Here is a 56446-nt window from a genome sequence, read left to right as displayed (position 1 = left end):
ACTGGGCGGCGTCGATGGTCGCCGAAGACCCCGACTTCTTCAAGAAGCTGGTCAGCCAGCAATCTCCCGAATACCTGTGGATCGGATGCGCGGACAGCCGCGTGCCCGCCAATGAAATCGTCAACCTGCTGCCCGGCGAGTTGTTCGTGCACCGGAACATCGCCAACGTGGTTGCGCATACCGACCTCAACTGCCTGTCGGTGCTTCAATTCGCCATCGACGTGCTGGGCGTGAAGCACATCATCGTCTGCGGCCACTACGGCTGCTCGGGCGTGCATGCCGCGCTGGCGCGCCGCCGCATCGGCCTGGCCGACAATTGGCTGCGCCACGTGCAGGACGTGCATCTCAAGCATGAGCGCTATCTCGGTGAAACCCTGCCCACCAAGATGCGCCAGGACCGCATGTGCGAACTCAACGTGCTCGAGCAGGTAGCCAACGTCTGCCAGACCACGATCGTCCAGGATGCCTGGTATCGCGGGCAGGAATTGACGATCCACTCCTGGATCTATGGCTTGCAGGACGGGTTGCTGCGCGACCTTGGACTGACCGTGAGCAGCACGGAGGAATTGGCGGAGAAGATGGCGGCCAGTTTGGCGCGATATCAGGACGGCGCCGGCTAGAAGTTAGAACCTGCAATGCACTCTCTGTCATTCCCGCGAAGGCGCGGGAATCCCATTTGCGTTTTCAGAAGCAGTGTTCCGCCGCCGGGAAGGACTTGTCCTTGACCGCCGCGATATAGGCGCGGACCGCGCCTTCGATGCTGGCCTGGCCATCCATGAAGTTGCGCACGAAGCGCGCCTTGCGGCCGGGGAATACCCCGAGCATGTCGTGCATTACGAGCACCTGTCCCGAGCAGTCGGGACCGGCGCCGATGCCGATGGTCGGGATTGCCAGCAAGTCCGTCGTTTCCTTGCCCAGCGCCGAAGGAATCGCTTCCAGCACGATCAGGGAAGCGCCGGCGGCCTGCAGCGCCAGCGCATCCGCCTTCAGGCGGTCGGCCGCTTCGACCGATTTGCCTTGCACCTTGAAGCCGCCGAACTGGTGCACCGATTGCGGCGTCAGGCCGACGTGGGCACAGACCGGCACCGCGCGCTCGGTCAGGAATCGGACCGTGTCGGCCAGCCATTCGCCGCCTTCCAGCTTCACCATCTGCGCGCCCGCCTGCATCAGCCGCACGGCGTTGCGGTAGGCTTCCTCGCGCGTGGCATAGGTGCCGAACGGCATGTCCGCCACGAGGAAGGCGGTCTGGTTGCCGCGCGCCACGCAGGCCACGTGGTAGGCGATGTCGTCCAGCGTCACCGGCAGGGTCGAGGTGTGGCCCTGGCATACCATGCCGAGCGAATCGCCAACCAGCATCACGTCCACGCCGCAGCGGTCCATCAGCGCGGCGAAACTGGCGTCATAGCAGGTCAGCATGGAGATCTTGTCACCGGCCGCGCGCATGGACAGCAGCGACGTGACCGTCACCGCCTTGCTGCGTACCGCGGATGTGCCTTCCTGCAGATATCCCGCCATCGATCATTCTCCCAGATTGAAAAACTCGCGCTTGCCGCGCATGTTCGCTATGCGGCCGAGCAGCAGGTTGAAATCCGCGTCGCGGTCGATCGGGTTGAGATGCTCGGTATTCACGATCAGCACCGGCGCGGCGTCGTAATGATAAAAGAATCGGCTGTAACTTTCACAGAGCTGGTGCAGGTAGACCTCCGACAGCCCGGCTTCCATCGGCACGCCGCGCTTGCGCACGCGGTCGACCAGCGTTTCCGGCGCGGCCTGCAGGTAGATCACCAGGTCGGGCACCGGCGCCTGCGGCCGCAGGTGTTCGTAGAGCTGCTGGTAGAGATGCAGTTCGTCGTCGCCCAGCGTCAGGCGCGCGAACAGGGGATCCTTGTCGAGCAGGAAGTCGGAGATGACGCGCGTGCTGAACAAGTCAGTCTGCGCCAGGTCGCGCAGCTGGTTCATGCGCTGGAACAAGAAGAACATCTGCGTCGGCAGCGCGTAGCGCGGCGGATCCCGGTAGAAGCGTTCCAGGAAGGGATTGTCCTGGGGCATTTCCAGCAGCATTTGCGAAGACAGGCTGTCGCCCAGCTTGCGTGCCAGCGTCGTCTTGCCGACGCCGATGGGTCCTTCGACCACGATGTATTTGTATTTGTCGATGCTCATGCGCGAAAGATGAAGTAGACCGCGCCGACGAGGCAGAGCGCGGCCCAGATGTAATCAAGCTTGAACGGCTGGTTCATGTAGATCATGGCGAAAGGAACGAAGACCGTCAACGTGATCGCTTCCTGCATGATCTTCAGCTGCGCCAGGCTGAACTGGGTGTAGCCGATGCGGTTGGCGGGCACCTGCAGCAGGTACTCGAACAGCGCGATGCTCCAGCTGATGATGGCGGCGATCCACCACGGCTTGGACTCGAGGTTTTTCAGGTGGCCATACCAGGCGATGGTCATGAACACATTCGACATCGCCAGCATGCCGACCGTTTGCACGATGACAGGGATTTGCATGGTCAGATTTTTCGGATGGATTGCCCGGCGACCGCGGGCACGAAGCCGTGCGCCGGACCCTTGCCGGGAATGGACAGGAAAGGATCGATCTGCAGCAGGGGAATCAGCACGAAGGCGCGTTCGGTCATGCGCGGATGCGGCACCTGCAGTTCGGCCGTGTCGATGCGCTGCTGGCCATGGAGCAGCAGGTCGAGGTCGAGGGTGCGCGGCGCATTGGGATAGGGACGCTCCCGGCCGAATTCCTGCTCGATTTCTTGCAGCGCCCGCAGCAGAGCCGGCGCGTCAAGCGTGGATTCGATTCGCACGACGGCATTGACGTAATCGTCGCCGCCGGCGTCGACGGGCGCGGTCCGGAACAGGTCGGACCTGCCGCTCAGCGTGGAGCCGGGCAGTGTCTCCAGGCGGCCGATGGCGCGCAACACCTGGTCGCGGGCATCGCCGAGGTTGGCGCCGATGCCGATGTAGCACGTGACGGGAGACGGGTTCATGCGTCGCCGGCGGAAGTGCTCCGGTTGTCCGAGGGACCGGCATCGCCCTCGACGACGGCGCCTTCCTCGCGGCCTCCCTTGGCGCGATTGCGTCCGCCGCGGCGACGGCGCTTCCTGGGCGCGCCCGCATCGCCTTCGGTCTTCGCCTTGTGGTTGAGGAGTTCCTCGCGGGCGGCGCCGTCTGCATTCATGAAGTCGGTCCACCAGTCGCCGACCTCGGCATCGAGCTCGCCCGAGGCGCAGCGCAGGATGAGGAAGTCATAGCCGGCGCGCAGGCGCAGGTGCTCGAGCAGCTTGTACGGGGCCTTGCCGGTGCGGCGCTCGAAGCGCGGCTGCATGGCCCAGATGTCGCGCATGTCTGAGGCGATCTTGCGCTGCAGGGCGAGTTTCTCGGTCTGGGCGTTGAGCACGTCGTCCGCGGCCAGGTGCAGCGCGGGAATCGGGTACTCGCCCGCTGCCTGGTAGGCGGTCCACTTTTCCAGCACCTGGTGCCAGAGCAGGGCGGCGAACAGGAAGCCGGGCGATACCGGCTTGCCTTCCCTGACCCGCTTGTCGGTGCCGGCCAGCGCCAGAGTCACGAATTTTTCGCCGAGCGGCTGTTCGAGCACCACGTCGAGCAGCGGCAGCAGGCCATGGTGCAGGCCCTCCTTGCGCAGCTGCTGCAGGCAGGCCAGCGCGTGGCCGCTCAGCAGCAGCTTGAGCATTTCATCGAACACCCGGGCCGCCGGCACGTTGTTGATCAGCGGCGCCATGACCTTGATCGGCTCGCGCGTGGCGGGATCGATGTCGAACTGCAGCTTGGCGGCGAAGCGCACCACGCGCAGCAGGCGCACCGGGTCTTCGCGGTAGCGTTCCTCGGGCACGCCGATGATGCGCAGCGTGCGGTTGCGGATGTCGACGATGCCCTGGTGGTAGTCCAGCACCTGCTGCGTCGCCGGGTCGTAGTACATCGCGTTGATGCTGAAGTCGCGCCGCACCGCGTCCTCGTGCTGCTCGCCGAAGGTGTTGTCGCGCAGCACGCGGCCGTGTTCGTCCTTGGGGGCATTGCCCGCCGACGCGCCGCGGAAGGTGGTGACTTCGATCAGCTCCTGGCCGAACATCACGTGCACGATCTGGAAGCGCTTGCCGATGATGAAGGCGCGGCGGAACAGCTTGCGCACCTGCTCTGGCGTGGCGTTGGTGGCGACGTCGAAGTCCTTGGGCTTGACGCCCAGCAGGAGGTCGCGTACCGCGCCGCCGACGATGAAGGCCTTGAAGCCGTTTTCCTGCAGCGTCTGGGTCACGCGGACCGCGTTGGACGACAGCAGCTTCGGATCGATGCGGTGTTCCGCCGGTCCGATCACGACTGGCTGCTGGCTGGAAAGGTCGGCATCCTTTCTGCCGAGGATGCGGCGGATGAATTTTTTAATCATCGAAGAGGGAAATGATGGGCCAGCCCTGCCGCTCGGCATGCGCCTTGAGGCGGGCGTTGGGATTGGTTGCGACGGGATGCGTCACCGCCGACAGCAGCGGGATGTCGTTCTGCGAATCGCTGTAGAAGTAGCTGCGCGGGAAGCCGTCGAGTGTCTTGTCGAGAGTGGCGAGCCACTCCCGGGTATGGATGACCTTGCCTTCGCCGGAAGTCGGGATGCCGAGCAGGCGGCCGGTGATCTCGCCGTCCCGGGTTTCCTCCGGCAGGGCGGCGATCAGGTTGCGCACGCCGAAGGCCCGCGCGATGGGCGCGGTCACGAACCTGTTGGTGGCGGTAATGATGGCGACCAGGTCGCCGGCGTCATGGTGGCGTTGCACCAGGTCGAGCGCCTGCGGCCGGATGTTCGGCGTGACGACCTCCGCCATGAACTGCGCATGCCAGGCATCGAGCCGGTCGCGCGGAAACTGCGCCAGCGTGCCGAGGGCGAATTCGAGGTATTCCACCGGATCGAGCGTGCCGGCCTCGTATTGCGCGTAGAACTCGGCATTGCGCTTGCTGAACGCGTCCGGGTCGACAGCGCCGACGCGCACGAGGAACTGGCCCCATTCGTAGTCGGAGTCGAGCGGGATCAGCGTATGGTCGAGATCGAAGAGAGCGAGATTCATTGTCGGGTGTCGGAGTCGAGTTGCAGCACTTCGCGCAGCAGGGGCAGCGTGATCGGGCGTTGCGTCTCGAGCGAGTACTTGTCCAGCGCGTCGAGCATGGCCGACAGGGACTGCATGTCACGCCGGAAATGCGTGATGAGATAGGGTAACACGCCCGGCGACAGGGTCAAGCCGCGTGCCGCCGCGGTGCGACCGAGGGCGGCGATCTTGTCCTCGTCGGTCAGGCCGTGCACCTGGTAGATCAGGCCCCAGCCGAGGCGGGTGCGCAGGTCTTCGCGCAAGGCCATGCGGGAAGGAGGCAGCGGTCCGGCGGCCACCAGCCAGCCGCCCTGGTCGCGCACCTGGTTGTACAGGTTGAACACCGTGACCTGCCGTTCCGCGGAGAGCCGTTCGCAATCGTCCACAAGGTAGAGGCTGGTCGCCGGCGAGTAGCGGAAGTCATTGTCCGGACCGTCGGGGGCGATGTAGCGGCTGCGTTCGCCGGCGGCGAGGGCGCGCAACAAGTGGGTCTTGCCGGCGCCGCTTTCCCCCCAGACATACGCGATGCGGTCGCCGGGGGCGCCGCCATCCCGCTGCGCGAAACGCGCGAGCAGGTCCAGCAGTTCGCCGTTCTGGCCGGCGACGAAGGAATCGAGGGTAGGCGGCTTGGCCGCGCCCAGGTCGAGCAGTAATTGCCTCATGACTGACGATAGAAACTGCTGTTGATGTAATGCATCCGCATGTGCTTGACCGCCACCGCCAGCACCGCCGATGCGGGCAGCGCCAGCAGCACGCCGACGAAGCCGAACAGCTGGCCGAAGGCGAACAGGGCGAAGATCACGGTGAGCGGGTGCAGGCCGATGCGCTCGCCAACCAGCCGGGGCGTCAGGATGAAGCCCTCGATGACCTGGCCCACGCCATAGATGCCCGCCACCGCCGCCAGGCCATGCAGGTCGTTGAACTGCAGCATGGCCGAGACCAGGGCCAGCACGAAGCCGATGCCGAAGCCGATGTAGGGAATGAAGATCAGCAGGCCGGTCAGCACGCCCACCGGCACCGCGACGTCCACTCCGGCCAGCGCCAGCGTCGACGCATAATACACGCACAGCACCACGATCACCGAAAGCTGGCCGCGCAGGTATTGCGCGAGCAGGGAATCGACCTCCCGCGCCAAGTTGACGAGGTTCGCCACCCAGCGGCGCGGGACGAGGTTGGTGATGCGCGCCAGCACGCCATGCCAGTCCAGCAGCAGGTAGAACAGGGCGATCGGCACCAGCGCCAGCATCACCAGCCAGCCGATCAGCGCCACGCCGCCGACCCGCGCCGATGCCAGCACCATGGACCACAATTCGTCGCCGCTAGTGGCGACGTACTTGGAAACGATGCGCCTGACGCCGGTTTCGTCGAGGCGGATGTGCACGCCGATGTCGCGCAGCCTGGGGCCGAGCCAGGCATTCATGCGTCCGAGCAATTCGGGGATCTGTTCCTGCAGCAGGGGCGCCTGCTTCTGCAGCACGGGCGTGACGATCAGGAACAGCGCGACGATGCTCGCGAAGAAGGCCAGCATCACGAGCGTGACGGCGAGGGCGCGGGGCAGGGCAATGCGGCCCAGGCGGCGCGCGCAGAGCCAGTCGACTGCCGGATTGAGCGCGTAGGCGAGGATGGCCGCGGCCAGGAAGGGCGCCAGCACCGGGCCGAGCTTCACGAGCAACAGTGCCAGCGCAAGGCCGACGGCTAGCCACAAGACGGTTTGTTTTTGCTCGGGATTGAAAGAAAACGGCATTGAAACCCGGGGTCGGACGGAGCTGTTTGTTAAAATAGCGGTTTTTCCGGGCGCCCCGGGCCGCCATCAGCGGCTGAAAAGCACCCAAATTCACTATTTTACCGCCTCTGCCCTTATTTCCCTATCATGAGTTCGACTTCCAACGTCTCCCTTTCCTACCGCGACGCCGGTGTTGACATCGACGCCGGCGATGCCCTCGTCGAAGCGATCAAGCCCTTTGCCAAGCGCACCATGCGCGAAGGCGTGCTCGGCGGCATCGGCGGTTTCGGCGCGCTGTTCGAGGTGAGCAAGAAGTACAAGGAACCGGTGCTGGTGTCCGGCACCGACGGCGTGGGCACCAAGCTCAAGCTGGCGTTTCACCTGAACAAGCATGACACGGTGGGCATCGACCTGGTGGCGATGAGCGTCAACGACATCCTGGTGCAGGGCGCGGAACCGCTGTTCTTCCTCGACTACTTTGCCTGCGGCAAGCTCGACGTGGCCGCCGCCACCGACGTCATCAAGGGCATCGCCCAGGGTTGCGAGCAGGCCGGCTGCGCGCTGATCGGCGGCGAGACCGCCGAGATGCCCAGCATGTATCCCGACGGCGAATACGACCTCGCCGGCTTCGCGGTCGGCGCGGTCGAAAAATCGAAGATCATCGACGGCAGCAAGATCGTCCCCGGCGACGTGGTGCTCGGCCTCGCTTCCTCCGGCGCGCATTCCAACGGCTATTCCCTGGTGCGCAAGATCATCTCGGTCGCCAACCCCGACCTCAACGCCGATTTCCACGGCCGTCCCCTGGCAGAGGTCCTGCTCGCCCCGACGCGCATCTACGTCAAGCCGCTGCTGGCCCTGATGGCATCGATGGAAGTCAAGGGCATGGCCCACATCACCGGCGGCGGCCTCGTCGAGAACGTGCCCCGCGTGCTGGGCGACAAGTTCACCGCGGTCCTGCATCGAGACGCCTGGACCATGCCGCCCCTGTTCACCTGGCTGCAGCAGCATGGCAACGTGGCGGACGCGGAGATGCATCGCGTGTTCAACTGCGGCATCGGGATGGTGGTGATCGTGGCGGCCGATCAGGCCGATGCGGCGATCGCGCAATTGCAGGCGGCGGGGGAGACGGTGTCGCGGATCGGGGAGATTCGCGAGCGGCAGGGGGATGAGGCGCAGACGGTTGTGATCTGAGGGGGCGGAGTGGTCCCGCTTGAGTTTGTCACTGCGGCCTAGCTCTGTCCCCGCGTAGGCGGAAGTCTCATTTCGGTCGTCCAAAGAAACTGACAATGGGATTCCCGCCTACGCGGGAATGACAAGTGTAGCCAGGCATGACAGCACTACATCTCCTTCCGCCATTCCCTCAACTCGCCGAAGCCTGCTTCCCCTTCGCCTGCTCATCCGCCCGGACCAGGTCCCCGTCATCCGTCTGGGCATCCTTCCTGAACACCCCTACCCACTTGTCGCCATTCGGCCAGGTATAGGTCCCATTCCCTTCCTTCAACCCCGCAGCCCACTGCCCCGCATACTGGTGCCCGTTCTTCCCAAGGAAGCTCCCCTTCCCATGCGGCACCCCATTCACGAAATCCCCGGAGTAGAAATCCCCGCGGGCGAAGCGCATGCTGCCGCTGCCGTTGGGCATGCCGCGCATGACCGCGCCTTCGTATTGGTCGCCATTCGGAAAGCGCATGCTGCCCTGGCCGTTGGGCTCGTCGTTCTTCCAGTCGCCGGCATAGCTCTGCCCGGAGGCCCAGGTAAAGCTCCCCTTGCCTTCGCGCTTGCCCATCGCCAGCGTGCCGTTGTAACGATCGCCGTTCGGCCAGGTGATGCTGCCGTTGCCGGAGTAGGTCGTGCCATTCGCATCGCGCTGGAACACGCCTGCGAACTTGGCGCCGTTCACATCGAACTCGGCGGGTTGGGGCGGCGCGGCCGGCTTCGCGGCGGCCTGGGCCGGGGCGGGTTCTGGTGCGGCGGGAGTCGTTGCCGAGGTGACGCGCTTGGCGACGGAGCCGATCGTGTCGGTGATGCCGGCCAGCGGATTGGCGGGGGGTACGCTGGCAGACGTAGTGGCAGTTGCCAGCGCGCCGGCGGATCCGGCCACGGCAACCGCCTTGGTTGCGGTGACGGGCGCGGCCGGCGGCACCAGCTGCACCAGCGGTTCGGCCTGGACGGCCGTCGCCTTGATCGCCGCCAGCACCGTGTCGGGCAGGGGCGTGCCGCGCTCCTTGGACAGGCGCTGTGCGTTGTTCAGCGCCAGCTCGGCGGCGCTGCCGCGGCATTGCACCGCCGCCTCGCGCCAGGCGATCTCGGTATTGCGGGACATTTCCTGGCGGGTGGCGAGGGGCTCTCCCGGTCCGGCGGCCTTGAGCTGCTGCGCCTTCTCGCGGGCGCGGTCGAACACCGGCGCGCAATACTCGGCATTGTGCGCGTCGACCATCACCTGGTTGAAGCGGGTCTGCGCCACGTCGGCCTGGCGGCCATGGCATTTTTCCCCCGCCATTTCATACATGCTCGCGCTCTTGCGGAACAGCAGGGCGGCGTCCGCCCAGCGCCGTTCCTGGAAAGCCTGCTTGCCGAGGTCCTGCATGGACGCGGCGCCGCGGTGGCCGGCCTCGCATTCCGGGCCGGAGTCCGACAGTTCGGCAATGGCGGCGCGCGCCTTGTCGGTATCGGCCAGGTTGCGGCGCGCGCGCTCGCGGGCCGGGCCGTCGCAGGCGTCGACCGCGCCGGTCCAGAGCTTCACCGCCTCATCGTAGTGGCGCAGCAGTTCGGCGCTTTCCTTTTTCGCGGCCTGGGCCATGGCGGCCTTCACATCCACGCTGGATGCCTGCCGCGTAAGGCTGGTGCATTCCTTGATGCGCCGGGTCTTGTCTTCGGCAAGCTGGATCATGCCGCGCAGGTTGACGAGCCGGGCCTGGGCTTCGTCGGCCTGCGGGCCGCTGCAGGCGCCGGCCGCCTGCGTCGCCGAGGTTTCCGCCAGCTTCAGGCTGGCGGTGGCCCGGATCCAGTCCTGCCGGTCGAGTTCGGCCTGTCCGGTCTTGATCGCGGCATCGAGCGCCTGGATCACCGGCTGGCAATCCGAGGCGCCCCCGGCCTCGATGGCGGCCGCCGGACGGCTGGCGGCAGGCGCATCGCTGGCGAGCGGCAAGGTGGAGCCGGCATCCTGGGCGATCGACAGGACGGGCAGGGCAGGCAGGAAGGCGGCCACGCAGGCGGCGGTTCGGACGAAATGCTTCATGGCTTGTTCTTGGTTTCGAGCGGCAGGTCTAGGGAAGTGTTCGAATCCGACATCAGCAGGTCGGCGCCGGCGGACCTTGCCGGATCGGCGGACTGCAACACCATGTCGGAAGCGGGCATGTCCGAGCTGAGCGGCATGCTTGCCGGCGCCAGTCCCGCGGTGTCGGGCGAAGTGCCATTCAGGACGGCCACCACCTCGTCGCGGATGCCGATCTCGTCGGCGCGGGTCATGAGGGTGTCGAGGCGTTCGGCGTCGAACAGGAAGGCGTTGGCGGAATAGCCCGCGCCGATCAGCTTCTGGTGCAGGGTGAACGCGGCGAGCGGGTCGGCATTGAGCTTGCGGATGCGTTCCAGCGCCCATTGGTCCGCCTTGTCGAAGGCGCTGGCCGCGACCCAGGAAACGCCGCTCAGCGAACCGCGGTTGGCGGCGGCGAGCGCCATCTGGTCGGCGGCCTGCTTCTGGATCAGCATCTTCTTGGTGTTGTTGATGATGCTCTCGCGCACGCTGGCCATCACCTGGTCCGAGGCTTCGTTGGCGAGTTGCTTTTTGACCTGCTCTACCGCCAGCGTCGTGGCGGCCGACTGGGCCGTCTTGACGGCCGCCTGCGCGGCCATCACCGCGCCCTTGACGCCGGCGACGGTGGTGGCGATGTTGAAGATGCCCTTGGCGATCGAGGTGCCGTAGTGGAAGGTCTTCATCCGCGCGCCGGCTTCTTCGGACAAACCCTGGGTCCAGAGCGTGATCCACAGGGCTTCGTCGTCGGTCAGGCCTTCCTGGAACAGCTCGAGCGGATGCACGCTCTTGAGCCAGTGGTAGTCCTGCACCAGCGGCGAAGCAGGCGGGGCGATTTCGGGATGGCCGCGGCAGACCTCGACCGGCTTGACCTCGACCTTCTTGCCGTTGTGGGTCACCACCGAAAACGCGGTGCCGTTTTCCTGCCAGCGGGCGATGGCTTCGAGCGCCGGCTTGGGATCGACCGAGGAAGAGTCGTTGATGCGCAGGATCTTGTCGCCGGGTTCGAGCTGCGGAGCGATGGCGGACGCCAGCACCGTCAGGCGCTCGTCCACGCCGGCCACGCGCACCCAGGCGACGCGTTCGTTCTCTTCCATGCCCTTGCTGGAAGCGAACACCACGGGGAACTCCCATTGCTTGTCGCATTCCGCGTCGCGCAAGGCGGAGGAGCGGATCGCGGCATTGCGCAGCGCCGCATGGCCGGTCTTGTAGGCGTTGAGGTTGCGCAGGAGGACGGGATCGATCTGCCGGCCGTCGTCGACGGTGTACTTCGGCGCGCTGCAGGCAGCCAGGAGCAGGGCGGCCGAGGCGAGCAGCAGGCGCCGCCAGGGCGGGGAAGGAAGGTTCATGCCATCAGGGTTGCCGTGGTGGGCCCGGCGACGCGGAAGACGCCATGCCCGGCAAGCCAGGGAAGCGCCGCGCGCGCCATGTCTCCCGCGGCCGGGATCACGGCGTGCCTGCTCCCTGATTTGCACCGCATCCCCCGTTGTCGGCAAGACCGCTGGTTAAGTGGTGATGCCGCGCATTCGGCGTCGCGGCAAGTTGTAACTAATTTTTACTATAGCATAGCCTTCCGGCAATTCAGCGGGCGGCCCGGCATGGCCGGCGGAATTTTCAAGGCCTTGCAGGGACGGGAAGGCAGCGTTTGTCGGGGAGTGTGCCGAAACGGAAAAAGCCGGGCGAAGCGGTTGTGGCGCACTTGATGCATCCACGACGAAAATCATCGCCTTCTCTGCGACTTCGTGACATGGATCATCCGGGCCGAAGGCTTCGGGCCGCATCATTCCTGCAACACTTGGCCCACCAACCCACAGGATGAAAGGAGTCGACATGAAACGTTCACTGCTCATCGGCGCGGCGCTCGCGCTCGCCACGCTCTCCGGATGCGGCACGACCACCACCGCGACCACCACCAAGCCGTCCGCGCAGGCCGGCAGCAGCCGTCACGCCAACGTCGATGCCGGCGTGGAGTCCACCCTGGCGCGCCTGTATGCGAATGTCCCCGGCAGCAAGGAACTGGTCGCCAAGTCGCGCGGCACGCTGGTCTTCCCCTCGGTGATCGCGGCTGGCCTGGGCGTGGGCGGACAGTTCGGCGACGGCGTGCTGAAGGCTGGCGGCCGGCCCGACGCGTACTACAACATCGCTTCGCTCTCGGTCGGCCTGCAGGCCGGCGCGCAGTCGAAGGCGATGATCTTCCTGTTCATGACGCAGGACGCGCTCGACAAGTTCGAGAGCAGCGGCGGATGGTCGGGCGGCGTCGATGCGTCCGTGGCGGTGGCCCGGGTGGGAGCGAACGGCGCGATCGACATCAATTCGGTGAAGGCGCCGGTGGTGGCGTTCGTGCTGACCAACGTGGGCCTGATGGCCGACCTGACGCTGACCGGCACCAAGATCACGCGCCTGCGTGACTGAGGACGGTCAGGCCATCCAGAAATTCAGGGCTGGAGGTTATTGCCGCTTTGCTGCGCCAGGGTCTGCATCGGGCCCGGCGGCGCATCATGCCGCGCCAGGGCCGGCGGCGGCGTCACTCTGACCGGCTGGCTGACGAGGTTGAGCGTGGACAGCACGTTGTCGCTGACCTCGGGCGCCGCGTTCCAGACCGGGTCGGCGATGTTGCCGAACACCCGCTTGAGCTGCTGGCCCCAGGAACTGCGGATCATCTTGAAATACTGGTTGTTTTCGTCGATCTGCACGAACTGGCTCACCGCGAGGTCGTTGTTTTCATAGACCAGCAGGTCGAGCGGCAGGCCGACGGAAATGTTGGAGCGCAGCGTGGAATCCATGGAGATGAGCGCGCATTTCGCGGCTTCGTCCAGGGGCGTCTGGGGCGTGATGATGCGGTCGATGATGGGCTTGCCGTACTTGGCCTCGCCGATCTGGAAGTAGGTGTTTTCGTTGTGGGCTTCGATGAAGTTGCCGGCGGAGTACATCTGGAACAGCCGGCAGCGCTCGCCGGCGATCTGCCCGCCGAAGATGAGGCTGACGTTGAAATCGATGCCGAATTCGCGCAGCGAGGCGGCGTCGCGCTCACGCACCGTGCGGATGGCGCGGCCGATGATCAATGCCGCGTCGTAGATGGTCTTCGCGGTCCAGATGCCGCCGCCGGTGGCTTCCGCTTCCTCCGCGATCACCTGCCGGATGGATTGGGAAATCGAGAGATTGCCCGCGCTCATCAGCACCATGACGCGGTCGCCCGGGTTTTCGTAGACCGTCATCTTGCGCGCGGTCCCTACCTGGTCCACGCCGGCATTGGTCCGGGAATCCGACAGGAAAACCAGCCCCGCGTCGAGGCGCATGGCGCAGCAGTAAGTCATGATGGCGCAGTGGGTGCAAAATCTGCATTCTACACAATGCGGTAAGGCAATCCTCCCAAATTTGCCAGGCCGGCAATCAGCGATGCAAGGATGAGACATCGACCTGCACATGCAGCGACTCGAGGCCGCTGCCGGTGCGTACGCCGCGTACCGGCGCGGCGGAGTCGTAGTCCCGGCCGATGGCGACCCGGCAATGCGCTTCGCCGCTGAAGCGGGCATGGGTGATGTCGATGCTCACCCAGCCGGCGAAGCCGTCTTCTTCCACCCAGGCATCGGCCCAGGCATGGCTTTCCACGTGGGACAGGTCGCCGGCGTCGATGTAGCCGGAGACATAGCGCGCGGGAATGCCGTGCGCGCGGCAGCAGGCGAGGAACAGGTGGGCGTGGTCCTGGCAGACGCCCGCGCCGAGCCGCAGGGCATTCGCCGCGCTGGTGGTGACGCCGGTGACGCCGCCCTGGTAGACCACCCGGCCGCGGATGGCTTCGGCGAGCGCCAGCAGGGCATCGCTGCCGAATCTTCCGGCATGGGGTTTGAGCTGGCTCGCCGCCAGTTCCAGCACGGCCTCGTCGGCTTCCGTCAGGCGGGTCGGCACGGTATAGACCAGCGGCGACAGCTTGTCCGCGGAAAGCAGGCGCCCCCGGTCCAGCGGCATGACTTCCACGACGCCGCCGGCGACGATGCGCACTTCGTCATGCGGGCCGGTGATGGTGAGCATCTGGGCGATGTTGCCATAGGCGTCGGTGATGTCGTTGAGCTTGCCCGCGGCGTCGATGTGCCAGGAGTGCACCCGCTGGTGCGGCTCGGCGGCGGGCGTGAGGCGCAGCTGCTGGATGGTGTAGACCTGCGGCGCGGTGTAGCGGTACACCGTCTCGTGGCGGATGGAGAGCAGCATGGCGTTCCGTCAGGCGGCGAAGGGCACGAGGAAATCGCGGCTCACCCGTTTGGCGAGTTCGTTGATGCGTTCCAGGAAGCGCGTGAGGTAATCATGCAGGCCGGCGTCGAGTATTTCGTCGATCGTGCTGAACTGCAGCTCCGCATGCAGCTTGCCGGCAAAGCGCTCGGTATCCGCGGACACGTCGTTGCGCACGTGCCGGAGGTTGGTGACGACCTCGTCGACGCAGGCCAGCAGGGAGCGCGGCATGTCGCCGCGCAGCATCAGCAGCTCGGCGGCCCGTTCCGGCGTGATCACGTCGCGGTAGACCTTGCGGTAGATCTCGAAGCCGGACACCGAACGCAGCAGCGCGCCCCAGTAGTAGAAGTCGGGCGAATCCTGCCGGGCCGCGTCGGACGAGGTGCCGTCGTCGGCCAGGGGGCTGCCCTGCGCGCCGTGGAACTTCACGTCCAGCAGGCGGGCGGTGTTGTCGGCGCGTTCCAGGAAGGTGCCGAGGCGGATGAAGTAGAAGGCTTCGTCCTTGAGCATGGTGCCGATGGTCACGCCGCGCGACAGATGCGAACGGTATTTCACCCATTCGAAAAATTCGCTGGGATCGCGTTCCAGCAGGCCGATGCGCAGCTTGTTCTGCATTTCCAGCCAGGTGGCATTGTGGGTTTCCCAGACTTCGGTGGTCAGTGTGCCGCGCACCGCGCGGGCATTCTCCCGGGCCTGCGTCAGGCAGGACACGATGGAGGAGGGGTTGTCCGGATCGCGCACCATGAAGTCCAGCACGTCGCGCCTGTTGAGCAGGCCGTACTTGTTGTCGAAGGCGTCGAGCAGCTCGGAGATGCTCAGCATGGCGCGCCAGCCCTGTTCGGCGGCGAGCGCGGACTGCGGCATCAGGGCGGTCTGCACGTTGACGTCGAGCATGCGCGCGGTGTTTTCGGCGCGCTCGGTATAGCGGGCCATCCAGAACAGGTGATCGGCGGTGCGGCTGAGCATGGCAGTGACTTTCCGGCTGTGCGCCTGGCGGCGCGTTGACGATGCAAACGCTTGACTGCGCGGGCTGGATCAGCGTTCCAGCACCCAGGTATCCTTCGTTCCCCCGCCCTGCGAGGAGTTGACAACCAGCGAGCCTTCCTTCAGCGCGACCCGGGTCAGGCCGCCCTTCACCATGGAGACGGTCTTGCCCGACAGCACGAAGGGCCGCAGGTCGATGTGGCGCGGCGCGATGCCCGCGTCGACGTAGGTCGGGCAGGCCGACAGCGCCAGCGTGGGCTGGGCGATGTAGCCGTCCGGCCGCGTCAGCAGGCGCTGGCGGAACTGCTCGATCTCGGCGTCGGTCGAGGCCGGGCCGACCAGCATGCCGTAGCCGCCCGCGCCATGCACTTCCTTCACCACGAGCTTGGACAGGTTGGCCAGCGTGTAGGCCAGGTCTTCCTTCCTGCGGCACTGGTAGGTCGGCACGTTGTTCAGGATCGGCGCTTCCGACAGGTAGAACTTGATCATGTCGGGCACGTAGGGATAGATGGACTTGTCGTCCGCCACGCCGGTGCCGATGGCGTTGGCCAGGGTCACGCGCCCGGCGCGGTAGGCGGCCAGCAGGCCCGGCACGCCAAGCGAGGAATCCGGGCGGAAGGCCAGCGGATCGAGGAAGTCGTCGTCGATGCGGCGATAGATCACGTCCACCCGCCGCGGGCCGCGCGTGGTGCGCATGAAGACGGTGTTGTCGCTGACGAATAGGTCCTTGCCTTCCACCAGCTCGATGCCCATCTGCTGCGCCAGGAAGGCGTGCTCGAAATAGGCCGAGTTGTACATGCCCGGCGTCATGACGACCGCCGTGGGATCGTCCACGCCCACCGGCGCGACGGAACGCAGGTTGTCGAGCAGCATGTCGGGATAGTGCGCCACCGGCGCCACCTGGTAGCGGGCGAACAGGTCGGGGAACAGCCGCATCATCATCTTGCGGTTTTCCAGCATGTAGGACACGCCGGACGGCACGCGCAGGTTGTCTTCCAGTACGTAGAACTCGCCCTCGCCGGCGCGCACGATGTCGATGCCCGCGATGTGCGCATAGATGTCCGACGCCACCGAGATGCCCTGCATCTCCGGGCGGTACTGGGCATTCTTGAAGATCTGCTCCGCAGGTATGACGCCCGCCTTGACGATGTTCTGGTCATGGTAGATGTCATGGATGAACATGTTCAGGGCCTTGACCCGCTGCACCAGTCCCGCCTCGAGCTGCCGCCATTCCGACGCGGGAATGATGCGCGGGATGATGTCGAAGGGGATCAGGCGCTCGGTGCCGGCTTCGTTGCCATAGACCGCGAAGGTGATGCCGACGCGGCGGAAGATGAGGTCGGATTCGGCGCGCTTGCGCTCGATGCCTTCGGGCGGCTGCTCCGCCAGCCAGTCGCCGAAGGCCTGGTAATGTTCCCGGACCGCGCCGTCCGCGCCGGCTTGCATTTCGTTGTAGAAGTTGGCCATCTTGCCTCGGCTCTCGTGTCGTTCGCCCGTAGTTCGCATGTCGTTTGCTTCGCGTTCCCGCCATGCCGTCTTCGGCAGGCGCCGGCTTCAATGTAACAAGAAATGTGCCAATGGGGAATGCCGTTCCTCAAACGGTTTTCAATCGGTTTTCAAAAGGTCCGGCAGCTCGCCGCAGCGCGCTCAGGGCGTGCGGATGTGGTCAACCAGCAGGTTGGTGCGCGGCGCCGGCGGGGGCGTCAGCAGGCTGACGACGATGATGCCAAGCAATCCGGCGGGCACGCCGAACACGCCGGCCGAAATCGGCGCGATGCTGAACCACTGGTTGAGCGGCGAGCCGCCGAGCGCCGGATAGGTGCGCAGCATGTAGTACACGCACACCCCAAAACCGAGCAGCATGCCGGCCGCCGCACCTTGCTGGTTCGCGCGCTTCCAGAAAACGCCCAACACCAGTGCGGGGAACAGCGCCGACGCCGCCAGCGAAAATGCCGCGCCCACCATGGACAGGATGTCGCCCGGCTTGAGCGAGGCGACATAGGCGGCCACCAGCGCCACCACCAGCAGCAGTAGCTTGGAGATCGTCACCCGCTTCTGGGTGGAAGCCAGCGGGTCCACCGTCTTGTAGTAGATGTCGTGCGACAGGGCGTTCGAAATGGTCAGCAGCAGGCCGTCGGCGGTGGACAGGGCCGCCGCCAGCCCGCCGGCGGCGATCAGGCCGGATATGACGTAGGGCAGGCCGGCGATCTCGGGCGTGGCCAGCACCACGATGTCGCCGTCCAGCGAGATCTCGGCAAGCTGCACGATGCCGTCGTGGTTCAGGTCTGAGATGCTGACCAGCGGCGCGATCTTGTCGATGTTCGCCCAGTACGACACCCAGGCCGGCAGCTTGGAGAATTCCGAGCCGACCAGCGAGGTATAGATGTCGAACTTCACCAGCACCGCCAGCGCCGGCACCGTGATGTACAGCAGGAGGATGAAGAACAGCGTCCAGAATACCGAGCGGCGGGTCTCGCGCACCGTGGGCGTGGTGTAGTAGCGGATCAGCACGTGGGGCAGGGCGGCGGTGCCGAGCATCAGGCACAGCGCCAGCGCCAGGAAGTTGTTGCGCTTCGCGTCCGAGGCGGCCTTGTCCTTGCCCGGGAACGGTTGCTTGTGCGGCACCACCGGTTCGGCGCGGGCGATGTTCGCGGCGCGCGCCTCGGTCCACTTGCGCTGCGCGTCCGCCGGATCCTTCGGATAGATGGCAAGCGCGCGGTTCGCCGCCTTGAGGTCGAGCAGGGACGCGTTGCCGCGCTTGAGTTCCTCGACGTGCCGCTGCAATTCCAGCCGGCCGGTTTCCCAGGAGCGGGGCAGGTCGGCGATCCTGGCGTCGAGGTCGTCGGCGCGCTGCCGGTAGATGGCGCGCACCTGAAGTTCGCGCGGATCGGCGTTCAGTTCCTTCTCGCGCTCGCCGAGCTGGCTCAGCACCGCGCCGTAGGAAAGCTGGGGCACGGGAACGTCGGTGTGCTTGGCGGACAGCCACAGCACCGGGATCATGTAGGCGATCAGCATGATGATGTACTGCGCCACCTGGGTCCAGGTGATGGCGCGCATGCCGCCGAGGAAGGAGCAGACCAGGATGCTCGCCAGCCCCAGGAAGATCCCCACCGAGAAGTCCACGCCGGTGAAGCGCGAGGTGATCAGGCCGACGCCGTAGATCTGCGCCACGACGTAGGTGAACGACACCAGCACCGTCGCGCCCACCGCGAGGATGCGCACCAGGTCGGAGCCAGCGCCGCCGGCGTAGCGCGTGGCCAGGAAGTCGGGCACGGTGTACTGGCCGAACTTGTTCAGGTAGGGCGCCAGCAGCAGCGCCACCAGGCAGAAGCCTCCGGTCCAGCCGAGGATGTAGGCGAGGCCGTCGAAGCCGAGCAGGTACATGCCGCCCGCCAGGCTGATGAAGCTGGCGGCCGACATCCAGTCGGCGGCGGTGGCCATGCCGTTGAATACCGCCGGCACGCGGCGCCCGGCGACGTAGTACTCGGACACGTCGGACGTGCGGCTGATGATGCCGATGCCGGCGTAGAGCACGATGGTCGAGAACAGGAACAGGTAGCCGATCCACTGGCGCGGAATGCCCTCCCGCTCCAGGATGGCGAGCGCGATCAGGAAGACGATGAAGCCGAGGGTGTACCAGCCGTAGTAGATGCCCAGGCGCTGCTGGAACTTTCTAGTGCTCATCGTCCTCCTCGGAGTGGCCAAGCAAGGCATCCAGCTTCTGCATGCGCAGCACGTAGATGCCAATGATGGCCAGGTAGATCAGGATCAGGCCCTGCGCCGCCATGTAGAACGAGACGGGCCAGCCCAGCACCTCGATCCCGGAGAGCTCGCGCGCGAAGAACACGATCAGGAAGGTGCTCAGGAACCACACCAGCAGGAGCATGATGGTCAGGCGGCGGGTTCGTCGCCAGTAGGCGCCCAGTCTGGCCTGGGCTGCGCGTTCGCGATCCGGCATGGCGCTAACCGATGTCCTCGATGAATTCGGGCGGCTCCTCCATCCGCAGGCTGACGCGGAACAGGCTGCCGGGATGCCTGGGGTCGGCGGCGTGCGGGTTGTTGAGGATGTCCACCTCGGCATCGTGCTGCTGGGCGATCTCGCGCACAATGGACAGGCCCAGGCCGCTGCCCTCGACGTTGCTGCCGAGGATGCGGTAGAAACGCTCGAACACATGCCCGCGTTCGGCCGGCGGAATGCCCGGCCCGGTATCCTCGACCTCCAGGATGGCGAGTCCCTCGATGGCATCGGCCCGCACCCGCACCGTGACGCTGCCGCCGGGCGGCGTGTAGCGCACCGCGTTGTCGATCAGGTTGCTCAGCAGCTCGCGCAGCATCACCGGATTGCCATGGACCATGATGGGATGGCCGGGCTGCTCGAAGCCGAGGTCGATGCGATGCGAGAACGACGCCTGCACCCAGTCCTGAACCACATTGCGGGCAAGCTCGTTGAGCTCGACCGGCTGGAAGGGCTTGGACTCCGGCGTCTGGTTTTCGGCGCGCGCCAGCGCCAGCAGCTGGTTGACGAGGCGCGTGGCGGATTCCGAACTCTTGGAAAGCTGCTCCAGCGAGCGGTGGATTTCCGCCATGTCGGTCTCGCGCAGCGCCAGTTCGGACTGCATGCGCATGCCGGCCAGCGGCGTCTTCATCTGGTGCGCCGCGTCTGCGATGAAGCGCTTCTGCATGTGGATGCTCTGCGAGAGGCGTTCGAGCATGTCGTTGAGCGAACGCACGAGGGGCGAGATTTCCTCGGGCACCTGGCCGGAGTCGATCGGGCTCAGGTCGTCGGGCCGGCGCGCGCGGATGTGCTGCTGCAGTTCGGCCAGCGGCGACAGGCCGCGCGACAGGGCGAACCAGACCAGCGACAGCGCCACCGGCAGGATGATGAACTGGGGCAGGATCACGCCCTTGATGATTTCGTTGGCGAGGTGCGCCCGCTTGTCCAGCGTTTCCCCGACCTGCACCAGCGCCATGTCCTCGCCGCCCCGCTGCTGCGCCACCGCCGGGGACATGGGCCGCAGGTCCACGAACACGTAGGCCACGCGCACCTCGTTGCCGCGGAAAGTATCGTTGCGGAACTGCACGGTTGTGGAGGGCGGCCGCTCTTCGTCGGCCGGCGGCAGCGGGAAGTCGCGGTCGCCGTCGACGAATTCGCCATGCGTGCCAAGCACCTGGAAGAACACCGAGTCGATGTCGTCGGCGCGCAGGATGTCGCGCGCGGGCCGGGGCATGTTGACGATCACCTGGCCGTTGACCTGCCTGACCTGCTGCGCCAGTACCGTGACGTTGTCGTCGAGCGCGCGGTCGAAGGGATGGTTGGCGATCGACTTCGCCACGAGGTAGGTGATGGCGATGCTCATCGGCCACAGCAGGAGCAGCGGCACGAGCATCCAGTCGAGGATCTCGCCGAACAGCGAACGCTGGATGCGTTCCTCGGGCTTGGTGGCGACCGGACCGGCAAGCCGCCGGGGAGGCGCGGGGGGAGGGGGCGCGCTCGGATCGGGGTGCCCGTCCATGGGCCCGGCATCACTCATGGGTCATTCAGTTGAGGCCGGCGCCGGCCTGGTTGCCGGCATGCTCCGGCAGCTTTTCGAGGCAGTAGCCGAGGCCGCGCACGGTGGCGATGCGCACGCCGCCGCTCTCGATCTTCTTGCGCAGGCGGTGGACGTAGACCTCGATGGCATTGTTGCTGACTTCCTCGCCCCATTCGCAGAGGTGGTCGACGAGTTGCTCCTTGGACACCAGGCGGCCGGTCCGCTGCAGCAGCACTTCCAGCAGGCCGAGTTCGCGCGCCGAGAGGTCGAGCATCTGGTCGTTCATGTAGGCGATGCGGCCGACCTGATCATAGGTAAGCGGGCCGTGGCGGATGACGGTGGGACCGCCGCCGGCGCCGCGCCGCGTCAGGGCGCGCACCCGGGCCTCGAGTTCCGACAGGGCGAAGGGCTTGGCCATGAAGTCGTCGGCGCCGAGGTCGAGGCCCTTGACGCGCTGCTCGATCGAGTCGCCGGCGGTCAGGATCAGCACCGGCAGGCGCGAGTTGCGCGCCCGCAGGCGCCGCAGCACTTCCAGGCCGGCCATCTTCGGCAGGCCGAGGTCGAGGATCAGCAGGTCGAAATCCTGGGTCGAGAGCGCGGTATCCGCTTCCAGGCCGTTCTTGACGCAGTCGGTCGCGTAGCCGGACTGCCGCAGCGAGCGGGTCAGGCCGTCAGCAAGTACACTGTCGTCTTCAGCAAGCAAAATACGCATTGTTGGCACTCTGCAATCGTTTTACTTTAGTCTATTGCCTTTCCCCCGGAGGGGCAAGGAAAGCACGGAAACGGCACTGATTTTCCCTTTTCCGGCAAGGCGGTCGGTGCCTCGCGAACCCTGCAAAAACTGTCCGCCAAAGCCAGATTTCGCTTGCAAAAAGCACTGGATTTTTATACAGTATGGGCTGTAGCGTTGAGTGCAGATCCGGGGTCAAACACTTGTTTTTTGGCAAAATATCTTGCAAAAACAAAGCAGTAAGTGAAGCGATTGCCGGCTCCCCAATTCCTTCATTCACATAGGTCTGAATACAAATATGGACGACAAGAAAGCAGCGCAAAATCCGGAAAAGAGCAAGGCCCTCGCCGCAGCGTTGGCACAAATCGAGAAGCAGTTCGGCAAGGGCTCCGTGATGCGCATGGTGGACGGCGCGGTCGCGGAAGAAGTGCAGGTCGTGTCGACCGGCTCGCTCGGCCTGGATATCGCGCTTGGCGTCGGCGGGTTGCCGCGCGGCCGCGTGGTCGAGATCTACGGCCCGGAATCCTCCGGTAAAACCACGCTGACCCTGCAAGCTATCGCCGAGATGCAGCGCCTGGGCGGTACCTGTGCCTTCATCGATGCCGAGCATGCCCTGGACGTGATCTATGCGCAGAAACTCGGCGTCAATCTGTCCGAACTCCTGATCTCCCAGCCGGATACCGGCGAGCAGGCATTGGAAATCTGTGATGCGCTCGTCCGCTCCGGCAGCGTCGACATGGTGGTCGTCGACTCCGTCGCCGCGCTGACGCCGCGCGCCGAAATCGAAGGCGACATGGGCGACTCGCTCCCCGGCCTGCAGGCCCGCCTGATGTCCCAGGCGCTGCGCAAGCTGACCGGCAGCATCAACCGCACCAATACCCTGGTCATCTTCATCAACCAGATCCGCATGAAGATCGGCGTGATGTTCGGCAACCCCGAAACCACGACCGGCGGCAATGCACTGAAGTTCTACGCATCCGTGCGTCTCGACATCCGCCGTACCGGCTCCATCAAGTCGGGCGACGAGGTCATCGGCAACGAGACCAAGGTGAAGGTCGTTAAGAACAAGGTGGCGCCTCCCTTCAAGGAAGCCCATTTCGACATCCTCTACGGGGAAGGCACGTCCCGTGAAGGCGAAATCCTCGACCTCGGCGCGGAAGCCAAGATCGTTGAAAAGTCGGGCGCATGGTACAGCTACAACGGCGAGCGCATCGGCCAGGGCAAGGACAACGCCCGCAACTATCTGAAAGAGCATCCGGAACTGGCTCGCGAAATCGAGAACAAAGTGCGTGCTTCGCTCGGTGTTCCCCTGCTGCCGGCCGTTTCCGCGGAAGCGGCTGAGTAACAGGCATCATCCGCATGCCGTCGTGGAAAGAAGCGGCGGCATGCGACCGGTAGGCAGTTGGCAGGCAATCAGCATCACATCATCACCCCGCTCCGGCAACCGGCGTTGAACGGGGTGTGAGCACCAAGTTACTTCACGTGAGGGGCCCGCGTCGGCAGACACCCATGGCAAGAATGCAAATGAGTCTGAAGGCGCGGGCCCTGAAGTATTTGTCCAATCGCGAACACAGCCGTATCGAGCTTGCCCGCAAGCTTTCACGCTATGCCCAGGAAGGCGACGACGTCGAAGCCTTGCTCGACCAGCTCGAAGCAGCCAAGTTTCTTTCCGAATCCCGCTTCACCGAATCGCTCGTCAACCGGCGCGCCGCGCGCTTCGGCAACAGTCGTATCCTTTCCGAGTTGCAGAGCCACGGCATCAATGGTGAAGCGCTCTCCCAGATCAAGTCTGATCTTCGCCAGGACGAAGCGGCGCGAGCCCGCGAAGTCTGGCGCAGGAAATTTTCCCAGCCTCCCGCCGACGCCGCCGAGCGCGCGAAGCAGATGCGTTTTCTCCAGCAGCGCGGGTTCTCCCTCGGCGCCATCCAGGCGGCGATGAAAAACCTGCCCGAGGAAGAGTAGTCAATACTGACAGCGGGTTTCACGGCCGACCGCGGCCGCCCCCGCCTCATCCCGTCATTTTCGCGCCTTCCCGCAGAGGATGCGCGGATTCAACAAATGGTAATCGCTTCCTGACCTGTGCTACACTTCGTGGGTTTTTGCAGCGCCGCATGAGCGGCTGTTGCCGTAGAAACTGCGGCGACGACACGCAAATGCGGCTTCTTTCGTTGCCGCTTCACAGGCAGTAGTCCGAATGCCCTTACCAACGCCGACTTCCCGCCGTGCGCTCAAGCACACTCGCGCGATCCAGATCGAGGCCTATGCCCGCGATGATGGATTGTGGGACATCGACGCGCATATCACCGACATCAAGACCCGCGACAGCAAGCTGGCGTCCGGCATCCGTCCCGCCGGCCATCCCATGCACGACCTCTGGCTGCGCATCACCATCGATCGCGAACTCAACATCGTTGCCGCGGGCGCGGTCTCCGATGCCGTGCCGTATCCAGGCTACTGCGACACCATCGGTCCCGACTATGCCAAGCTGGTCGGACTGAACCTGTACAAGGGGTTCCGCGACGGCGTCAAGCAGCGGCTTGCCGGCACCCAGGGTTGCACGCATCTCACCGAGCTCGCCATGGTGCTGCCGACCGCCGCCATCCAGGCCTTTGCCGGCGAGGTGATCGACACCCGCGACGGCGCCAGCGGCGGCGCCCAGGCGACCAAGCCTTTCCAGCTCGACCGCTGCCATGCCCTGCGCACCGATGGCGAGGCGGTCGCCAAGTACTATCCGCGCTGGGCCATCCAGCCTGCCGCGGAAACCGAATCCACCTAGTTGCAACCAAGTTCATTTCTCAATAAGCGTCTGAAGGGAAGCTCGCATGAAAATCCATGAGTATCAGGGCAAAGAAATCCTCCGCAAGTTCGGGGTAACGGTTCCGCGCGGTATCCCGTGCTTCTCCGTTGAGGAAGCGGTCAAGGCCGCCGAAACTCTTGGAGGCCCGGTGTGGGTCGTCAAGGCACAGATCCATGCCGGCGGCCGCGGCAAGGGCGGCGGCGTGAAGGTTGCCAAGTCCCTCGACCAGGTCAAGGAATACGCCAACGCCATCATGGGCATGCAGCTGGTCACGCACCAGACCGGTCCCGAGGGCCAGAAGGTCCGCCGCCTGCTGATCGAAGAAGGCGCCGACATCAAGAAGGAACTCTACGTCTCCATGGTCACCGACCGCGTTTCCCAGCGCGTCGTGCTGATGGCTTCCAGCGAAGGCGGCATGGACATCGAGGAAGTCGCCGAGAAGCACCCTGAGCTCATCCACAAGGTCGTGATCGACCCGGCAACCGGCCTGACCGACGTCGACGCCGACAGCATCGCCGCCAAGATCGGCGTGCCGCAAGGCTCCATCGCCGACGCGCGCAAGCAGCTGCAAGGCCTCTACCAGGCTTACTGGGAAACCGACTCCTCCCTCGCGGAAATCAACCCCCTGATCCTCACCGGCGACGGCAAGGTCATCGCCCTCGACGCCAAGTTCAACTTCGATTCCAACGCGCTGTTCCGCCATCCCGAGATCGTCGCCATGCGCGACCTCGATGAAGAAGATCCGGCTGAAATCGAAGCCTCCAAATTCGACCTCGCGTACATTTCCCTCGACGGCAACATCGGCTGCCTGGTGAACGGCGCCGGCCTGGCCATGGCCACCATGGACACCATCAAGCTGTTCGGCGGCGAGCCGGCCAACTTCCTCGACGTGGGCGGCGGCGCCACCACCGAGAAGGTGACCGAAGCCTTCAAGCTGATGCTGACGAACCCCAACCTGAGAGCCATCCTGGTGAACATCTTCGGCGGCATCATGCGCTGCGACGTGATTGCCGAAGGCGTGATTGCCGCTTCCAAGGCGGTATCGCTGAGCGTGCCGCTGGTGGTGCGCATGAAGGGCACCAACGAAGACCTCGGCAAGAAGATGCTCGCGGAATCGGGCCTGCCGATCATCGCCGCCGACACCATGGAAGAAGCCGCGCAGAAGGTCGTCGCCGCGGCCAACGGTAAATAATCGCAGAAGGAAAACACATGTCGATCCTGATCAACAAAGACACCAAAGTCATTACCCAAGGCATCACCGGCAAGACCGGCCAGTTCCACACCCGCATGTGCCGCGATTACGCCAATGGCAAGAACTGCTTCGTCGCCGGCGTGAACCCGAAGAAGGCCGGTGAAGATTTCGAAGGCATTCCCATCTTCGCCAACGTCAAGGACGCCAAGGCCCAGACCGGCGCCACCGTTTCCGTGATCTACGTGCCGCCCGCGGGCGCCGCCGCCGCGATCTGGGAAGCCGTCGAAGCCGAACTCGACCTCGCCATCTGCATTACCGAAGGCATCCCCGTGCGCGACATGCTGGAAGTCAAGGACCGCATGAAGAAGGCCGGCAGCAAGACCCTGCTGCTGGGCCCGAACTGCCCCGGCCTGATCACGCCCGACGAAATCAAGATCGGCATCATGCCCGGCCACATCCACAAGAAGGGCCGCATCGGCGTCGTGTCCCGCTCGGGCACGCTGACCTATGAAGCCGTGGGCCAGCTCACCGCCCTCGGCCTCGGCCAGTCCTCCGCGGTCGGCATCGGCGGCGATCCGATCAACGGGCTGAAGCACATCGACGTCATGAAGATGTTCAACGACGATCCGGATACCGACGCAGTCATCATGATCGGCGAGATCGGCGGACCCGACGAAGCCAACGCCGCCGAATGGATCAAGGGCAACATGAAGAAGCCGGTCATCGGCTTCATCGCGGGTGTGACCGCGCCTCCGGGCAAGCGCATGGGCCACGCCGGCGCGCTGATCTCCGGCGGCGCCGACACCGCGCAGGCCAAGCTGGACATCATGGAAGCCTGCGGCATCAAGGTCACCAAGAACCCGTCCGAAATGGGACGCCTGCTGAAGGCAGCGCTGTAAATCGCCGGACGTGGCGCGGTCCTCCGGGAAAGCCGCGCCACCGATCCGGGGCGGAACCGCCGGCATCCCGCCTGACGATGACATGATCGCAAGCGCTACGGCGTAAGCTGCACTACCATACGGGAGGCAATTGCCTCCCGTTCTGTTTTCCGGACCCCAACTTCCCCCATGGATTTCCTGCTGAATCTCAACTGGCTCGCCGTCGGGCAGATCATCCTGATCGATATCCTGCTGGGCGGGGACAACGCCATCGTGATCGCGCTCGCCTGCCGCAACCTGCCTCCCGCCTTGCGCTTCCGCGGCATCCTCTGGGGCACGGTCGGCGCGATAGCGATCCGCATCCTCCTCATCTCCTTCGCCGTCACCATGCTTCAGATTCCCTACCTGAAGATCGTCGGTGGCCTGCTGCTGTTCTGGATCGGCGTCAAGCTGCTCGCAGAGGACGATGACGACCATGACAACATCACCGCCAGCGACCGCCTGCTCACCGCCATCAAGACCATCGTGGTGGCGGACCTGGTGATGAGCATCGACAACGTCATCGCCGTCGCCAGCGCCGCCGAGCAGACGGGCGGCGAACACCAGCTCATGCTGGTCGCCTTCGGCATCCTGGTCAGCATTCCCATCATCGTGTGGGGCAGCACGCTGGTGCTCAAGCTGATGGAGCGCTTCCCGCTGGTGGTGACCTTCGGCGCAGGGTTGCTCGGCTACCTCGCGGGCGGCATGATCTTTTCCGATGCCGCGGTCGTGCGCTGGATGGAAGGACGCATCACGATTCCGGACCTCGTCATTCCCGGCACCGGCTGGCACCTCGACCTCGCCTCGCTGGCAGGCGCCGTCGCCGTCATCATTCTTGGCGGCTGGCTTGCCCGGCGCCAAGACAAGGACGGGGAGGGCGAGGGCTGATTTCCGGCCTTTGCAAGAAGGCATGCGCAAGCGCATCGAAGCGCCGCCGTAACGCCGTATAATCATTGCATGCCCGTCAATCTCGAATTCGCCGCCAAGACCGATACCGGCCTCGTTCGCTCGCAGAACGAGGATGCAGTCGCGGTCGAAGCGGACATCGGCGTGGTCGTGCTGGCCGATGGCATGGGGGGATACGAGGCGGGCGAAGTGGCGAGCCGGATCGCCATCGAGAGCGCGGTGCGCAGCCTGCGCGATGCCCATGACGCCAATCCGCCGGACGGGCTGACGCCGGAGATGCTGGCAAGCGCCGTCCGCTCGGCCAACGATGCCATCCTCGCCGCAGCGCGCGCCACGCCGGCCTACGCCGGCATGGGGACCACGCTGGTGGTGGCGGTGGTGCAGCCGGGCAACCTCACCATCGCCCACGTCGGCGATTCCCGCGCCTACCGGCTGCGCAGCGACAACCTGCTGCAGCTCACCCGGGACCATTCCCTGCTCCAGGAACAAATCGATGCCGGCCTGCTCACCGTTGAACAGGCCCGCTATGCCGCCAACCGCAACCTCGTCACGCGCGCCGTCGGCGTCGACAGCATGATGGAAGCGGAAGTGCATGTGCACGCCATGCAGGCGGGCGATCTCTACCTGCTGTGTTCCGACGGCTTGTCCGACATGCTGGACGACAACGCCATCCTCGCCATCCTGAAGCAGCATGGCACCGATCTGGATGCGACCTGCGGCATCCTGGTGGATGAAGCGAATCGCCAAGGCGGAAATGACAACATCTCCGTCATCCTGTTCCGCCAGGCAACATCCTCGGCCGATGCCAACGATGGCGGGCGCAACGGCCTGCTCGAACGCCTGCGCGGCTGGATGTCCTGAACCGCCGGCCCTGAACCGCGCCGGCGGCAAAGCGCCAGAATCAATCCGCCGACCAGGTCCCCGACTTGCCGCCCTGTTTCTCGCGCACGCGCACATCCGTCATCGTCATGCCGCGGTCGACCGCCTTGCACATGTCGTAGATGGTCAGCAAGCCTACCTGCACGGCGGTCAGCGCCTCCATTTCCACGCCGGTCTTGCCATGGGTCTCGACGCGCGCGCTGCAGGCGATGGCGGAGGCCTCGCGGTCGATATCGAAATCCACCGCCACGCGGGTCAGCGCGAGCGGATGGCAAAGCGGTATCAGGTCGCTGGTCTTCTTCGCCGCCATGATCGCGGCGATGCGCGCGATGCCGAGCACGTCCCCCTTCTTTGCCGTGCCGGACTCGATGATCGCCAGGGTCGCGGGCAGCATGCGGATCACGCCGCTGGCGACGGCGACGCGATGGGTTTCGTCCTTGGCGCCGACGTCCACCATGTGGGCCTGGCCGCCCGCATCGAAGTGGGTCAGGCCCGTGGAGGAAACGCCGGCGCCGCTGCTCGCGCTGGCCGATGACGTGCCTTGGGAGGTGCTTGCCGCGCTGGATGCGGATGCGTGCGAGGAGGTGGTTTTGCTCATGGGTAACAGACGTTGACTGGTCTTGATCGTGGCCGAAGTGGCGGTATCATAGCACCGTGAAACTTCCACTTTCCTCCCTCTCTTTTCCCGGCCTGCCGCGCGCGGCACGTGCTGCCGCATTGGCAATCCTGATCGGGCTGCCGCTTGCGGCAACGACAACCTCCGCGCCCGCGCAAAACCTGCCGAGCCTGGGCGATACCGAGCGCGAAGAGTTGTCGCCCCTCATGGAGCGCAAGCTTGGCGAACAGATCATCCGCGAGATCCGGCGCGACCGCGACTACCTCGACGACGCGCCGGTCATCGAATATCTCAACACCTTCGGCGGCACGCTGCTGTCCGCCTTTCCCGAAGCCCGGGGCGAAGCGGGCTATGACTTTTTCTTTTTCGCGGTACGCGACCCGATGATCAATGCCTTCGCCCTGCCGGGCGGCTTCATCGGCGTGCATTCCGCGCTTCTGCTGGCGGCGCAGAACGAATCGGAACTGGCCTCGGTGCTGGCGCACGAGATCGGCCACGTCTCCCAGCGGCACATCGCCCGCATGCTCGGCAAGCAGCGCCAGGACGCGCTGATCCCGCTGGCCTCGCTGGTGCTCGCCGCGCTCGCCGCACGCAGCAGCCCCGATGCTTCTACCGCCCTGCTCATGGGCGGACAGGGCATGGCGATCCAGCGCCAGCTCAACTTCAGCCGCGACGCCGAGCGCGAGGCCGACCGCGTCGGCCTGTCGATCATGAAGGAAGCCGGCTTCGATACCTCGGGCATGGTGTCCTTCTTCGGCCGCCTGCAGACCGCGACCCGCGCCTACAACGATTCCGCCCCGGCCTACCTGCGTTCCCACCCGCTGACGACGGAGCGCATCGCCGACATCCAGGCGCGCACGCGCGACATGCGTTACCGCCAGCGCGCGGACAGCCTGGACTTTCATCTCATCCGGGCGCGTGTCCGCGTGCTGCAGGATCTCACCCCGCAAGGCTTGCTCGATGCGGTCGGCGCCCTCGACATGCAGGCCCAGGGCAAGACGCGCAACCAGCTCGCCGCCGCCAAATATGGCCTGGCGTTCGCCGCGCTCAAGCAAGGCAATCCCGACAAGGCGCAGGAACTGCTGCAGCAGGCCGTCGCCGCCACGCAGGGCCCCGCCGCGCCGATCCAGAACGTCAACTTCACCAACCTCGCCATCGACATCAAGCTGGCGCAGGGCAAGGCTGCCGATGCGCTCAAGGAAGCCGACGCCGCGCGCGCCAAGTTTCCGCTGTCGCGCGGCATCGCGCGCCAGTACGCCGACAGCCTGATCGCCGCCGGCAGGCTCGACGACGCGGTCGCCTACCTGCGCGACCAGGCCCAGCTCTACCGCCAGGAACCCCAATTGCAGGACCAGCTTGCCAAGGCCTACGCGGCGCAGGGCAAGCAGGCGCTGCAGCATCTCGCGCTGGCGGAATCGTATGCATTGAATGGCGCGTTGCCGGCGGCGATGGATCAGCTCGGGATTGCGCGGCGGGCGCCGGATGCGTCGTTTTATGATCAGTCGCTGATCGATGCGCGGGAGCGGGATTGGAAGGCGCAGTGGCGGGATCAGATGAAGGAAGGGCAGAAGGAGAAGCTTTGAGGGGAGGGGCTGTTCGCAGGCATTCCTGCAACCCTCCGTCATCCCCGCGAAGGCGGGGATCCCATTTCGGTCGTCCGGAGAAGCGCACAGTGGGATTCCCGCCAGCGCGGAAATGACGGAAATCCGCCCGGATCACTCCCCCGCCGGCGCAGCCACGAACCCGAAACACCCCGCAATGTCCGCTCGCGCCATCCGCCCGAGCGCCACCGACTTGCCGTCGTGCTCGAACATCATTTCCCCCGCGAACCCGGGATCGCCCAGCCAGGCCAGGATGTCATCATCGCTCGCCGCGGCGCCGTTGAGCCTTACCTTCGCCAGGCACTGCGCCGTGTCCCGGTCGTCCACCAGCGCCACCATGTCGCCGCTGCGCAGCAGCAGCCGTCCGTCGTCGGTCAGCCACGCGGCGTCGAGCGGGCCGAGCGCCTGGCCGGTCTGCAGCAGGAAGCCGGCCGACGGATCGGTCCTGGCGATGTAGGGCGTGGCCTCGAGGTTCACGTACACCCGCTGCGGGCCGTTCTGGAAATACCAGCGTCCCTGGTCGTCATGGGTGTAGTTGCGGTGGATGAAGGCGAGCAGCGCGGCGTTGGCGATGCGGTCGCCGGACAGGCCCTGGGACTGGGCGCGTTCGTCGCGCATGCGCCAGTTGCCGCGGGCATCGAGCGCGAGCCAGCCATAGCAGTGGGGAACGTTAGGCCATTTGGCCATGGCTTGCTTGACGATGTCATCCATGGTGTCTTCCCATCATTCAAAAACATGAACCAGGGGCGAGGCGTTGCCAGCCGTCCGGGATGAAGCGGATTCCAGGAAATGCAGCATGCGCGCCGGAAGCCAGTCGAGGCGGCCGCGCGGGGCGCCGACCGCGAAGCCGACATGGCCTCCCTGTTCAGGATAGTCCAGAGTGACGCAAGGCGCAGCGGCATCGGGCAGGTAGCGTGCCGGAAGGAAGGGGTCGTTCCTGGCGTTGAGCACCAGCGTCGGCACCCGGATGTCGTGCAGCACATGCTTGGCGCTGGCGCGGTGCCAGTAGTCGTCGGTATCGCGGAAGCCATGCAGGGGCGCGGTCACCGCGTTGTCGAACTCGTAGAGGTTGCGGCTGCGCAGCATGGCGTCGCGGTCGAACAGGCCGGGATGCTGCGCCAGCTTTTTCAGGCACTTGGGCTTGAGCGTCTGCAGGAACATCCGGGTGTAGATCATGTTGAACCCGCGCGAGAGGGCAGCGCCGCCGCCGGCGAGGTCCAGCGGCGCGGAGACCGCGCAGGCGGCATCGACGAAGCCGGCGCCCTGGCCGGATTCGCCGAGCCAGCGCAGCAGCGCGTTGCCGCCGAGCGACACGCCGGCGGTGAAGAATTTGCCCGGCCGCGCATCCGGCGCGCGCTGGTCGGCCTGTTGCTTCAGCCGGCGCACGATCCAGTCGACCTCCCGGGCATCGCCGGAATGATAGAAGCGGGGCCCATGGTTGAGTTCGCCGGAGCACCCGCGGAAATGCGGCACCGCGCCCGACCATCCGAGTGCCTGGATGCGTGCCATGAGGGAGCGCGCGTAGTGGCTGTCGGACGAGCCTTCGAGGCCGTGGAATAGCACCACGAAGGGCTTGCCCGGCGCGCCGTCGACGAAATCGACGTCGATGAAGTCGGCGTCGGGCGTCGTCCAGCGCTCGCGCCGGTACCTTACCGGCGGCTTCGCGATCATGGTCGCCGGATAAATGGTTTGCAGGTGGCCGCCGGGCAGCCAGGAAGGTGCTGCGTATTTCATGGTGTCATCATCGTCATTCGGCGCCACGGCGGCTTGCGGCAGCGCAATCCGCCGTGCCGTCCTTCGCGGGATGGCCCCGGCGGGCAGGGTCAATGCAGCAGGTTGGCGACCGGCACGTCCGGCGGCGCCTCGCCGGGCACCACCGAGGCATGGTGCGACACGATGCGCCAGCCCTGCGGGGTCTTCATGTAGACGTTGGTGGCGAGGATGTGGATATCGGGCTTGCGCGATACCGGGCGGTGGACTTCCTCGATGATGTTGTGCACGGCGGTGCTCATGTTCTGGGAGACATGCACCTGCACCGGGCGGATCTGCACGCCGCCCTGTTCGAAGATCGATTCCCAGGCGGCGCGGATGGAAGCATGGCCGATCAGGCGCGGCGCCCCCGGATGAATGCAGACGATCTCATCGTCGTCCGCCCACAGCGACATGACGCCTTCGACGTCGGCACGGCTGATGGCATCGTAGAACGCCGCTTCCGTGTCTTCCGCGGTTTCGAGGATCTTGCTGATGTTTGACATGGTCAGGGGGAGGTCAGATTGCCGGCCGGCCACGCGGGCCGGACCAAACGAACATTGTAACTGCTCGCGCAGGTCTTCACGCGATGCGTTCGCGGGCGATTGCCTGCTCGACACAATGCAGCACGTCCATGGGCGGGATGGCGCTCATGTCGCCGGCCGACTGCAAGGGAATCGAGCGGTTCGCGGCGGTCAGGCGCAACGCCGGCGAGATGTGGCGGTCGAACAGGGACACCGTGGGAATGCCGGCGGCGTTCGCGAGGTGCAGCAGGCCGCCGTCCGCCGCGACCGCCAGCCGGCAGCGGCGCAGCGCCTCGAAGCTTTGCGCCAGCGTGCAGCGGTCGACGAGGTCGATGAGGCGCCATGCCTGGCCGGGGCAGGCCCGCAGGATGGCATCGCGCATGCCGGCCGCGTTGCGCGCGCCGAGCAGGACGACCTTCAGGTCGGACTGGCGCCGCAGCAGCGCCGGCACCACCTCGTCCCAATGCGCATAGGTCCTGCCAGGCGCGGCGCCGCCGATGGCGAAGGCGACCACGCCGGGTGGCATCGCCAGTTCATCGATGGCCGCGCGGTCCTGCGGCGAGGAGAGAAGATGCGGCAGCGCGCGGGCATGCACCTCGGCATCGCTCCAGCCGGTTTCCAGCAACTGGTTCATGCGGAAGAAGCTGAACAGGGTGCGGTTGAATTCCGGGCCGGCGAAATAGCCGCGCATGGTGACCCAGGGCAGGCGGGAAAAATGCCGGAACTTGTCGTCGAGGCAGCGCCGCTTGAAGGAGTCGAGGATGACGAGGTCATAGTCGGCGGGCGACAGGGCGGAAGCGTCGCTGACGCAGCGCCGGAACACGTCGTCCGAGCGGTACAGCTCGGCGAGGTGCGCCTCGGTGCACAGGTCGACACGGTGGCCGCGCGCCGCCAGCATGACGCGGCTCGACAGGTCCATGAGCGAGTCGCCGATCTGCGGCACGCCCTTGCAGATCCACAGCAGGCGCCGCATGCCGCGTTCGATGAATGGCCGCTGCAGGCGATGCTGCCCATGCATGGCCAGGCCCAGGCCGGGGCGCAGGCGGCGCCATGCCAGGCTGGGCCAGGGCTTGTCCCGCACCGGGCCCGGATCCAGCGGGATCGGGCTGGAAAACGGCGGGCGCAATACCGGCGTGACGAATCGTTCAGGCCATCCGGCTGGCATGTCAGCGCAATCGTCCGCTATTGATGCACAGCCCCGCCAGCACGCTGGTCATGATGATGTAGAAGGCCGAGCCGATATGGTGCACGAACAGCACCTGGGTCAGGCCGAAGTCGATGTAGGACAGCACCAGCAGCAGGCCGGCCAGCGCGACAGGCCGGCAATCCGGGTCGTGCCGCAGGCGCCGGGTGAAGAAGGCGAAGGGCGCGGCATAGAGGAAGATCATGGACAGGCCGCCGATGATGCCTTGGGTGGCGAAGGCATTGAGCAGCTCGTTGTGCGCGTGCCGCAGTCCGGCGGTTTCCGGGGGCAGGACGCCGCGCGCCACCAGCTCGTTGATGCCGCGCTCGTAGTTGGCGCGCCCGATGCCGGTCAGCGGATGTTCCTTGAAGATCATCACGCCGCCTTTCCAGTTCTCGAAGCGCAGGCCGATCGAGGTGTTGGAGTTGCCCGAGCGGTATTCGGTCATGTCGGTGGCGATGGCCTCGAAGCGCTTGCGCACGCCCAGCTCGGGGAACAGGCTGGCGCCCGCCAGCAGGAAGATGCCCGCGAGGCCGAAGGCGATGACCCGCCTGCCGATCGCGTGGCGCCCGTGGCTGACCAGCGGAATGAAGGACAGGACCAGCGCCATCCAGCCGCCGCGCGTGCCCGACAGGATGGACGCCACGACGCCCGCCACGAAGGCGAGCAGCGGCAGCAGCGCGAGGCGCGTGCCGGCGAAGCGCGCCACGCCTGCGAGCGACATGAGCGCCATCGCCATGGCGGTGTCGCCGAAGGTGATCGCCATGTGGAAGCCTTCGGCGCGGTCGACATGCAGGCCGAAGCGCTGGTAGGCCGCCAGCAGCGCGGCGCCAATGGTGCCAACGAACAGGCCGTACCAGAACCAGTCGCTCTTGGGGCGGCCGATCGCCACCAGCCCGACCAGTGGCAGCATCAGCAAGGCTCTCAGCGGATTTTCGAGAAAACGGGGATCCATGCCGCTGAGGATGAGCGACAGGATGGCCAGGACGACGTGCGCCACGATGGCCAGCATCATTCCGCGCGCAGGGCCGAACAGGGCATGGCGCTCACGCCAGAGCCGCTTGCCGTACCACAGGCTGCCCGCGAGGACGGCCAGTTCGGCCAGCGTGATGCCGACGCGCGTGGTCAGCGCGAGGGCGGGAATGAGGAACAGGACCGTCGAGAAAACGAGGACGGCGCGTTCGGACGGCGGGCTGCCGGAGGCCGGACTTGTCATGATGGTCTGCGCCCTTTCCGGGGTCGGCCGCGGCTGGCGGACAAGCCCGGGGAAAAGGCCGAAAGAATTACGGGTGAGGCGACGGGGAGCGCCCCGCCGGGCAGGCCGGCGGGGCGGAATGCAGGGCAGGGCGCCGGCGCGTCAATGCCCCTTGACCACCGCGCCCGGCTTCAGCTTGTACACCGTGCCGCAGTACGGGCACTTGCCCTCGCCGTCCTTCTCCAGCGGAAGGTAGACGCGGGGATGGGAAGACCAGATCGGCATCTGGGGATTGGGGCAGTATGCCGGCAGGTCGTGGCCGTCGAGTTCGACGTGGCTCATGGGTTCTCTTGCTTGGGTCATGGTGCGTGTGAGTGCTGCGAAATCCTACGTGATGCTGAATGATGCTCCGGGATCGATCAAACCAGGGTCAGCCAGTGCTGGTACTGCGGCGCGCGTCCTGCGACGACGTCGAAGAACAGCGTCTGCAGCTTCTCGGTGATGGGGCCGCGGCGGCCTTCGCCGATCTGGCGGTTGTCGAGTTCGCGGATGGGCGTGATCTCGGCGGCGGTGCCGGTGAAGAAGGCTTCGTCGCAGCAGTACACCTCGTCGCGCGTGATGCGCTTCTCGATGACGGGAATGCCGAGGTCGCGCGCCATGGTCAGCACCGCGTCGCGGGTGATGCCGTCGAGGCAGGAAGCGAGGTCGGGGGTATAGATCTTGCCGTTCTTGATGACGAAGACGTTTTCGCCCGAGCCTTCCGAGACATAGCCTTCGGTGTCGAGAAGCAGGGCCTCGTCGTAGCCGTCGGCCAGCGCTTCCTGGTTGGCAAGGATGGAATTGATGTAGTAGCCGCAGGCCTTGGCGCGCACCAGCGAGACGTTCACGTGGTGGCGGGTGAAGGACGAGGTCTTGACGCGGATGCCCTTGGCCAGGCCATCCTCGCCGAGGTAGGCGCCCCAGGGCCAGGCGGCGACGGCGACGTGGATGGTGTTGCCCTTGGCGGAGATGCCCAGCTTTTCGGAGCCGATCCAGACCAGCGGACGCAGGTAGCAGGATTCCAGCTTGTTCTCGCGCACTACCTGGAGCTGGGCCTGCATCAGGGTTTCCATGTCGTAGGGAATGTTCAGCTGGAAGATCTTGGCCGAGTTGAACAGCCGCTGGGTATGTTCCTTGAGACGGAAGATGGCGGTGCCCTTGTCGGTCTTGTAGGCGCGGACGCCTTCGAACACGCCCATGCCGTAATGCAGCGTATGCGTCAGCACGTGCACGGTGGCATCGCGCCAGTCGATCAGTTCGCCGTCTTTCCAGATTTTTCCGTCGCGGTCAGCCATGGACATGGTGGGCTCTCCAAAAATTTGTGCAAAACCTCCATTTTAACGGAGAACGGGGGTGGGCAGAAAGCCGCGCGGGCGGCGTCGGGCAAGGCTCGGCTTTGCCCGGTAGAATAGCGGCTGGTTCCATCTCTCCTGCCACGCGGCATCCGGCGTGGCGCATCGCATGGCCGTACAACGCATTCCCCAATCCCGATGCCGCCGGACCCGCGCGGCATCCCGCATGCAGAAATGAACAACACCAATGCAGAAACGATGGCGGCGTCCGCTGCCATCGAACGACACGCTTTCCGGGAAGGTTTCCGCGTCTGCGTCGCCACCATGCCCGGCATCGCCGCCTGGGGCATGGTGAGCGGAATGGCAATGATGAAATCGGGCCTGACGATCTGGCAGGCGCTCGGCATGACATTCATCGTCTTCGCCGGCTCGGCGCAACTCGCTTCCCTGCCGCTGATCGCCGCCGACGCCTCGGTTTGGGTGGTGTTCCTGACCGCCCTGGTGGTCAACCTGCGCTTCCTGATCTTCGCCGCCGCGGTCAGTCCCCACTTCGCCCATCTGCCTTGGTACAAGCGGGTCTGGCACGGTTATTTCAATGCCGACATCACCATGGGCCTGTTTCCGCAGCGATTCCCGGCGGAGACGATTCACCAGACCCAGGGCAAGGTCGGCTTCTACACCGGCATCGGCTACCCGAACTGGGTGGCATGGCAGGCCGGTTCCGTGGCCGGCATCCTGCTGGCCAGCCAGATTCCCGAATCCTGGGGCATCGGCTTCGCAGGCACCCTGGCGCTGCTGGCCATCGCCATTCCCCTGACCATCAACCGCGCCGCGCTGGCGGGCGTGGCGGTCGCGTCGGCCACGGCGATCGCCGCCGCCGGCCTGCCTTACCGCCTCGGCCTGCTGGTGGCGGTGTTCGCCGGCATCGGCGCCGCCATGGCGGCCGACAGCCTCCTCGACAAGGGCAAGGAAGAAGCATGAGCGCCTCGGAAGTCTGGACCACGATCTTTCTGCTGCTGGCGGCGACCGTCATCACCCGCTGCTCGTTCTTCCTGCTGGGCCACCGCGTGAAGATGCCGCCCCGGGTGCAGCATGCGCTGCGCTACGCGCCCGCCGCGGCGCTGGCCGCCATCGTCGCGCCCGACCTGCTGCTGTCGAACGGCCACCTCGCGGTGACCGTCATGAATCCCAAGCTGATGGCCGGCATCGGCGCCACCGCCTTCTTCATGGCGACCCGCCACCTGCTCGGCACCATCATTGCCGGAATGGCATTATTTACTTTGCTCCGCGTCATCATGTAACGATAAAACGGTGCTTGGGCCGGAAGCGCTGCGTTAAAATACCGGTTTTTCCATTCTTTCAAGAATTCCCTACGGATTCCGGTCGCCATGCAAGCCATGCAATTCAATCGCCTCAGTGATCTCATCGCCCGCAACCAGCTCCAGGGAAAGCGCGTCTTCATCCGCGCCGACCTGAACGTGCCGCAGGATGATGCCGGCAACATCACCGAAGATACCCGCATCCGCGCCTCGGTCCCGGCCATCCAGCAGGCGCTGGCCGCCGGCGCCGCCGTCATGGTCACTTCCCACCTCGGCCGTCCGACCGAGGGCGAATTCAAGCCCGAGGATTCCCTGGCGCCGATCGCCGCGCGCCTGTCCGAACTGCTCGGCAAGCCGGTCGAGCTCAGGCAGAACTGGGTGGACGGCGTCGATGTCGCCCCCGGCCAGGTCGTGCTGCTGGAAAACTGCCGCGTCAACAAGGGCGAGAAAAAGAACAGCGACGATCTTGCCCAGAAGATGGCGAAGCTCTGCGACGTCTACGTGAACGACGCTTTCGGCACCGCGCACCGCGCCGAAGCCACCACCCACGGCATCGCCAAGTTTGCCCCGGTCGCCTGCGCCGGTCCGCTGCTGGCAGCCGAGCTCGACGCGCTGGGCAAGGCGCTGGGCCAGCCGGCCCGCCCGCTGGCGGCCATCGTCGCCGGCTCCAAGGTCTCCACCAAGCTCACCATCCTCAAGTCGCTGGCTGACAAGGTCGACAATCTCATCGTCGGCGGCGGCATTGCCAACACCTTCATGCTGGCCGCCGGCCTCAAGATCGGCAAGTCGCTGGCGGAAGCCGATCTGGTCGACGAAGCAAAGGCCATCATCGACATGCTGAGCCAGCGCGGCGCCTCGGTGCCCATTCCCGTCGACGTGGTCTGCGCCAAGGAGTTTGCCGCGACGGCCGCCGCGACGGTGAAGGACGTGAAGGATGTCGCCGACGACGACATGATCCTCGACATCGGCCCCAGGACCGCCGCGCAGCTGGCCGAGCAAATCGCCAAGGCCGGCACCGTGGTCTGGAACGGACCGGTCGGCGTGTTCGAGTTCGACCAGTTCGGCGAAGGCACGAAAACCCTCGCCATGGCGATCGCCAGTTCCAAGGCATTCTCCATCGCCGGCGGCGGCGATACGCTGGCCGCGATCGCGAAGTACCACATCGCGGACAAGGTCGGCTACATCTCGACCGGCGGCGGCGCCTTCCTCGAATTCCTGGAAGGAAAGACCCTGCCCGCGGTGGAAGTCCTGCAGCAGCGCGCGGGCTGAACGCCGCCATCCATCCCGGCGGACCGCGCGTCCGCCACACAGGCAGGCGCAGCCAAGCCTGCCTCACCAGCAAGTGAAGGTTTAACGACATGCACAGAGCCACCAAGATCGTCGCCACCATCGGTCCCGCTTCCAGTGACCCGGATACCCTGGTGCGCATGATCCAGGCCGGCGTGGATGTCGTCCGCCTGAATTTTTCCCACGGCAAGGCGGAAGACCACATCGCGCGCGCCGACATGGTCCGCGAAGCGGCGGCCAAGTGCGGTCGGGAAGTCGCCATCATGGCCGACCTGCAGGGTCCCAAGATCCGCATCGGCAAGTTCGAGAGCGGCAAGATCTTCCTCGAGAACGGCAGCAAGTTCATCCTCGACGCCGATTGCGAACTCGGCAACCAGGCCCAGGTTGGCCTCGACTACAAGGACCTGCCGCGCGACCTCAAGCCCAACGACGTGCTGCTGCTGAACGACGGCCTGATCGTTCTCACCGTCGACCGCATCGCCGGCAATGCCATCCATACCACCGTCAAGATCGGCGGCGAGCTGTCCAACAACAAGGGCATCAACCGCCTCGGCGGCGGCTTGTCCGCGCCGGCGCTGACCGCCAAGGACATGGAAGACATCAAGACCGCGATGAGCATCAAGGTGGACTATGTCGCCGTGTCCTTTCCCAAGAACGCCACCGACATGATCATGGCCCGGCAGCTGGCCAACATCGCCGGCGAAGGCACGCGCCACAAGGCGCAGATGATCGCCAAGATCGAGCGCGCCGAAGCCATTCCCGCATTGCAAGGCATCCTCGATGCGTCGGACGGCATCATGGTGGCGCGCGGCGACCTCGCGGTGGAAGTCGGCAACGCCGCCGTGCCGGCGCTGCAGAAGCGCATGATCAAGATGGCGCGCGCGTCCAACAAGCTCGCCATCACCGCCACGCAGATGATGGAATCCATGATCGTCAACGCGGTGCCCACGCGCGCCGAAGTGTCCGACGTGGCCAACGCGGTGCTCGACGGCACCGACGCCGTCATGACCTCCGCCGAGACGGCGGCCGGCAAGTATCCGGTCGAGACCGTCGAAGCCATGGCAGCAATCTGCCTTGAAGCCGAGAAATCCGACGTGGTGAAGCTGGACGCCGACTTCCTCAACGCCACCTTCACCCGCATCGACCAGTCGATCGCCTATGGCGCGCTGTTCACCGCCTACCACCTGCGGGTGAAGGCGATCGCCGCGCTCACCGAGTCGGGCTCGACCGCCCTGTGGATGAGCCGCCACAACATCGACATTCCCATCTACGCCCTCACGCCCTCGCTCGCCACGCAGCGCAAGGCCGCGCTCTACCGCAACGTGCGCACCTTCGAGCTGGCGCACTCGACCGACCGCGAAGCCGTGCTCAAAGCCGCGCAGGATTTGCTGCTCGCCAAAGGCGTGGTGCACAAAGGTGACATGATAGTCGTCACCTGGGGCGAGCCGATGGGGCAGGTGGGTGGCACCAATGCCTTGCAGATCATGAAAGTGGGCGAGGTCTGATCCCCCGCACGCATTCACACGAAATACTCGAACCGGTTTTTATTGTCTGGAGAACACTATGCCTCTCGTATCCATGCGCCAGTTGCTGGACCATGCCGCTGAAAACGGCTACGGCTTGCCGGCATTCAACGTCAACAACCTCGAGCAGGTTACCGCCATCATGCAGGCCGCCGACGAAGCCGGCGCGCCGGTCATCATGCAAGCCTCGGCAGGCGCCCGCAAGTACGCCGGCGAAGCCTTCCTGCGCCACCTGATCGAAGCGGCGGTGGAAGCCTATCCGCACATCCCCGTCGTGATGCACCAGGACCACGGCCAGTCGCCGGCCGTCTGCATGGCCGCCATCAAGTCCGGCTTTACCTCCGTCATGATGGACGGCTCCCTGATGGAAGACGGCAAGTCCGTCGCCAGCTACGAGTACAACGTCGACGTCTCGCGCAAGGTGGTCGAGTTCTCGCATGCCATCGGCGTCACCGTCGAGGCCGAACTCGGCGTGCTCGGCTCGCTGGAAACCATGAAGGGCGACAAGGAAGACGGCCACGGCGCGGAAGGCACCATGACCCGCGAGCAGCTGCTCACCGACGTCAACCAGGCCGCCGACTTCGTCAAGCTGACCCAGTGCGACGCCCTGGCCATCGCCATCGGCACCTCGCACGGCGCCTACAAGTTCTCGCGCAAGCCCACCGGCGACATCCTCGCCATCGAACGCATCAAGGAAATCCACGCCCGCATCCCCAACACCCACCTGGTGATGCACGGCTCTTCCTCCGTGCCCCAGGAACTGCTGGCCGAGATCCGCCAGTTCGGCGGCGACATGAAGGAAACATATGGCGTGCCGGTCGAGGAAATCCAGGAAGGCATCAAGCACGGCGTGCGCAAGATCAACATCGACACCGATATCCGCCTGGCAATGACCGCCGCGATCCGCCGCTTCTTCGCCGAGAACCCTTCCAAGTTCGATCCGCGCGAATACCTCAAGCCGGCCCGCGAAGCCGCCAAGGTCATCTGCAAGTCCCGCTTCATCGCCTTCGGCTGCGAGGGCCAGGCCGGCAAGATCAAGCCGATTCCCCTCGAAAAGATCGCCGAGAAGTACAAGAAGGGTGAACTGTCGCAGATCGTGCAGTAAAATACCGCCTTCGCAAGAAAAGCAAGTAAAGCCGGCGACGTGCGATGCACGCCGCCGGTTTGGTTTTTTGGTTTGGCAGGATTTCCCTGCCATGCTCCTTGCCCTCCAACGGGCGCCCGGCTTCGCTCCCTCCTCTTCAAGGGGAGGGCGGTGGTGGGGATGGGGTTCGGTCGCGGGTAAAGAACAGCATTCGGTCCGCTGGCAACGTCCATGCAGGTCTCGATCCATCAATGCCTTTCTTTGATCGCGCCGGAAACCCATCCCCGCCCCAACCCTCCCCTTGAAGGGGAGGGAGGCCAGCGCAGACTTGGAGGGGAGGGATCTCTTGGAACTCCCTATGAACAGCCTCTACCAGTCCACCCTCCATTCCCTGCCGCTGCTCGGTCGCGGCAAGGTGCGCGACAACTACGCCGTCGGCGACGACAAGATCCTCATCGTCACCACCGATCGCCTCTCCGCCTTCGACGTGGTCATGAACGAGCCGATTCCCGGCAAGGGCATGGTGCTGAACCAGATGAGCGACTTCTGGTTCGAGAAGCTCGGCCACATCGTGCCGAACCACCTGACTGGCGTGACGCCCGAGAGCGTGGTGGCGCCAAACGAGGTGGACCAGGTCAAGGGCCGTTCCGTGGTGGCCAAGCGCCTCAAGCCCATCCTCGTCGAAGCTGTGGTGCGCGGCTACATCATCGGTTCCGGCTGGAAGGACTACCAGGCCACCGGCGCCATCTGCGGCATCGCCTTGCCACCCGGCCTGCGCCAGGCCGACAAGCTGGCCCAACCCATCTTCACCCCGGCCGCCAAGGCCGACCTCGGCGAGCACGACGAAAACATCAGCTTCGCCGACATGGAAAGCCGCATCGGCCGCGAACTCGCCGCCAAGATCCGCGACGTCGCCATCCAGCTCTACCAGACCGCCGCCGACTACGCCGCCACGCGCGGCATCATCATCGCCGACACCAAGTTCGAATTCGGCCTCGACGACAACGGCACGCTGCACCTGATGGACGAAGTCCTGACCGCCGATTCCTCGCGCTTCTGGCCCGCCGACTCCTATGCGCCCGGCATCTCCCCGCCGTCCTTCGACAAGCAGTTCGTGCGTGACTACCTCGAAACCCTGAGCGACTGGAACAAGACCGCGCCCGCGCCGGCCCTGCCCGCCGACGTGATCGCGAAGACTGGCGCGAAATACCGCGAGGCGCTCGAACGCCTGACGGGCAAGACCCTGGAGGCCTGACATGGCGAATAACGACGCGAGCAAGGGAGCGCCGCTGGTCGGCGTGATCATGGGATCGTCCTCCGACTGGGACGTGATGCAGCACGCCGTCAACATGCTCAGGGACTTCGGCGTGCCGCATGAAGCGCAGGTGATTTCCGCGCACCGCATGCCCGACCAGATGTTCGCCTATGCCGAGTCGGCCCGCCAGCGCGGCCTGCGCGCCATCATCGCCGGCGCGGGCGGCGCGGCCCACCTGCCCGGCATGGTCGCCGCCAAGACCATCGTTCCCGTACTCGGCGTGCCGGTGCCTTCCAAGTACCTGCGCGGCGAGGACTCGCTGCTTTCCATCGTGCAGATGCCCAAGGGCGTGCCGGTATCCACCTTCGCCATCGGCGAGGCGGGCGCCGCCAATGCCGCGCTCACCGCCATCGCCATCCTCGCCGCCACCGACGAGGCCCTGGCGCAGCGCCTGCAGGATTTCCGCGCGAAGCAGACCCAGGCCGCGCTCGACATGACCCTGCCGCTGTGAGCCGGACCATGAGCGACAAGACCCCGGCCTTCCTTCCCTCCGCCACGCCGCCCACCTGGCTGGGCGTGATGGGCGGCGGCCAGCTCGGCCGCATGTTCGTCCATGCCGCGCAGATGATGGGCTTCAAGGTCGCGGTGCTCGAACCGGCCAAGGATTGCCCCGCCGGCCACGCGGCCGACCACCTGATCTGCGCCGGCTACGGCGATGAGCAAGCTTTGGGCGAACTTGCCGGCCAATGCGTCGCGGTGACGACGGAATTCGAGAACGTCCCCGCGCAAAGCATGGCGCGCCTCGCCGACCACTGCTTCGTCGCGCCGAACGCTGCCTGCGTGTCGGTCGCGCAGAGCCGCATCGAGGAAAAGCGCTTCTTCACCGACAACGCGCAGGCGTCGGGCGTGCTGCCCGCGCCGCACAAGACCATCGCCTCGCTGCAAGACATCGAGGACATTGCCGACGACCTGCTGCCCGGCATCCTCAAGACGGTGCGCATGGGCTACGACGGCAAGGGACAGGTCCGCGTGAAGACGCGCGAGGACGTCCGCGCCGCCTTCGAGAAGATGGGCAACGTCACCTGCCTGCTGGAAAAGATGCTGCCCCTGGCCTACGAGGTGTCGGTGCTGGCGGCGCGCGGCCATAACGGCGCGTCGGTGGTGTATCCGATCGCCGAGAACGTGCACCGCGACGGCATCCTGTTCACCACCACCGTGCCCGGTCCGAACGTCACCGCCGAATGCGCACGCAAGGCGCAGGACGCGGCGCTGGTGCTGATCGAACGCCTGGGTTATGTCGGCGTGCTGTGCATCGAATTCTTCGTGCTGCAGGACGGCTCGCTGGTCGTCAATGAAATGGCGCCGCGTCCCCACAACAGCGGCCACTACACCATCGACGCCTGCGTCACCAGCCAGTTCGCGCAGCAGGCCCGCGCCATGGCGCGTCTGCCGCTGGGCGACGTGCGCCAGCATTCGCCGGCGGTGATGCTCAACATCCTGGGCGACGTCTGGTTCGAAGGCGAGGGCAATGCCGCGCGCGAACCCGCGTGGGACGCGGTGCTGGCGCTGCCGGGCGCCAACCTCCACCTCTACGGCAAGGACGATCCGCGCCGCGGCCGCAAGATGGGCCACGTCACCTTCGTCGCGCCGACGCTCGCAGAGGCGCAGGACAGCCTGCGGCAAGCCTGCGCGATCCTCGGCATTCCGCTCTGATGCTCTCATGAACGATGTAACCCAGGACGCCATCGACCGCGCCGCCCGCCTGCTGGAACAGGGGGAGCTGGTGGCCTTTCCCACCGAGACCGTCTACGGCCTCGGCGCGGATGCCGAGAATCCGTCAGCGGTGAACAAGATCTATGCCGCCAAGGGCCGGCCGTCGAATCATCCGGTCATCGTGCACGTCGCCCCGGATGCGGACATCGCGCACTGGGCCAGCGACATTCCCCATGAAGCGCGGGCGCTCATCGACGCCTTCTGGCCCGGTCCGCTGACACTCATCCTCAAGCGCGCCGAGCACATCCCGGATACCGTGTCCGGCGGCCAGGACAGCATCGGCCTGCGCTGCCCCGCGCACCCGGTGGCCCAGGCCATGCTGACGGCATTCAAGAACGGCAAGGGCGGCGTCGCCGCGCCCAGCGCCAACCGCTTCGGCCACGTCAGCCCGACCACCGCGCAACACGTGCGCGACGAATTCGGCGAAGGGCAAGGCAGCCCGGTTGCCGCCATCCTCGACGGCGGCCAGAGCACGGTCGGCATCGAATCCACCATCATCGATCTGTCGCGCATCGCGACGCACGGCCCGGTGCTGCTGCGGCCCGGGCATGTCAGCGTGGACGACATCGCCCGCGTGCTGGGCAAGACCCCAACTCTTCCTGACAGCGCCGCGCCGCGCGCCTCCGGCACGCTGGAAGCGCACTACGCGCCGCGCACGCCGGTTGCGCTGGTCACCTCCGCCGAACTGACCGCTACCGTGCAAGGCCTGCGTGCCGCCGGCAAGCGCGTGGCCTTGATCAGCTACCTGCCGCATGCCGCGGGAGACGCCGATGCGGCATGCAAGCTGCCGTCGGACCCCGCCGGCTATGCCTACGGTCTCTACGCGGCATTGCGCGGGATGGATGCGTGCCAGGCGGCTATCATTCTCATCGAGACCCCACCCGCGCAGGTCAACTGGCTTGGCGTGAATGACCGCTTGCGTCGGGCGGCGCATGACAGCAGGGGCGTGCTCGCGCGCTTGCTGGCCACGGATGCAACATCTTAGGCTGCCGCCGCTTTAACCAAGGATTCTCTTTTCGCATGAATTAGGGCCGTATAAAGAACCAACACTGCGTGACAATTTGCTTTCGTGCAAATAACATCACGCGGTATTGTCTTTCTTCCATCGGGGCCGTTCATGCGCAAGAAGATTGCCGGTGTTGTTGTACTCGTTTTCCTGCTTGTGGCTGCGGCGTTCTGGTGGTTCGAACGTAACAAGGCATCGGACTCCACCTCCTCCGATCCCAACGCCAGCTTCACCCTCGTCGACGCCGCCGACCGCAGCCTCGACGGCGCGCCAGCCCTGGCCCTGAGCTTCAGCCTGCCGCTCGACCCGCGCACCTCCTACGACAAGTTCATCCGCGTCTATGAGATGCCGTCCTCCGGCGCGCCCGCGAAGAAAGACGACCAGGACGCCGATGACGACACGCCGCGTCCCGGCCGGAACAAGGCCTACGTCGTCAGCACCAGGCCCGAGGACACCGACATCGCGAAGGGCAAGATCGTGCAGGGTGCCTGGGTAGTGGGCGACAATCCGCGCCTGCTGTTCTTCCCCCACATCAAGCCCGAGACCCGCTACGTCGTGCAGGTACAAGTAGGCCTTCCCGCGAAGGGCGGCAAGACGCTGGCGGAGGAATCGCGTTACTCGGTGCTGACCGCACCCGTCTCGCCGGCCTACTACTTCGCCAGCAACGGCATGGTGCTGCCGGCGCGGCAGAATGGCGGCCTGCCGGTGGTGACGGTCAACGTGCCGGAGGTCGATGTCCAGTTCCTCAGGGTGAAGAACGACCAGCTGCCACGCTTCCTCGACCGGGTGATCGCCGGCGCCAAACCGAAGCAGGAAAACAAGCCGAAAGGCGAGGATGAGGAAGAGAACGTCGACACCGACTACGACTGGCGTCGCAGCAGTCTGAAGGGCGCGGTGCAGCTCTACCAGCTCGACGACCTGCGCAACATGACCGACAGCGTGTATCTCGGCCGCTTCCTGACCGAGCAGAAGGAAAACAAGCGCGGCGTCACCTACATTCCCGTCGAGGATATCAAGGAATTGCAGGAACCCGGCGTCTATGTGGCGGTGATGAGCCAGCCCGGCCGCTTCCGCTACGACTACCAGGCGACCTATTTCTATGTCAGCGATCTCGGCCTGCACCTGCGCCAGTTCAGCAAGAGCGCCGACGCCTTCGTCAGCTCGCTGACCGACGGCCGCGCGATCCGGGGCGTGGAGGTGAGCTGGCTCGACAACCAGGGCAAGGTGCTCGGCCGCGCCGAGACCGATGGCGAAGGCCACGCGGTGTTCCCGGAACAGCCGAAGAATGCCAAGGTGGTCATCGCCCGCAAGGACAAGCAGGTGTCCCTGCTTGCCTTGAAGGAACCGGCGCTCGATCTCAGCGAATACGACATCACCGGCGCGCCCTACAAGCCGGTGCGGCTGTTCGCCTATTCGGGCCGCAACCTCTACCGGCCGGGCGAAACCTTCGACCTGTCGGTGCTGGCGCGCGACGCCGACGGACGCCCCGTCCCATCCCAGCCTGTGCAGGCGGTCCTCAAGCGCCCCGACGGCAAGAGCCAGTTCACCGCCACCTGGAAATCCGACGAGCGCTTCCCGGGCTATTACCTCAAGCGCATCGACCTGCCCGCCGACGCGCCCACCGGCTTCTGGACCCTGGAATTGCGCAACGATCCGGCGGACAAGGTTCCTGGCACGAGCTTCCGTTTCGGCGTCGAGGAATTCCTGCCGGAACGCATGAAGCTCGATCTCGCCAGCAAGCAGGCGCTGCTGTCTCCCGACGACGCCTTCGACGTGGACGTCGGCGGCAGCTACCTGTATGGCGCGCCGGCGTCCGGCAATCGCCTGCTGGCGGTGGCGCAGTTCGAGCGCAACAAGAATCCCCTGGCGAAAGTCTTCCCTGGCTTCGAGTTCGGCGACGCCAACGATGATGACCTGAAGAGCCGCAAGGAACTCGAGGAACAAGCGCTGGACGAGCAGGGCAAGGGACAACTCGCGGTGGACCTGTCGTCGGTCGCCGAGCGGCGTTCGCCGGTCACGGTGCGTGCCACCGTCAGCCTGCTCGAATCCGGCGGCCGCCCCGTGGTGCGCAGCATCGAGCGCGTGCTCTGGCCGGCGGATGTCATCGTCGGCATCCGTCCGCTCTTCACCGGCGATTACGCGCCGGAAAACAGCCCGGCCGACTTCGAGGTGGTGCGCGCCGACAAGGACGGCAAGCTCAAGCCCGCGGCATCCATGCCGGTGCGGCTGTTCCGCGAGAACCGCGAATACTACTGGCGTTTCGAGGACCAGCGCGGCTGGACCTCGGGCTTCACCGAGACCGACGAACTCGTCGACACCTCCTCGGTCAGCGTGCCGGCAGGCGGGCGCGGCAAGCTGCGGCTGCCGGTGCGCTATGGCCGCTACCGCATCGAGATCACGGACCCGGAAACCAACCTGCAGACGGTCTACCGCTTCTACGTTGGCTGGAGCGCCCGCACCGACGAAAGCCAGGGCGTGCGGCCCGACCGCGTCGCCCTCAAGCTGGACAAGGCGGCCTACCGCGATGGCGACACCGTGCACCTCACCATCAATCCGCCCCATGCCGGCGAGGCGCTGGTGACGGTGGAAGGCGACCGCACGCTATGGACCAGGCGCATCAGCGTATCCGGCAACAGCGCCGCGCTGGACATCCCGCTCGACCCGGAGTGGAAGCGCCATGACCTGTACGTGACCGTGCTGGTGCTGCGGCCGGGCAACGAAGGCGACCGCGTGACGCCGGCGCGCGCCCTGGGCATCGCCCACCTGCCGCTCGATCGCGCCAACCGCAAGCTCGATGTCACGCTGGAAGCGCCGCAGAAGGCCTTGCCCGAGACCAGCGTCAAGGTCAGGGTCAAGGCGCCGGCGGCGAAAGGGCAGCAAGCCTTCGTTACCTTGTCGGCGGTGGATGCGGGCATCCTCAACATCACCCGCTTCGCCTCGCCGGACCCGCACGGCTTCTTCTTCGGCAAGCTGCGCTACGGCCCCGACCAGCATGACATCTATGGCCGCCTGATCGAAAAGATGCAGGGCCAGAAAGGCAAGCTGAAGTTCGGCGGCGACAACACGCCCAAGCCGACACGCAGCCTGCCCAAGAAAGTGAAGCTGGTCGACCTCTTCAGCGGGCCGGTGAAGCTCAACGAGCAGGGCGAGGCGGACATCACACTGAACCTGCCCGACTTCAACGGCACGCTGCGCCTGATGGCCGTGGTCGCCGCGCCGGACCGCTTCGGCGCGAAGGATGCCGAGATGACGGTGGCCGCGCCGCTGGTGGCGGAACTCGCCACGCCGCGCTTCCTGTCCTTTGGCGACACCGCCATGGTCGCGCTTGACTTGCACAACCTGTCCGGCGCGACGAAGCAGCTCAAGGTCGGCATCAGCGGCGGCGAAGGCCTCGCCTTCCAGGACGCGGAACGCAGCCTGACGCTCAAGGACCAGCAGAAACAGACGCTGCGTTTCCCGGTCGAGGCCAAGGGCGTGCCGGGGCTGCATACGGTGACCGTCAAGGTGAATGGCGAGCAGATCAAGCTTGAGCGCGTGTTCGGCCTGACCGTGCAGGCGCCCACGCCGCAGCAGCAGATCAGCCGCCGCTTTAGCATCAAGCCCGGCGAGACCCTGGACATCAGGGATGCCGAGCTGTCCGGCCTGCACCGCGGCTCGGTGAGCGCCCACCTGTCGCTATCAAACAAGGCGCCGATCGACGTGCGGTCCGCCATCCAGGGTTTGCTCACCTATCCCTACGGCTGCGCCGAGCAAACCACCAGCACCGCCTATCCGCATGTCTTCATCGACGAGGACGCGGCGCGCCGCTTCGGCCTCAAGCCCTTCAGCCGCGAGAAGCGCGTCGAAATGCTCGACCAGGCCGTGGCCCGCCTCGGCGCGATGCAGGCGCCCAACGGCGGCTTCAGCCTGTGGGGCAACATGTCGGAGTATGAGTACTGGCTGTCCGCCTATGTCACCGCCTTCCTGCAGGATGCGCGGGAGCAGGGCTTCGGCGTGCCGGATGCGATGTACAGCAAGGCCATGGATTTCCTGCTGCGCGGCTTGCAGGAAGGCGTGTCGCGCATCCCCGCCAAGCAGGCGGCGAATCCGGGCGGCGTCTGGCAGGGCGACCAGCAGGCCAACAACCGCCGCTTCGGCGTGCTGGCCTACGGCGGCTACGTGCTCGCCCGCGAAAAGAAAGTCCCGCTTGCCACCTTGCGCCAGCTCTACGAATCACGCGAGCAGGCGCACTCCGGCCTCGCCCTGGTGCAGCTCGGCATCGCCCTCAAGCTGATGGGCGATCACGAGAAAAGCGAGATCGCCTTGAAGGAAGGCGTGACCAAGCCGCGCGACAGCGGCTACTGGTGGTGGGACTACGGCAGCCCGCTGCGCGACGCGGCCCTGTCATACGCATTGCTCGAGCGGCACCAGCTCATGCTCGATGCGCGCGACGGCCTGATCAACACCATGGTCAGCGAAATGGAAAGCCACCGCTACACCAGCACCCAGGAAAAGCTGGCCCTGTTCCTGGTCGGCCGCGCCTACACCCAGGCTCCCACGGAGAAATGGACCGCCACCATCGCCGGTGCCAGGCAGGAAGACGTTTCCGGCACCGCCACCCACTTCCGCGAGGTCGCGGCCGGCGAACTGGTCAATGGCCTGAAGATCGCCAACACCTCGAAGGAAAAGCTCTACGTCGAGCTGTCCATGGGCGGCAATCCGGTCAAGCAGCCGGCGGCGCGCAACGATCCGATCGAACTCAGCCGCAGCCTGCATGCGCCGGATGGCAGCGCCATCGGCAACCGCACGCTGAAGGTCGGCGAGTCGGTGCTGGTGCACGTCACCGTCAAGTCCAGGACCCTGATCGGCACCGGCATGGTGGTCGACCGCATTCCCGCCGGACTGGAAATCGAAAACCAGAACATCGTGCAGGGCGAGCAGATGGGCGCGGTGACCATCGCCGGCGTCAATCCGGTGGAAGCGATGCGCGATGCCCGCATCCAGCACGTCGAGTTCCGCGACGACCGCTTCGTGGCCGCGGCGAGGCTGGACTACAACGTGCTGCACCTGTTCTACCGGGCGCGGGTCGTCACCCCGGGCAAGTTCGTGGTGCCGCCGCTGTACGCGGAAGACATGTACCGGCCTGACCTGTACGGCCTGACCGGCGGCAGCGATTCTCTGATCGTGGCGGAAGCCAATGCCAGGGATCCGAAGAAGGCGGAAGGCAAGTAAGCGCGGACCATGCGCCTCGACATAGTCCAGTGGCGGATGCGGTTGCGGACGCTGGCAAGCAGCGTGCGTCCGCGGCATGCCGCGTGGTGGGCCTTGCCGCTTGCCGTCTTGCTCGGCCTGCTGCTGCTGGACCGGCTGTTCCCGTTGCCTGCCCCCGGCCGCGACTCGCCCTACGCCCTGGTGGTGGAAGCGCGCGACGGCACGCCGCTCCGAGCCTTCCCGGACAAGGACCACATCTGGCGCCATCCCGTCCGGCTTGAAGAGGTGTCGCCCCTGTACCTCGAGGCGCTGACCCGCTACGAAGACCGCGCATTCTGGTGGCATCCCGGCGTCAATCCGCTGGCGCTGCTGCGCGCGGCGGGGCAGTGGGCCACGCAGGGACACATCGTGTCCGGCGGCTCCACCATCACCATGCAGGTGGCGCGCATCCTCGACCCGCAGGCCCGCTCCCTGCGCGGCAAGCTGGTGCAGATCCTGCGCGCGGTGCAGATCGAGTGCCATTACTCCAAGCGCGAGATCCTGGCGCTGTATCTCAACTACGCCCCCATGGGCGGCGTGCTGGAAGGCGTGGAGGCTGCCAGCCGCGCCTACCTCGGCAAGCCTGCGCTGCGGCTCAGCCACGCCGAGGCCGCGCTGTTGACGGTGCTGCCCCAGCAGCCATCCCGGCTGCGTCCCGACCGATTCGCGGCGAAGGCGCAAGGAGCGCGCGACAAGGTCTTGCGGCGCATGGCGGGACGCTGGAGCGATGCCGACATCCGCGAGGCGCTCGGCGAACCGGTGGTCGCGCAAACCCTGCGCGAACCCATGCTCGCGCCGCTGCTGGCGCAGCGCCTGAAAGAAACGGCGGACGCCGCCGGCGACCGCACCCGCATCCGCAGCACCATCGACGCCGCCAGCCAGGCGACCGTCGAAAACCTGCTCGGCGACCGGGTCCGCGGCCTGCCGCCGCGCGTGTCGCTGGCGGCGATGGTGATGGACAATGCCAGCCACGAGGTGCTCGCCTACGCCGGCTCCGCCGACTTCGGCGACAAGGACCGCTTCAGCCATGTCGACATGGTGCGCGCCTCGCGCTCCCCGGGTTCCGCGCTCAAGCCCTTCCTGTACGGCTTCGCGCTCGACGAAGGCATGATCCATTCCGAATCGCTGCTGTCGGATACCCCGCAAAGCTTCGGCGGCTACCAGCCCGGCAATTTCCAGCAATCCTTCCACGGCCCGGTCAGCGTCTCCGAAGCCCTGGTCAAGTCGCTCAACGTGCCCGCCGTCGAAGTGCTCGACCAGCTCGGTCCGCTGCGCTTCGTCGCCATGCTGCGACGCGGCGGGCTGAAGCTGGATTTTCCGCGCGGCGCCGAACCCAACCTGAGCGTGATCCTGGGCGGCGCCGGCGTGCGCCTCGAAAACATGGTCGGCGCCTACGCCGCCCTCGCCCGCAAGGGCCTCGCCGTCGTGCCGCGCTTCACCCCTGATGCGCCGGTGCGCGAACAGCGCATGATGAGCGAAGGCGCCGCCTTCATCATCCGCGACATCCTCGAAACCGGGGGGCCGCTGGGCAGGGCGGTCGAAGGGCAGGGCGCCTACCGGGGCATCGCCTGGAAAACCGGCACCAGCTTCGGCTTCCGCGATGCCTGGGCCTTCGGCGTGAGCCAGCGCTACACCGTCGGCGTCTGGGTGGGGCGTCCCGACGGCACGCCCAATCCTGGCTTCTTCGGCGCGAACGTCGCCGCGCCGCTGCTGGTCGACATCTTTACCGCGCTGCCCGGCGGACGCAACGCCAATCCCGAACCCGCGCCGCCCGGCGTGACGCTGGAAAAGATCTGCTGGCCGACAGGCATGCGCGCGCAAGGCACCGACCCGCGCCATTGCCCCGTGCAGCGCACCGCCTGGACCCTCCAGGGCGTCACCCCGCCGACCTTCGCCGACAAGGTAAGGGGCGGGGCGCAACTGCTGACCTATTTCACCGACCGCGCCAGCGGCATGCGCGTCATGCCCGCGTGCGCGCACGGCGACGTCGACCGCCATGAACTCGCCCGCTGGCCGGCCTCGCTCGAACCCTGGCTCGACGCCGACCTGCGCCGGCGCGCCCTGCCGCCGGGGTGGGCGAAGGAATGCGAGCAAGCCTATCGCCCGGAAGGCATCCGCATCGTCGGCCTGAGCGACGGCGAGGTGATCCGCCAGGCACGCGGCGCGGACCTGCCGCGCGCGCGGGTCGACGTGCGCGGTGCGCAGGGGGGTGATTTGCACTGGGCGGTGAACGGAAGCCTGGTGGCGGCGCAAGGAAAGGGGAACGGCCGAGTACTGGAATTCCCGCACGCCGGCAGGTATGACGTGACGGTGTTCGACGGCGGAGGCAATGTGGACCGGGTCAGCGTTAGCGTGGTGGCGGCTACGGTACGGTGAGGCAGACGGGTGCTCCCGGTGGTCGGGACAGGCCAACGCCATGCCGATACGGCAGGAGGTCGAGTCATCGAATGCTTCCCAGGTGCTTACTCCGATGGAGGACGGCATCCCTTCAACCCATCGAACGAGGTCGCCCGGAGTGGCTCGCAAATGGGGGTGAGAGCAGCTTTCTTTGGGTACTTTCTTTATCTGCTGATAAAGAAAGTACCTGGGCCGCCGGGACCAGCCCCGGCAAGTCCCCACGGAGTGGGAGAGGCAACCGGTCTACCGGAGAGAAGACCGTAACGAACTGGAATGAAACGAAACCGAAATGGGATTCCCGCCTTTGCGGTGATGACAGACGTAGTCAGGGATGACAGAGGTAAGCGCAAATATCGAAAGCGGTGCCCGGCATCAAGAAAGCCGCCCAACCCCATCCCCAATCCTAGAGGATTAACTCTAAAGCACCCCCCGTTTTCAGCCACGTTTTGCCTTTGCAAGCCCTCTCTTCGATGACATACTAAGCCTCCAAGAATGGCACGCCCGTTCTATTTTAAAAACCGAGGAGACCACATGAAATACACCACCCAGGCAGCGGCGTTCGCCGCTGTGGCTTTGCTCGCCGGCTGCGGAGGAGGTAGCAGCGGCCCGTCGATCGACACGACACTCGCGCGCGGCAGCCTGTTCGCCAGCCCCCCGAACCTCGTCCCGATTCCGCAAGCCGACGGCACGGCCGTCGCGAAGCTGGACCCCGCGGCATTCAAGGTGATGCTTGACACCGCCAAGCCCGGCCTGACCCAGCTCACCGGCACGCCGAAGTGCGCGATTTCCACCTACTACATGAAATACGGCACCGTCGGCGGCGCCAATGAAACCACCGACGCCACCGGCGCGATCATGGTGCCCTCCGGCACGGATGCCGCCTGCAGCGGACCGCGCCCGGTCGTGCTGTACGCCCACGGCACCACCACCGACAAGGCCTTCAACATGGCGAACCTGCGCGACAACGCCGAGGCATCGCTGGTGGCCGCCTTCTATGCGGCGCAAGGCTTCATCGTGGTGGCGCCGAACTATGCCGGCTACGACGTTTCCTCGCTGCCCTACCATCCCTACCTCAACGCCGAACAGCAGGCGAACGACATGATCGACAGCCTGCGCGCCGCGCGCAAGGCCTTCCCGGTCATCGGCGCGAGCGATTCGGGCAAGCTGTTCATCACCGGCTACTCCCAGGGCGGCCACGTGGCGATGGCGACCCAGCGCGCGATGCAGAAGTCGTATGCGTCCGAATTCAAGGTCACGGCGCTGGCAGGCCAGTCTGGCCCGTATGCGCTGGGATTGCTTGGCGATGCGACCTTCGCCGGCAGCCCGAATGCGGGCGGCACGGTCTTCCTGCCGATGCTGACCACCAGCTTCCAGAAGTCGTATGGCGGCGTCTACACCACGCCATCCGACATCTACGAATCGAAGTACGCCACCGGCATCGAAACCCTGCTGCCCGGCACGCTGTCCTTCAATGACCTGTTCGCCACCGGCAAGCTGCCGCAGACCGCGCTGTTCGCGGCCGATTCGCTGCCCGGCCCGTCCTCGCCGGCCTTCGCCGCGTTCTTCGGTGCGAACAACCTGATCAAGTCCAGCTACCGCACGGCCTACCTGGCGGACGCGGCGGCGAATCCCTGCAATCCGACCGCGACTGGCTTCACCTGCACGCCGCAGAACGGATTCCGCAAGGCCGGCGTGAAGAACGACCTGCGCACCTATGTGCCGGCCGTGCCGACCATGATGTGCGGCGGCAACGGCGATCCGACCGTGTTCTTCGCCAGCACCCAGGCCACGCAAGCCTATTTCCTGGGCAATGGCATGCCGGCGTCGGCGCTGACGGTGGTTGACGTCGATTCCACGCCGACCAGCGCGGCTGACCCGTTCGCCGCGGTGAAGGTCGGCTTCGGCCAGTCCAAGCAGCAGGCCATCGCCGCCGCGGTCGCCGCCAAGCAGGACCCGACCACCGCCGTTGCCGCGTCCTACCACGGCACCCTGGTTCCGCCGTTCTGCAATGCGGCTGCGCGCGGATTCTTCCAGTCCGTGCTGGCAGCAGGCCTGTAATCGAGGAGACAAGACCATGAAAAACACCCTGCACATCGCCGCCGCCGCAGCCGTCATCGCCGGCACCGTCCTGTCGGCCGCCTCGGCCAGCGCCCAGAGCGTTCCGCAAAACACCCTGCGCCTGGGCGTGGCGCACATCGGCATCCATTCCAAGTCAGACGACTTCACCACCAACGGCCCGGCCTTCCTCACGCCGCAGCCGGCGGGTATCACGGTGGACGATGCCAATACCCTGGTGATCGCGTACACCCGCCGCCTGAACGCCAACCTCGACCTCGACCTGATCCTCGGCATTCCGCCCCAGCATGACGTCAAGGGACGCGGCACGCTCGCGCCCTTCGGCACGGTGTCGAAGGTCAAGCAGGCCAGCCCGACCGCCTTCATCAACTACAACTTCGGCGACGAGGCGAACCGCTTCCGTCCCTTCGTCGGCGTCGGCCTGAACTTCACGCGCTTCTACGACGCGAAGTCCACCGACGCGGGCAACCTCGCTTCCGGTGGACCGACCAAGATCGAGCTGAGCGATTCCTGGGGCCTAGCGGTGCAGGCGGGCCTGAACTACAAGCTCACCGACCGCTGGTCGCTGAACGGGTCCGTCGCCACGGCGGACGTCAAGAGCGACCTGAAGGCAACGACCGGCAGCATCGAGCGCCGCACGCGCATCGATTTCCGCCCGGTGGTAATGACCGTAAGCGTGGGCTACAGCTTCTGAGCTGAAGCCGGGCCTTCAACGGCTGCATGAAAAAGCCGCCAGGCGTTTTGCGCCTGGCGGCCTTTTGTTGGAGTAGATCAGAACGCGGCGATGCCGGTCTGCTCGCGGCCGAGGATGAGGGCGTGGATGTCATGCGTGCCCTCGTAGGTGTTGACCACCTCCAGGTTCACCATGTGCCGGATCACGCCATACTCGTCCGAGATCCCGTTCCCGCCCAGCATGTCCCGCGCCAGCCGCGCTACCTCCAGCGCCTTGCCACATGAATTGCGCTTGAGCATCGACGTGATCGCCACCGCCGCCGTGCCCTCGTCCTTCATCCGCCCCAGCCGCAGGCAGCCCTGCAAGCCCAGACTGATCTCCGTCTGCATGTCCGCCAGCTTCTTCTGGA

52 protein-coding genes (1 of these 52 cut by a window edge) are annotated in these 56446 nt (G+C 65.9%); 24 read left to right on the top strand and 28 right to left on the bottom strand.

Going from position 1 to position 56446, the window contains the following annotated elements; translation table 11 throughout:
- Window positions 1-620, top strand: the 3' portion of a protein-coding gene (gene can, locus G3574_RS06470; protein WP_163961225.1) for a carbonate dehydratase. It extends 58 nt beyond the left edge of the window; the window shows 620 of its 678 coding nt (coding positions 59-678); its start codon lies off the left edge, out of view; it ends in the stop codon at window positions 618-620.
- Between the two features lie 64 nt (window positions 621-684).
- On the opposite strand, the gene panB is transcribed toward can, so the two are convergent.
- Genes panB through G3574_RS06430 form a run of 8 tightly spaced genes read right to left on the bottom strand, consistent with a single transcriptional unit; the run spans window position 685 to window position 6830 of the window.
- A complete protein-coding gene (gene panB / locus G3574_RS06465; RefSeq protein WP_163961223.1) occupies window positions 685-1515 on the bottom strand; it encodes a 3-methyl-2-oxobutanoate hydroxymethyltransferase in 831 nt (276 codons plus the stop codon).
- A gap of 3 nt (window positions 1516-1518) precedes the next feature.
- Window positions 1519-2160, bottom strand: a complete 642-nt coding sequence (locus G3574_RS06460) for a deoxynucleoside kinase (RefSeq protein WP_163961221.1) — start codon at window positions 2158-2160, stop codon at window positions 1519-1521.
- Window positions 2157-2504 (bottom strand): DMT family protein, encoded by a 348-nt coding sequence (locus tag G3574_RS06455; protein ID WP_163961219.1) that lies wholly within the window; start codon window positions 2502-2504, stop codon window positions 2157-2159. Before G3574_RS06455 ends, G3574_RS06460 begins: the two co-directional genes overlap by 4 nt.
- A 2-nt stretch (window positions 2505-2506) precedes the next feature.
- Window positions 2507-2992, bottom strand: a complete 486-nt coding sequence (gene folK / locus G3574_RS06450; protein WP_163961217.1) for a 2-amino-4-hydroxy-6-hydroxymethyldihydropteridine diphosphokinase — start codon at window positions 2990-2992, stop codon at window positions 2507-2509.
- The gene (pcnB, locus tag G3574_RS06445) at window positions 2989-4404 is read right to left on the bottom strand and encodes a polynucleotide adenylyltransferase PcnB (RefSeq protein ID WP_163961215.1); all 1416 of its coding nucleotides are present in this window, start codon (window positions 4402-4404) and stop codon (window positions 2989-2991) included. The genes folK and pcnB overlap by 4 nt, the downstream gene beginning before the upstream one ends.
- Window positions 4397-5068: a histidinol-phosphatase gene (locus tag G3574_RS06440; protein WP_163961213.1), complete on the bottom strand. Its 672-nt coding sequence runs from the start codon at window positions 5066-5068 to the stop codon at window positions 4397-4399. The genes pcnB and G3574_RS06440 overlap by 8 nt, the downstream gene beginning before the upstream one ends.
- A complete protein-coding gene (gene hda / locus G3574_RS06435; protein ID WP_163961211.1) occupies window positions 5065-5748 on the bottom strand; it encodes a DnaA regulatory inactivator Hda in 684 nt (227 codons plus the stop codon). Before hda ends, G3574_RS06440 begins: the two co-directional genes overlap by 4 nt.
- A complete protein-coding gene (locus G3574_RS06430) occupies window positions 5745-6830 on the bottom strand; it encodes an AI-2E family transporter (protein WP_163961209.1) in 1086 nt (361 codons plus the stop codon). The genes hda and G3574_RS06430 overlap by 4 nt, the downstream gene beginning before the upstream one ends.
- A gap of 126 nt (window positions 6831-6956) precedes the next feature.
- Between G3574_RS06430 and purM the strand changes: the two genes are divergently transcribed.
- Complete coding sequence (gene purM / locus G3574_RS06425) at window positions 6957-8000, top strand: phosphoribosylformylglycinamidine cyclo-ligase (RefSeq protein ID WP_163961207.1); 1044 nt, start codon at window positions 6957-6959, stop codon at window positions 7998-8000.
- A 169-nt stretch (window positions 8001-8169) separates the two neighbouring features.
- On the opposite strand, the gene G3574_RS06420 is transcribed toward purM, so the two are convergent.
- From G3574_RS06420 to G3574_RS06410, 3 genes are all read right to left on the bottom strand, one after another.
- Window positions 8170-10044 (bottom strand): MORN repeat-containing protein, encoded by a 1875-nt coding sequence (locus G3574_RS06420; protein WP_163961205.1) that lies wholly within the window; start codon window positions 10042-10044, stop codon window positions 8170-8172.
- Window positions 10041-11405, bottom strand: coding sequence for a hypothetical protein (locus G3574_RS06415; protein ID WP_163961203.1), 1365 nt, complete (start codon window positions 11403-11405; stop codon window positions 10041-10043). Before G3574_RS06415 ends, G3574_RS06420 begins: the two co-directional genes overlap by 4 nt.
- A gap of 156 nt (window positions 11406-11561) precedes the next feature.
- On the bottom strand, window positions 11562-11888 hold the full coding sequence (locus tag G3574_RS06410; RefSeq protein WP_163961201.1) for a hypothetical protein: 327 nt from the start codon (window positions 11886-11888) through the stop codon (window positions 11562-11564).
- Between G3574_RS06410 and G3574_RS06405 the strand changes: the two genes are divergently transcribed.
- A complete protein-coding gene (locus G3574_RS06405) occupies window positions 11887-12468 on the top strand; it encodes a BPSL1445 family SYLF domain-containing lipoprotein (protein WP_163961199.1) in 582 nt (193 codons plus the stop codon). The two genes, G3574_RS06410 and G3574_RS06405, sit on opposite strands and share 2 nt — an antisense overlap.
- Before the next feature lie 23 nt (window positions 12469-12491).
- Here the strand turns inward: G3574_RS06405 and G3574_RS06400 are convergent, their stop codons facing one another.
- From G3574_RS06400 to G3574_RS06365, 8 genes are all read right to left on the bottom strand, one after another.
- Window positions 12492-13370, bottom strand: a complete 879-nt coding sequence (locus tag G3574_RS06400; protein ID WP_163961197.1) for a peptidase — start codon at window positions 13368-13370, stop codon at window positions 12492-12494.
- A 76-nt stretch (window positions 13371-13446) separates the two neighbouring features.
- On the bottom strand, window positions 13447-14262 hold the full coding sequence (locus G3574_RS06395) for a transglutaminase family protein (RefSeq protein WP_163961196.1): 816 nt from the start codon (window positions 14260-14262) through the stop codon (window positions 13447-13449).
- A gap of 9 nt (window positions 14263-14271) precedes the next feature.
- The gene (locus G3574_RS06390; RefSeq protein WP_163961195.1) at window positions 14272-15246 is read right to left on the bottom strand and encodes an alpha-E domain-containing protein; all 975 of its coding nucleotides are present in this window, start codon (window positions 15244-15246) and stop codon (window positions 14272-14274) included.
- Window positions 15247-15315: 69 nt separating this feature from the next.
- Window positions 15316-16731 carry a circularly permuted type 2 ATP-grasp protein gene (locus G3574_RS06385; RefSeq protein ID WP_163961369.1) on the bottom strand — a complete coding sequence of 472 codons (1416 nt, stop codon included), beginning with the start codon at window positions 16729-16731 and terminating at the stop codon, window positions 15316-15318.
- A gap of 180 nt (window positions 16732-16911) precedes the next feature.
- Window positions 16912-18948: a sodium:solute symporter family protein gene (locus G3574_RS06380; protein ID WP_163961194.1), complete on the bottom strand. Its 2037-nt coding sequence runs from the start codon at window positions 18946-18948 to the stop codon at window positions 16912-16914.
- Window positions 18938-19222: a DUF4212 domain-containing protein gene (locus G3574_RS06375; RefSeq protein WP_163961193.1), complete on the bottom strand. Its 285-nt coding sequence runs from the start codon at window positions 19220-19222 to the stop codon at window positions 18938-18940. The genes G3574_RS06380 and G3574_RS06375 overlap by 11 nt, the downstream gene beginning before the upstream one ends.
- Window positions 19223-19226: 4 nt before the next feature.
- Window positions 19227-20795, bottom strand: coding sequence for a sensor histidine kinase (locus G3574_RS06370; RefSeq protein ID WP_163961192.1), 1569 nt, complete (start codon window positions 20793-20795; stop codon window positions 19227-19229).
- A gap of 7 nt (window positions 20796-20802) precedes the next feature.
- Window positions 20803-21507 (bottom strand): response regulator transcription factor, encoded by a 705-nt coding sequence (locus G3574_RS06365; protein WP_163961191.1) that lies wholly within the window; start codon window positions 21505-21507, stop codon window positions 20803-20805.
- 316 nt (window positions 21508-21823) lie between these two features.
- On the opposite strand from G3574_RS06365, the gene recA reads away from it, so the two are divergent.
- The 7 genes from recA (at window position 21824) to G3574_RS06330 (ending at window position 28198) form a co-directional block, all read left to right on the top strand.
- The gene (gene recA, locus G3574_RS06360; protein ID WP_163961190.1) at window positions 21824-22870 is read left to right on the top strand and encodes a recombinase RecA; all 1047 of its coding nucleotides are present in this window, start codon (window positions 21824-21826) and stop codon (window positions 22868-22870) included.
- Window positions 22871-23034: 164 nt separating this feature from the next.
- Window positions 23035-23487 (top strand): recombination regulator RecX, encoded by a 453-nt coding sequence (gene recX / locus G3574_RS06355; RefSeq protein ID WP_163961189.1) that lies wholly within the window; start codon window positions 23035-23037, stop codon window positions 23485-23487.
- A 232-nt stretch (window positions 23488-23719) separates the two neighbouring features.
- Window positions 23720-24301, top strand: a complete 582-nt coding sequence (locus G3574_RS06350) for a DUF2889 domain-containing protein (protein WP_163961188.1) — start codon at window positions 23720-23722, stop codon at window positions 24299-24301.
- A 46-nt stretch (window positions 24302-24347) separates the two neighbouring features.
- The gene (sucC, locus tag G3574_RS06345; protein ID WP_163961187.1) at window positions 24348-25514 is read left to right on the top strand and encodes an ADP-forming succinate--CoA ligase subunit beta; all 1167 of its coding nucleotides are present in this window, start codon (window positions 24348-24350) and stop codon (window positions 25512-25514) included.
- Window positions 25515-25531: 17 nt separating this feature from the next.
- Entirely contained in the window at window positions 25532-26413 is an 882-nt protein-coding gene (gene sucD / locus G3574_RS06340) for a succinate--CoA ligase subunit alpha (RefSeq protein ID WP_163961186.1), read from the top strand.
- Between the two features lie 168 nt (window positions 26414-26581).
- On the top strand, window positions 26582-27319 hold the full coding sequence (locus G3574_RS06335; protein WP_163961185.1) for a TerC family protein: 738 nt from the start codon (window positions 26582-26584) through the stop codon (window positions 27317-27319).
- Between the two features lie 69 nt (window positions 27320-27388).
- On the top strand, window positions 27389-28198 hold the full coding sequence (locus G3574_RS06330; protein ID WP_163961184.1) for a Stp1/IreP family PP2C-type Ser/Thr phosphatase: 810 nt from the start codon (window positions 27389-27391) through the stop codon (window positions 28196-28198).
- 40 nt (window positions 28199-28238) lie between these two features.
- Here G3574_RS06330 and moaC read toward each other — a convergent pair whose 3' ends face one another.
- Entirely contained in the window at window positions 28239-28814 is a 576-nt protein-coding gene (gene moaC / locus G3574_RS06325) for a cyclic pyranopterin monophosphate synthase MoaC (protein ID WP_163961183.1), read from the bottom strand.
- Between the two features lie 56 nt (window positions 28815-28870).
- On the opposite strand from moaC, the gene G3574_RS06320 reads away from it, so the two are divergent.
- The gene (locus G3574_RS06320; RefSeq protein ID WP_407941645.1) at window positions 28871-30415 is read left to right on the top strand and encodes a M48 family metalloprotease; all 1545 of its coding nucleotides are present in this window, start codon (window positions 28871-28873) and stop codon (window positions 30413-30415) included.
- A gap of 132 nt (window positions 30416-30547) precedes the next feature.
- Here G3574_RS06320 and G3574_RS06315 read toward each other — a convergent pair whose 3' ends face one another.
- The 7 genes from G3574_RS06315 to G3574_RS06285 form a co-directional block, all read right to left on the bottom strand.
- Window positions 30548-31144 carry a DUF2946 family protein gene (locus G3574_RS06315; RefSeq protein WP_163961182.1) on the bottom strand — a complete coding sequence of 199 codons (597 nt, stop codon included), beginning with the start codon at window positions 31142-31144 and terminating at the stop codon, window positions 30548-30550.
- A gap of 12 nt (window positions 31145-31156) precedes the next feature.
- Window positions 31157-32167 carry a YheT family hydrolase gene (locus G3574_RS06310; RefSeq protein ID WP_163961181.1) on the bottom strand — a complete coding sequence of 337 codons (1011 nt, stop codon included), beginning with the start codon at window positions 32165-32167 and terminating at the stop codon, window positions 31157-31159.
- An 89-nt stretch (window positions 32168-32256) separates the two neighbouring features.
- Complete coding sequence (locus tag G3574_RS06305; RefSeq protein WP_163961180.1) at window positions 32257-32688, bottom strand: YybH family protein; 432 nt, start codon at window positions 32686-32688, stop codon at window positions 32257-32259.
- A 76-nt stretch (window positions 32689-32764) separates the two neighbouring features.
- The gene (locus G3574_RS06300; protein WP_163961179.1) at window positions 32765-33871 is read right to left on the bottom strand and encodes a glycosyltransferase family 9 protein; all 1107 of its coding nucleotides are present in this window, start codon (window positions 33869-33871) and stop codon (window positions 32765-32767) included.
- Window position 33872: 1 nt separating this feature from the next.
- A complete protein-coding gene (locus tag G3574_RS06295; RefSeq protein WP_163961178.1) occupies window positions 33873-35105 on the bottom strand; it encodes an O-antigen ligase family protein in 1233 nt (410 codons plus the stop codon).
- Between the two features lie 141 nt (window positions 35106-35246).
- Window positions 35247-35447, bottom strand: coding sequence for a zinc-finger domain-containing protein (locus G3574_RS06290; protein WP_163961177.1), 201 nt, complete (start codon window positions 35445-35447; stop codon window positions 35247-35249).
- 56 nt (window positions 35448-35503) lie between these two features.
- Window positions 35504-36424, bottom strand: a complete 921-nt coding sequence (locus tag G3574_RS06285) for a branched-chain amino acid transaminase (protein ID WP_163961176.1) — start codon at window positions 36422-36424, stop codon at window positions 35504-35506.
- A 225-nt stretch (window positions 36425-36649) separates the two neighbouring features.
- Between G3574_RS06285 and G3574_RS06280 the strand changes: the two genes are divergently transcribed.
- The 13 genes from G3574_RS06280 (at window position 36650) to G3574_RS06220 (ending at window position 56058) form a co-directional block, all read left to right on the top strand.
- On the top strand, window positions 36650-37396 hold the full coding sequence (locus G3574_RS06280; protein ID WP_163961175.1) for an AzlC family ABC transporter permease: 747 nt from the start codon (window positions 36650-36652) through the stop codon (window positions 37394-37396).
- Window positions 37393-37716, top strand: a complete 324-nt coding sequence (locus G3574_RS06275) for an AzlD domain-containing protein (RefSeq protein ID WP_163961174.1) — start codon at window positions 37393-37395, stop codon at window positions 37714-37716. Before G3574_RS06280 ends, G3574_RS06275 begins: the two co-directional genes overlap by 4 nt.
- Window positions 37717-37812: 96 nt before the next feature.
- The gene (locus tag G3574_RS06270) at window positions 37813-39003 is read left to right on the top strand and encodes a phosphoglycerate kinase (RefSeq protein WP_163961173.1); all 1191 of its coding nucleotides are present in this window, start codon (window positions 37813-37815) and stop codon (window positions 39001-39003) included.
- Between the two features lie 89 nt (window positions 39004-39092).
- The gene (gene pyk, locus G3574_RS06265) at window positions 39093-40526 is read left to right on the top strand and encodes a pyruvate kinase (RefSeq protein ID WP_163961172.1); all 1434 of its coding nucleotides are present in this window, start codon (window positions 39093-39095) and stop codon (window positions 40524-40526) included.
- Window positions 40527-40584: 58 nt separating this feature from the next.
- Window positions 40585-41649: a class II fructose-bisphosphate aldolase gene (gene fba / locus G3574_RS06260; RefSeq protein WP_163961171.1), complete on the top strand. Its 1065-nt coding sequence runs from the start codon at window positions 40585-40587 to the stop codon at window positions 41647-41649.
- A gap of 337 nt (window positions 41650-41986) precedes the next feature.
- On the top strand, window positions 41987-42883 hold the full coding sequence (locus G3574_RS06255; RefSeq protein ID WP_163961170.1) for a phosphoribosylaminoimidazolesuccinocarboxamide synthase: 897 nt from the start codon (window positions 41987-41989) through the stop codon (window positions 42881-42883).
- A gap of 1 nt (window position 42884) precedes the next feature.
- On the top strand, window positions 42885-43394 hold the full coding sequence (gene purE, locus G3574_RS06250; protein ID WP_163961169.1) for a 5-(carboxyamino)imidazole ribonucleotide mutase: 510 nt from the start codon (window positions 42885-42887) through the stop codon (window positions 43392-43394).
- Window positions 43395-43402: 8 nt separating this feature from the next.
- Complete coding sequence (locus G3574_RS06245; RefSeq protein WP_163961168.1) at window positions 43403-44596, top strand: 5-(carboxyamino)imidazole ribonucleotide synthase; 1194 nt, start codon at window positions 43403-43405, stop codon at window positions 44594-44596.
- 7 nt (window positions 44597-44603) lie between these two features.
- Entirely contained in the window at window positions 44604-45641 is a 1038-nt protein-coding gene (locus G3574_RS06240; protein ID WP_163961167.1) for an L-threonylcarbamoyladenylate synthase, read from the top strand.
- A 132-nt stretch (window positions 45642-45773) separates the two neighbouring features.
- Window positions 45774-50873, top strand: coding sequence for an alpha-2-macroglobulin family protein (locus G3574_RS06235; protein ID WP_163961166.1), 5100 nt, complete (start codon window positions 45774-45776; stop codon window positions 50871-50873).
- Between the two features lie 9 nt (window positions 50874-50882).
- Complete coding sequence (gene pbpC, locus G3574_RS06230; RefSeq protein ID WP_235953096.1) at window positions 50883-53267, top strand: penicillin-binding protein 1C; 2385 nt, start codon at window positions 50883-50885, stop codon at window positions 53265-53267.
- Window positions 53268-53819: 552 nt separating this feature from the next.
- The gene (locus tag G3574_RS06225) at window positions 53820-55346 is read left to right on the top strand and encodes an alpha/beta hydrolase family protein (protein WP_163961165.1); all 1527 of its coding nucleotides are present in this window, start codon (window positions 53820-53822) and stop codon (window positions 55344-55346) included.
- A gap of 16 nt (window positions 55347-55362) precedes the next feature.
- A complete protein-coding gene (locus G3574_RS06220) occupies window positions 55363-56058 on the top strand; it encodes an OmpW/AlkL family protein (protein WP_163961164.1) in 696 nt (231 codons plus the stop codon).
- A gap of 77 nt (window positions 56059-56135) precedes the next feature.
- On the opposite strand, the gene G3574_RS06215 is transcribed toward G3574_RS06220, so the two are convergent.
- A partial coding sequence (locus G3574_RS06215) for an acyl-CoA dehydrogenase family protein (RefSeq protein WP_268958866.1) occupies window positions 56136-56446 on the bottom strand: 311 nt, incomplete at its 5' end.

Origin of the sequence: Noviherbaspirillum galbum (genome assembly GCF_010974945.1) — a bacterium.
GTDB lineage: Bacteria > Pseudomonadota > Gammaproteobacteria > Burkholderiales > Burkholderiaceae_D > Noviherbaspirillum > Noviherbaspirillum galbum.
The sequence above is the reverse complement of the archived record's forward strand: the minus strand, read 5'-3'. Positions and strand labels throughout refer to the sequence as shown.

Excerpts from the sequence above, each read along its gene's own strand:
- panB (WP_163961223.1), bottom strand. The coding sequence starts at position 1,515 with ATGGCGGGATATCTGCAGGAAGGCACATCCGCGGTACGCAGCAAGGCG.
- G3574_RS06460 (WP_163961221.1), bottom strand. The coding sequence starts at position 2,160 with ATGAGCATCGACAAATACAAATACATCGTGGTCGAAGGACCCATCGGC.
- G3574_RS06455 (WP_163961219.1), bottom strand. The coding sequence starts at position 2,504 with ATGCAAATCCCTGTCATCGTGCAAACGGTCGGCATGCTGGCGATGTCG.
- folK (WP_163961217.1), bottom strand. The coding sequence starts at position 2,992 with ATGAACCCGTCTCCCGTCACGTGCTACATCGGCATCGGCGCCAACCTC.
- pcnB (WP_163961215.1), bottom strand. The coding sequence starts at position 4,404 with ATGATTAAAAAATTCATCCGCCGCATCCTCGGCAGAAAGGATGCCGAC.
- G3574_RS06440 (WP_163961213.1), bottom strand. The coding sequence starts at position 5,068 with ATGAATCTCGCTCTCTTCGATCTCGACCATACGCTGATCCCGCTCGAC.
- hda (WP_163961211.1), bottom strand. The coding sequence starts at position 5,748 with ATGAGGCAATTACTGCTCGACCTGGGCGCGGCCAAGCCGCCTACCCTC.
- G3574_RS06430 (WP_163961209.1), bottom strand. The coding sequence starts at position 6,830 with ATGCCGTTTTCTTTCAATCCCGAGCAAAAACAAACCGTCTTGTGGCTA.
- purM (WP_163961207.1), top strand. The coding sequence starts at position 6,957 with ATGAGTTCGACTTCCAACGTCTCCCTTTCCTACCGCGACGCCGGTGTT.
- G3574_RS06420 (WP_163961205.1), bottom strand. The coding sequence starts at position 10,044 with ATGAAGCATTTCGTCCGAACCGCCGCCTGCGTGGCCGCCTTCCTGCCT.
- G3574_RS06415 (WP_163961203.1), bottom strand. The coding sequence starts at position 11,405 with ATGAACCTTCCTTCCCCGCCCTGGCGGCGCCTGCTGCTCGCCTCGGCC.
- G3574_RS06405 (WP_163961199.1), top strand. The coding sequence starts at position 11,887 with ATGAAACGTTCACTGCTCATCGGCGCGGCGCTCGCGCTCGCCACGCTC.
- G3574_RS06410 (WP_163961201.1), bottom strand. The coding sequence starts at position 11,888 with ATGTCGACTCCTTTCATCCTGTGGGTTGGTGGGCCAAGTGTTGCAGGA.
- G3574_RS06400 (WP_163961197.1), bottom strand. The coding sequence starts at position 13,370 with ATGACTTACTGCTGCGCCATGCGCCTCGACGCGGGGCTGGTTTTCCTG.
- G3574_RS06395 (WP_163961196.1), bottom strand. The coding sequence starts at position 14,262 with ATGCTGCTCTCCATCCGCCACGAGACGGTGTACCGCTACACCGCGCCG.
- G3574_RS06390 (WP_163961195.1), bottom strand. The coding sequence starts at position 15,246 with ATGCTCAGCCGCACCGCCGATCACCTGTTCTGGATGGCCCGCTATACC.
- G3574_RS06385 (WP_163961369.1), bottom strand. The coding sequence starts at position 16,731 with ATGGCCAACTTCTACAACGAAATGCAAGCCGGCGCGGACGGCGCGGTC.
- G3574_RS06380 (WP_163961194.1), bottom strand. The coding sequence starts at position 18,948 with ATGAGCACTAGAAAGTTCCAGCAGCGCCTGGGCATCTACTACGGCTGG.
- G3574_RS06375 (WP_163961193.1), bottom strand. The coding sequence starts at position 19,222 with ATGCCGGATCGCGAACGCGCAGCCCAGGCCAGACTGGGCGCCTACTGG.
- G3574_RS06370 (WP_163961192.1), bottom strand. The coding sequence starts at position 20,795 with ATGAGTGATGCCGGGCCCATGGACGGGCACCCCGATCCGAGCGCGCCC.
- G3574_RS06365 (WP_163961191.1), bottom strand. The coding sequence starts at position 21,507 with ATGCGTATTTTGCTTGCTGAAGACGACAGTGTACTTGCTGACGGCCTG.
- recA (WP_163961190.1), top strand. The coding sequence starts at position 21,824 with ATGGACGACAAGAAAGCAGCGCAAAATCCGGAAAAGAGCAAGGCCCTC.
- recX (WP_163961189.1), top strand. The coding sequence starts at position 23,035 with ATGGCAAGAATGCAAATGAGTCTGAAGGCGCGGGCCCTGAAGTATTTG.
- G3574_RS06350 (WP_163961188.1), top strand. The coding sequence starts at position 23,720 with ATGCCCTTACCAACGCCGACTTCCCGCCGTGCGCTCAAGCACACTCGC.
- sucC (WP_163961187.1), top strand. The coding sequence starts at position 24,348 with ATGAAAATCCATGAGTATCAGGGCAAAGAAATCCTCCGCAAGTTCGGG.
- sucD (WP_163961186.1), top strand. The coding sequence starts at position 25,532 with ATGTCGATCCTGATCAACAAAGACACCAAAGTCATTACCCAAGGCATC.
- G3574_RS06335 (WP_163961185.1), top strand. The coding sequence starts at position 26,582 with ATGGATTTCCTGCTGAATCTCAACTGGCTCGCCGTCGGGCAGATCATC.
- G3574_RS06330 (WP_163961184.1), top strand. The coding sequence starts at position 27,389 with ATGCCCGTCAATCTCGAATTCGCCGCCAAGACCGATACCGGCCTCGTT.
- moaC (WP_163961183.1), bottom strand. The coding sequence starts at position 28,814 with ATGAGCAAAACCACCTCCTCGCACGCATCCGCATCCAGCGCGGCAAGC.
- G3574_RS06315 (WP_163961182.1), bottom strand. The coding sequence starts at position 31,144 with ATGGATGACATCGTCAAGCAAGCCATGGCCAAATGGCCTAACGTTCCC.
- G3574_RS06310 (WP_163961181.1), bottom strand. The coding sequence starts at position 32,167 with ATGAAATACGCAGCACCTTCCTGGCTGCCCGGCGGCCACCTGCAAACC.
- G3574_RS06305 (WP_163961180.1), bottom strand. The coding sequence starts at position 32,688 with ATGTCAAACATCAGCAAGATCCTCGAAACCGCGGAAGACACGGAAGCG.
- G3574_RS06300 (WP_163961179.1), bottom strand. The coding sequence starts at position 33,871 with ATGCCAGCCGGATGGCCTGAACGATTCGTCACGCCGGTATTGCGCCCG.
- G3574_RS06295 (WP_163961178.1), bottom strand. The coding sequence starts at position 35,105 with ATGACAAGTCCGGCCTCCGGCAGCCCGCCGTCCGAACGCGCCGTCCTC.
- G3574_RS06290 (WP_163961177.1), bottom strand. The coding sequence starts at position 35,447 with ATGACCCAAGCAAGAGAACCCATGAGCCACGTCGAACTCGACGGCCAC.
- G3574_RS06285 (WP_163961176.1), bottom strand. The coding sequence starts at position 36,424 with ATGTCCATGGCTGACCGCGACGGAAAAATCTGGAAAGACGGCGAACTG.
- G3574_RS06280 (WP_163961175.1), top strand. The coding sequence starts at position 36,650 with ATGAACAACACCAATGCAGAAACGATGGCGGCGTCCGCTGCCATCGAA.
- G3574_RS06275 (WP_163961174.1), top strand. The coding sequence starts at position 37,393 with ATGAGCGCCTCGGAAGTCTGGACCACGATCTTTCTGCTGCTGGCGGCG.
- G3574_RS06270 (WP_163961173.1), top strand. The coding sequence starts at position 37,813 with ATGCAATTCAATCGCCTCAGTGATCTCATCGCCCGCAACCAGCTCCAG.
- pyk (WP_163961172.1), top strand. The coding sequence starts at position 39,093 with ATGCACAGAGCCACCAAGATCGTCGCCACCATCGGTCCCGCTTCCAGT.
- fba (WP_163961171.1), top strand. The coding sequence starts at position 40,585 with ATGCCTCTCGTATCCATGCGCCAGTTGCTGGACCATGCCGCTGAAAAC.
- G3574_RS06255 (WP_163961170.1), top strand. The coding sequence starts at position 41,987 with ATGAACAGCCTCTACCAGTCCACCCTCCATTCCCTGCCGCTGCTCGGT.
- purE (WP_163961169.1), top strand. The coding sequence starts at position 42,885 with ATGGCGAATAACGACGCGAGCAAGGGAGCGCCGCTGGTCGGCGTGATC.
- G3574_RS06245 (WP_163961168.1), top strand. The coding sequence starts at position 43,403 with ATGAGCGACAAGACCCCGGCCTTCCTTCCCTCCGCCACGCCGCCCACC.
- G3574_RS06240 (WP_163961167.1), top strand. The coding sequence starts at position 44,604 with ATGAACGATGTAACCCAGGACGCCATCGACCGCGCCGCCCGCCTGCTG.
- G3574_RS06235 (WP_163961166.1), top strand. The coding sequence starts at position 45,774 with ATGCGCAAGAAGATTGCCGGTGTTGTTGTACTCGTTTTCCTGCTTGTG.
- pbpC (WP_235953096.1), top strand. The coding sequence starts at position 50,883 with ATGCGCCTCGACATAGTCCAGTGGCGGATGCGGTTGCGGACGCTGGCA.
- G3574_RS06225 (WP_163961165.1), top strand. The coding sequence starts at position 53,820 with ATGAAATACACCACCCAGGCAGCGGCGTTCGCCGCTGTGGCTTTGCTC.
- G3574_RS06220 (WP_163961164.1), top strand. The coding sequence starts at position 55,363 with ATGAAAAACACCCTGCACATCGCCGCCGCCGCAGCCGTCATCGCCGGC.